Origin of the sequence: Streptomyces spinosus (genome assembly GCF_020400655.1) — a bacterium.
In the GTDB taxonomy this organism is placed as follows: Bacteria; Actinomycetota; Actinomycetes; order Streptomycetales; family Streptomycetaceae; genus Streptomyces; species Streptomyces argyrophylli.
The window spans coordinates 111719-168513 of the sequence record NZ_JAINRC010000019.1 but is presented as its reverse complement, the minus strand read 5'-3'; the positions used below and the strand labels follow the sequence as shown (position 1 = coordinate 168513).

General features: G+C 72.4%; 45 protein-coding genes and 9 pseudogenes (2 of these 54 running past the window's edge). 33 read left to right on the top strand and 21 right to left on the bottom strand.

Annotation, left to right across the window (positions count from 1 at the left end):
• A pseudogene (locus tag LG395_RS32400) lies at positions 1 to 93 on the top strand (Dyp-type peroxidase) (its annotated part extends 465 nt beyond the left edge of the window); the annotation flags it as partial.
• Between the two features lie 14 nt (positions 94 to 107).
• On the opposite strand, the pseudogene LG395_RS41540 reads toward LG395_RS32400, so the two are convergent.
• Positions 108 to 346 (bottom strand): annotated as a pseudogene (locus LG395_RS41540) (nitroreductase family protein); the annotation flags it as partial.
• Positions 347 to 408: 62 nt separating this feature from the next.
• Here LG395_RS41540 and LG395_RS32395 point away from each other — a divergent pair.
• Positions 409 to 768: pseudogene (locus LG395_RS32395) on the top strand (transcriptional regulator); the annotation flags it as partial.
• 123 nt (positions 769 to 891) lie between these two features.
• Here LG395_RS32395 and LG395_RS32390 read toward each other — a convergent pair.
• On the bottom strand, positions 892 to 1368 hold the full coding sequence (locus tag LG395_RS32390; protein WP_225812227.1) for an ATP-binding protein: 477 nt from the start codon (positions 1366 to 1368) through the stop codon (positions 892 to 894).
• A gap of 553 nt (positions 1369 to 1921) precedes the next feature.
• Complete coding sequence (locus LG395_RS32385) at positions 1922 to 3217, bottom strand: PP2C family protein-serine/threonine phosphatase (RefSeq protein WP_225812226.1); 1296 nt, start codon at positions 3215 to 3217, stop codon at positions 1922 to 1924.
• 513 nt (positions 3218 to 3730) lie between these two features.
• On the opposite strand from LG395_RS32385, the gene LG395_RS32380 reads away from it, so the two are divergent.
• From LG395_RS32380 to LG395_RS32370, 3 genes are all read left to right on the top strand, one after another.
• On the top strand, positions 3731 to 6061 hold the full coding sequence (locus LG395_RS32380) for a heavy metal translocating P-type ATPase (RefSeq protein ID WP_225812225.1): 2331 nt from the start codon (positions 3731 to 3733) through the stop codon (positions 6059 to 6061).
• A 132-nt stretch (positions 6062 to 6193) separates the two neighbouring features.
• On the top strand, positions 6194 to 8881 hold the full coding sequence (locus tag LG395_RS32375; protein WP_225812224.1) for a bifunctional acetate--CoA ligase family protein/GNAT family N-acetyltransferase: 2688 nt from the start codon (positions 6194 to 6196) through the stop codon (positions 8879 to 8881).
• A 32-nt stretch (positions 8882 to 8913) separates the two neighbouring features.
• Positions 8914 to 9642: a CBS domain-containing protein gene (locus tag LG395_RS32370; RefSeq protein WP_225812223.1), complete on the top strand. Its 729-nt coding sequence runs from the start codon at positions 8914 to 8916 to the stop codon at positions 9640 to 9642.
• Positions 9643 to 9846: 204 nt separating this feature from the next.
• Here the strand turns inward: LG395_RS32370 and LG395_RS32365 are convergent, their stop codons facing one another.
• Complete coding sequence (locus LG395_RS32365) at positions 9847 to 10350, bottom strand: hydrogenase maturation protease (RefSeq protein WP_225812222.1); 504 nt, start codon at positions 10348 to 10350, stop codon at positions 9847 to 9849.
• Between the two features lie 262 nt (positions 10351 to 10612).
• Here LG395_RS32365 and LG395_RS32360 point away from each other — a divergent pair.
• Positions 10613 to 10780: pseudogene (locus LG395_RS32360) on the top strand (cyclic nucleotide-binding domain-containing protein); the annotation flags it as partial.
• Positions 10781 to 10856: 76 nt separating this feature from the next.
• On the opposite strand, the gene LG395_RS32355 reads toward LG395_RS32360, so the two are convergent.
• From LG395_RS32355 to LG395_RS32345, 3 genes and pseudogenes are all read right to left on the bottom strand, one after another.
• A complete protein-coding gene (locus tag LG395_RS32355; RefSeq protein WP_225812221.1) occupies positions 10857 to 11459 on the bottom strand; it encodes an Rv1733c family protein in 603 nt (200 codons plus the stop codon).
• A 36-nt stretch (positions 11460 to 11495) separates the two neighbouring features.
• Positions 11496 to 12076 (bottom strand): annotated as a pseudogene (locus tag LG395_RS32350) (CBS domain-containing protein).
• A gap of 159 nt (positions 12077 to 12235) precedes the next feature.
• Positions 12236 to 13954: a GAF domain-containing sensor histidine kinase gene (locus LG395_RS32345; RefSeq protein ID WP_225812220.1), complete on the bottom strand. Its 1719-nt coding sequence runs from the start codon at positions 13952 to 13954 to the stop codon at positions 12236 to 12238.
• Between the two features lie 439 nt (positions 13955 to 14393).
• Here LG395_RS32345 and LG395_RS32340 point away from each other — a divergent pair, with 439 nt between their 5' ends.
• From LG395_RS32340 to LG395_RS32330, 3 genes are all read left to right on the top strand, one after another.
• Positions 14394 to 14852: a pyridoxamine 5'-phosphate oxidase family protein gene (locus LG395_RS32340; RefSeq protein ID WP_225812219.1), complete on the top strand. Its 459-nt coding sequence runs from the start codon at positions 14394 to 14396 to the stop codon at positions 14850 to 14852.
• A gap of 447 nt (positions 14853 to 15299) precedes the next feature.
• Complete coding sequence (locus LG395_RS32335; RefSeq protein WP_225812218.1) at positions 15300 to 15872, top strand: Rv1733c family protein; 573 nt, start codon at positions 15300 to 15302, stop codon at positions 15870 to 15872.
• 605 nt (positions 15873 to 16477) lie between these two features.
• Positions 16478 to 18835, top strand: coding sequence for an arylsulfatase (locus LG395_RS32330; RefSeq protein ID WP_225812217.1), 2358 nt, complete (start codon positions 16478 to 16480; stop codon positions 18833 to 18835).
• A 78-nt stretch (positions 18836 to 18913) separates the two neighbouring features.
• Here the strand turns inward: LG395_RS32330 and LG395_RS32325 are convergent, their stop codons facing one another.
• A complete protein-coding gene (locus tag LG395_RS32325) occupies positions 18914 to 19867 on the bottom strand; it encodes a universal stress protein (protein WP_225812216.1) in 954 nt (317 codons plus the stop codon).
• Positions 19868 to 19892: 25 nt separating this feature from the next.
• Positions 19893 to 20798 (bottom strand): universal stress protein, encoded by a 906-nt coding sequence (locus LG395_RS32320; protein ID WP_225812215.1) that lies wholly within the window; start codon positions 20796 to 20798, stop codon positions 19893 to 19895.
• 315 nt (positions 20799 to 21113) lie between these two features.
• On the opposite strand from LG395_RS32320, the gene LG395_RS32315 reads away from it, so the two are divergent.
• Complete coding sequence (locus tag LG395_RS32315) at positions 21114 to 21788, top strand: LuxR C-terminal-related transcriptional regulator (RefSeq protein ID WP_225812214.1); 675 nt, start codon at positions 21114 to 21116, stop codon at positions 21786 to 21788.
• Between the two features lie 34 nt (positions 21789 to 21822).
• Here the strand turns inward: LG395_RS32315 and LG395_RS32310 are convergent, their stop codons facing one another.
• Positions 21823 to 22707: a CBS domain-containing protein gene (locus tag LG395_RS32310; protein WP_225812213.1), complete on the bottom strand. Its 885-nt coding sequence runs from the start codon at positions 22705 to 22707 to the stop codon at positions 21823 to 21825.
• Between the two features lie 167 nt (positions 22708 to 22874).
• On the opposite strand from LG395_RS32310, the gene LG395_RS32305 reads away from it, so the two are divergent.
• The 9 genes from LG395_RS32305 to LG395_RS32265 all read left to right on the top strand — a co-directional run bounded on the left by LG395_RS32305 (position 22875) and on the right by LG395_RS32265 (position 30605).
• Positions 22875 to 23312 (top strand): hypothetical protein, encoded by a 438-nt coding sequence (locus tag LG395_RS32305; RefSeq protein WP_225812212.1) that lies wholly within the window; start codon positions 22875 to 22877, stop codon positions 23310 to 23312.
• A 161-nt stretch (positions 23313 to 23473) separates the two neighbouring features.
• The gene (locus LG395_RS32300; RefSeq protein WP_225812211.1) at positions 23474 to 24238 is read left to right on the top strand and encodes a hypothetical protein; all 765 of its coding nucleotides are present in this window, start codon (positions 23474 to 23476) and stop codon (positions 24236 to 24238) included.
• Entirely contained in the window at positions 24225 to 25667 is a 1443-nt protein-coding gene (locus LG395_RS32295; protein WP_225812210.1) for a V-type ATPase 116kDa subunit family protein, read from the top strand. Before LG395_RS32300 ends, LG395_RS32295 begins: the two co-directional genes overlap by 14 nt.
• Entirely contained in the window at positions 25652 to 26065 is a 414-nt protein-coding gene (locus LG395_RS32290) for an ATP synthase subunit C (RefSeq protein WP_225812209.1), read from the top strand. The genes LG395_RS32295 and LG395_RS32290 overlap by 16 nt, the downstream gene beginning before the upstream one ends.
• Positions 26062 to 26295, top strand: a complete 234-nt coding sequence (locus LG395_RS32285; RefSeq protein ID WP_225812208.1) for a V-type ATP synthase subunit F — start codon at positions 26062 to 26064, stop codon at positions 26293 to 26295. The genes LG395_RS32290 and LG395_RS32285 overlap by 4 nt, the downstream gene beginning before the upstream one ends.
• Positions 26292 to 26801 (top strand): hypothetical protein, encoded by a 510-nt coding sequence (locus LG395_RS32280; protein ID WP_225812207.1) that lies wholly within the window; start codon positions 26292 to 26294, stop codon positions 26799 to 26801. The genes LG395_RS32285 and LG395_RS32280 overlap by 4 nt, the downstream gene beginning before the upstream one ends.
• Positions 26798 to 28597 (top strand): V-type ATP synthase subunit A, encoded by a 1800-nt coding sequence (locus LG395_RS32275; RefSeq protein WP_225812206.1) that lies wholly within the window; start codon positions 26798 to 26800, stop codon positions 28595 to 28597. Before LG395_RS32280 ends, LG395_RS32275 begins: the two co-directional genes overlap by 4 nt.
• Positions 28594 to 29988, top strand: coding sequence for a V-type ATP synthase subunit B (locus LG395_RS32270; RefSeq protein ID WP_225812205.1), 1395 nt, complete (start codon positions 28594 to 28596; stop codon positions 29986 to 29988). The genes LG395_RS32275 and LG395_RS32270 overlap by 4 nt, the downstream gene beginning before the upstream one ends.
• Positions 29985 to 30605 (top strand): V-type ATP synthase subunit D, encoded by a 621-nt coding sequence (locus tag LG395_RS32265; RefSeq protein ID WP_225812204.1) that lies wholly within the window; start codon positions 29985 to 29987, stop codon positions 30603 to 30605. The genes LG395_RS32270 and LG395_RS32265 overlap by 4 nt, the downstream gene beginning before the upstream one ends.
• 4 nt (positions 30606 to 30609) lie before the next feature.
• Here the strand turns inward: LG395_RS32265 and LG395_RS32260 are convergent, their stop codons facing one another.
• Positions 30610 to 31029, bottom strand: a complete 420-nt coding sequence (locus LG395_RS32260) for an Hsp20/alpha crystallin family protein (RefSeq protein WP_225812203.1) — start codon at positions 31027 to 31029, stop codon at positions 30610 to 30612.
• Between the two features lie 173 nt (positions 31030 to 31202).
• Here LG395_RS32260 and LG395_RS32255 point away from each other — a divergent pair, with 173 nt between their 5' ends.
• The 8 genes from LG395_RS32255 (at position 31203) to LG395_RS32220 (ending at position 39504) form a co-directional block, all read left to right on the top strand.
• Positions 31203 to 32597 carry a nicotinate phosphoribosyltransferase gene (locus tag LG395_RS32255; protein ID WP_225812202.1) on the top strand — a complete coding sequence of 465 codons (1395 nt, stop codon included), beginning with the start codon at positions 31203 to 31205 and terminating at the stop codon, positions 32595 to 32597.
• A 135-nt stretch (positions 32598 to 32732) separates the two neighbouring features.
• Positions 32733 to 32966: a DUF1918 domain-containing protein gene (locus tag LG395_RS32250; RefSeq protein ID WP_225812201.1), complete on the top strand. Its 234-nt coding sequence runs from the start codon at positions 32733 to 32735 to the stop codon at positions 32964 to 32966.
• A complete protein-coding gene (locus LG395_RS32245; protein WP_225812200.1) occupies positions 32950 to 33828 on the top strand; it encodes a universal stress protein in 879 nt (292 codons plus the stop codon). The genes LG395_RS32250 and LG395_RS32245 overlap by 17 nt, the downstream gene beginning before the upstream one ends.
• A 28-nt stretch (positions 33829 to 33856) precedes the next feature.
• Positions 33857 to 34846 (top strand): Acg family FMN-binding oxidoreductase, encoded by a 990-nt coding sequence (locus LG395_RS32240; protein ID WP_225812199.1) that lies wholly within the window; start codon positions 33857 to 33859, stop codon positions 34844 to 34846.
• Between the two features lie 49 nt (positions 34847 to 34895).
• The gene (locus LG395_RS32235; protein ID WP_225812198.1) at positions 34896 to 35354 is read left to right on the top strand and encodes a CBS domain-containing protein; all 459 of its coding nucleotides are present in this window, start codon (positions 34896 to 34898) and stop codon (positions 35352 to 35354) included.
• The gene (locus tag LG395_RS32230; protein WP_225812197.1) at positions 35344 to 38265 is read left to right on the top strand and encodes a cation-translocating P-type ATPase; all 2922 of its coding nucleotides are present in this window, start codon (positions 35344 to 35346) and stop codon (positions 38263 to 38265) included. The genes LG395_RS32235 and LG395_RS32230 overlap by 11 nt, the downstream gene beginning before the upstream one ends.
• Entirely contained in the window at positions 38192 to 38851 is a 660-nt protein-coding gene (locus LG395_RS32225) for a potassium channel family protein (RefSeq protein ID WP_225812196.1), read from the top strand. The genes LG395_RS32230 and LG395_RS32225 overlap by 74 nt, the downstream gene beginning before the upstream one ends.
• On the top strand, positions 38848 to 39504 hold the full coding sequence (locus tag LG395_RS32220; protein WP_225812195.1) for a potassium channel family protein: 657 nt from the start codon (positions 38848 to 38850) through the stop codon (positions 39502 to 39504). Before LG395_RS32225 ends, LG395_RS32220 begins: the two co-directional genes overlap by 4 nt.
• Positions 39505 to 39531: 27 nt before the next feature.
• On the opposite strand, the pseudogene LG395_RS32215 reads toward LG395_RS32220, so the two are convergent.
• Positions 39532 to 39961 (bottom strand): annotated as a pseudogene (locus LG395_RS32215) (universal stress protein).
• A gap of 385 nt (positions 39962 to 40346) precedes the next feature.
• Complete coding sequence (locus LG395_RS32210; protein WP_372463498.1) at positions 40347 to 41231, bottom strand: universal stress protein; 885 nt, start codon at positions 41229 to 41231, stop codon at positions 40347 to 40349.
• Positions 41232 to 41497: 266 nt separating this feature from the next.
• Here LG395_RS32210 and acsA point away from each other — a divergent pair, with 266 nt between their 5' ends.
• Genes acsA through LG395_RS32185 form a run of 5 tightly spaced genes read left to right on the top strand, consistent with a single transcriptional unit; the run spans position 41498 to position 47219 of the window.
• Positions 41498 to 43333, top strand: coding sequence for an acetate--CoA ligase (gene acsA, locus LG395_RS32205; RefSeq protein WP_225812193.1), 1836 nt, complete (start codon positions 41498 to 41500; stop codon positions 43331 to 43333).
• Positions 43330 to 44355, top strand: a complete 1026-nt coding sequence (gene pdhA, locus LG395_RS32200; protein WP_225812192.1) for a pyruvate dehydrogenase (acetyl-transferring) E1 component subunit alpha — start codon at positions 43330 to 43332, stop codon at positions 44353 to 44355. Before acsA ends, pdhA begins: the two co-directional genes overlap by 4 nt.
• Complete coding sequence (locus LG395_RS32195; RefSeq protein WP_225812191.1) at positions 44352 to 45431, top strand: alpha-ketoacid dehydrogenase subunit beta; 1080 nt, start codon at positions 44352 to 44354, stop codon at positions 45429 to 45431. The genes pdhA and LG395_RS32195 overlap by 4 nt, the downstream gene beginning before the upstream one ends.
• A gap of 1 nt (position 45432) precedes the next feature.
• Positions 45433 to 46950: a dihydrolipoamide acetyltransferase family protein gene (locus LG395_RS32190; RefSeq protein ID WP_225812190.1), complete on the top strand. Its 1518-nt coding sequence runs from the start codon at positions 45433 to 45435 to the stop codon at positions 46948 to 46950.
• Positions 46951 to 46955: 5 nt separating this feature from the next.
• On the top strand, positions 46956 to 47219 hold the full coding sequence (locus LG395_RS32185) for an acyl carrier protein (RefSeq protein ID WP_225812189.1): 264 nt from the start codon (positions 46956 to 46958) through the stop codon (positions 47217 to 47219).
• On the opposite strand, the pseudogene LG395_RS32180 reads toward LG395_RS32185, so the two are convergent.
• The 4 genes and pseudogenes from LG395_RS32180 to LG395_RS41535 form a co-directional block, all read right to left on the bottom strand.
• A pseudogene (locus LG395_RS32180) lies at positions 47150 to 48160 on the bottom strand (alcohol dehydrogenase catalytic domain-containing protein). The gene LG395_RS32185 and the pseudogene LG395_RS32180 sit on opposite strands and share 70 nt — an antisense overlap.
• Before the next feature lie 756 nt (positions 48161 to 48916).
• Positions 48917 to 49885, bottom strand: a complete 969-nt coding sequence (locus LG395_RS32175; RefSeq protein ID WP_225812188.1) for a ferritin family protein — start codon at positions 49883 to 49885, stop codon at positions 48917 to 48919.
• Between the two features lie 316 nt (positions 49886 to 50201).
• Complete coding sequence (locus tag LG395_RS32170; protein WP_225812187.1) at positions 50202 to 50651, bottom strand: hypothetical protein; 450 nt, start codon at positions 50649 to 50651, stop codon at positions 50202 to 50204.
• 193 nt (positions 50652 to 50844) lie between these two features.
• Positions 50845 to 50991, bottom strand: a pseudogene (locus LG395_RS41535) (JmjC domain-containing protein); the annotation flags it as partial.
• A gap of 71 nt (positions 50992 to 51062) precedes the next feature.
• Here LG395_RS41535 and LG395_RS32165 point away from each other — a divergent pair.
• Positions 51063 to 51370: pseudogene (locus tag LG395_RS32165) on the top strand (DUF1048 domain-containing protein).
• Between the two features lie 365 nt (positions 51371 to 51735).
• Here the strand turns inward: LG395_RS32165 and LG395_RS32160 are convergent.
• The 4 genes from LG395_RS32160 to LG395_RS32145 form a co-directional block, all read right to left on the bottom strand.
• On the bottom strand, positions 51736 to 52221 hold the full coding sequence (locus LG395_RS32160) for a hypothetical protein (protein ID WP_225812186.1): 486 nt from the start codon (positions 52219 to 52221) through the stop codon (positions 51736 to 51738).
• 177 nt (positions 52222 to 52398) lie between these two features.
• The gene (locus tag LG395_RS32155; protein WP_225812185.1) at positions 52399 to 53226 is read right to left on the bottom strand and encodes a hypothetical protein; all 828 of its coding nucleotides are present in this window, start codon (positions 53224 to 53226) and stop codon (positions 52399 to 52401) included.
• 386 nt (positions 53227 to 53612) lie between these two features.
• Positions 53613 to 56474, bottom strand: a complete 2862-nt coding sequence (locus LG395_RS32150; RefSeq protein WP_225812184.1) for a M48 family metalloprotease — start codon at positions 56472 to 56474, stop codon at positions 53613 to 53615.
• An 89-nt stretch (positions 56475 to 56563) separates the two neighbouring features.
• Positions 56564 to 56795: the final stretch of a hypothetical protein gene (locus tag LG395_RS32145; protein WP_225812183.1), read on the bottom strand. 431 nt of this gene lie beyond the right edge of the window; only the last 232 of its 663 coding nucleotides appear in the window; its start codon lies off the right edge, out of view — the gene reads right to left on this strand; the stop codon is at positions 56564 to 56566.

Here is a 56795-nt window from a genome sequence, read left to right as displayed (position 1 = left end):
CTGCCCTTCACCACCACGACCGCGAGCGCGACGTTCCTGATCCTCCCCGGCTTCGACCGGCGACACCCGCTCGGCTCCCGGCTGTTCGGCTGATCACGGTTCGGCCGTCACTCCGCCGGTGACCAGGGAGCGGAACGCAGGTCCGCGACGCTGCGCCGCTCCCGGCCCTCCCGGGGGACCGCCCGCCGCCTTGCCCACCGCGACCATGGAGACGATCGCCCGGCCCGGGTTCGGGTTCAGCTCCTCGGTGAGCCCTTCCAGGTCGAAGGCCCGGAAACTGGTGCGCGGCCAGTCCCACGGCCTGGGCCTGCACAGTCATGTGGGCGACGGCCTGGCCGAGGTCGTGTCCGCGAACTCGGCGATCTCGCCGGCGTCGTCGGCTGGGCCGCACACGACGCCGCCCAGTACCCCCAGGCCGTCGAATACCTCACCCTGGCCGTGCACGCCGCACGGGAGAGCGGCGATACCAACCTCACCGCCCACCTCCTGCAGTGCCTGGCCCGCGTCTGGGGCTACGTCGGCCACACCCAGCCAGCCCGCGGCTGCATCGCGCTCGCCCTCTACGGCGCCCGAAACACCGTCAGCCCCGTCCTACGCGCAGGACTCCACGCCCTCGACGCCCGCTTCGCCGCTCTCCTCGGCCGACCTCGTGACGCCCTGCGCGCCGTCCACCTCGCGCAGGAGACCTTCACCGAGGACAGTCCCGATCCCGCGCCCGGCTGGTCGGGATATCGGGCGCGGCACCGGCCCGGACCGAAGCCGGGCTGAAGTCAAAGGCCCGCACACACCCCGGCGGGAGAAGGCACCCGAGCTCGGCACCGCCCCGTAAGTGCATAATCGCGCCGGGCAGCGGCCCGTTGCCCCTCCCTCCGGTCAACGGGCCGCTCGTTCTCAGCGCAACTGGCCGCCGGCCTCGTCCCCGACCGGGTCGTCGACCAGGACCACGGCCGCCACGATGCGCTTGCCCACCGGTTCTCGGTGCATCTCGAAACTGCGGCAGAGCGCCATCACGATCTCCAGACCGTGGCCGCCGACCCGGCCCGGGTCGGCGGCCCGGGGCACGGGCAGGCACGGCTCACTGTCCCACACCGTCACCTGGACCGCGTCCTCGACGACCTCCAGGGTCACAAGACACCGGCCCGGGGCGTATTTGCCGGCGTTGGTCACCAGCTCGCTCACCACCAGCTGTACCGCGTCCATGGCGCGGTCGGACACGGGCACACCATGCACCGCCCGCGCATCGGCCAGGAACGCGCGGGCCACGTGGCGCGCCTCAGCGATGTCCTCGCTGCCCTCGAAGGCAACGGACACGGTAATCGGGCGACCGGCGGGGGGCTCCCGGCCGCCATCGTGGACAGGCAAGCTCATGCCGTCCGCCTCACTTCCGAAGCGCGTCGACCTCACGCCGTACGCCCCGCTTGCGAAGCGTCGACTTCTGTTGCGGCCACCTGTACCCGGGAAACACCAGCACGTGCAAACATGAACTGCTTTTCTGGTATTTGCCGGATAGCAACTATCCAGCTCCCCTCGCCCACCTTCCCCGGCTCCAGCCCTGAGCTGCGGCCGGGCTTCGCAGGCGAGCCGGAGTGGGACGGCCTCAGGCCGCTGGTCTCCGGCATGCTGGTCGTCGTATGGGACGGCTCGCCTTCGAACAGCTGCAGAACCGGCTGCGGAACCGGCTGCAGCAGCGCGGCGTCAGAGCGGCGCGGGCGGCTGCCGAGTGGCCCGCCCACTTCGTCGCGTCCGATCCGCTGCGGCTGACCGGGACCGACACGGCCGGATGGCCGTACGGGCGGCGCAGGGCCATGCTCGAGTGCATGTTCACCGGCCGGCGGCTGTCCGACCCCTGGGCGCTGTGCCCGTCGACCACCGACCCGGACACCGTGCGCGAATGGCTGACATGGGCGTCGGTCGGCGGTTTCTACGCGCCTTCCGGCCGTGCGGGATGGGGCCCGGGCGGTGGGGGTGGTGGTTGGGACAGGCCGACGAGGGTTTCGGCTTCGCCGGGGTCGAAGGGGGTGGGCCCGTGCCAGTGCAGGAGGACGACGGTTGCGTCGTCGCCTAGGTGGCCGTGGTGGTAGTCGAGAATGCTGTGGACCAGGCGGCGCAGGGTTTCCGGGATGGAGGCGCCCTGGGCCAGGTGGGTGGTGATGAAGTCCACAAAACGGGCGAGGCCGAATTCCTCGCCTCCAGGGCGGCGGGCTTCCGTGATGCCGTCGGTGTAGGCAATGAGCCGGTCGCCAGGGGTGAGCTGGGTACGGCACAGAGGGGTGTCAATCCCGAGGTCGGTGCCGAGCGGGATGCCGTGGTCGCCCGTCAGCTGGGTGTAGCGGTGATCGGGGTGGAAGATCACTAGCGGGTGGTGGCCGCGGTTGACCCAGGACAGCACCCCGGTGCGAGTGTCGAGGTCTGCGAGGATGGCGGTGGTGTAGCGGCGGCCGTCGAACTGGTCGATCAGGATCTCCTCGATCGCGTCGGCGGTGTCGACGAGACCGGCGCCCTGCCTGCGGCTGTTGCGGCAGGCGGCCACTGCCAGGTTGGCGGTGATCCCGGCCGCGGTGTCATGACCCATGGCGTCGAAGATGCCCAGGTGGATGACATGGTCGGCGAGGGCGTAGTCGAAGGCGTCCCCGCTGACCTGGTAGGCGGGTTCCAGCGCGGCGCCGAGGACGGCCCGTTCGCAGGCGAAGGTCAGCGGAGGCATCAGGTTCCACTGCATCTCCGCGGCCACGTTCATCGCCTGGGTGCGCACCAGGCGGGCGTAGGAGTCGCTGTGCGCCCGCTTGCTCACCAGGATCAGGGCCACCAGGTCCGCCAGGACTTGCAGGTCCGCCAGTGTCCGCTGGTCGCCGTCCGGGCTGATCACGCCCATCACTCCGAGCCGCTCCGCCCCATGGCGCAGCGGCAACCACCATCGCTGGACTGCCTGCAGCCCTACTTTCTGGGGTATCCCGTGCTGGTAGGCACAGCCGGCCGCGCTGCCCTCGATTCGCAGTTGGGCCGGCCGGCCGTCGGATGCCCGGCCGGCGTCCAGGCCACGCCCGGTCAGCAGCAGGAGCCAATCCTGCTGGAGGTCGGCGACGTAGATGAGAACATCGCGCAGACCGGCGTGTTCAGCGTGCTGGGCCACGTAGAGGGGCAGTTTCTTGAGACTGCTGATATGGCTGGCGGCAAGAATGCCCCGGATCATCGTGCTGCAGCCGGTCACCCCGGCCATCGCGCCTTCTCTCGCGTCTGACTGCCATAGGGCGGCAAACGCCCTACCCGAGCTGCCAGACACAAGGGTCATGCTGGCCGTCGAAGCCTCCGAGGAGCGCCTTCGATCAAAATGTCACGTCCTGCTCGGCCCTTTGTTTCGCTCTGCCGAGTACAACCACGCAATGCCTGGACGTTTACCTCACCTCGGCGTGGGTAAACCGCCGGGACCGGACTCCTTATGCGTGATCACTGCCCGTACCCTGCGCCAGTCGTGCCTGTCGAGGTGGGCCGGGCATGCACCGGCTGCCGTTACGGTAGAAGCCTCAGCCGTTCCACCACGGTCAGGTTCGCCCATCCGGCACGGGAACGCCCCCCGGACGCCGAGGATCGATGGGCCCTCATCGCCCGAGGCAGCGGAACAGGATCCCGTTCGGCCCTGACGGCAGAGCCATTCGCCCCCTGTCGCGTGCCCAGTCCACCGGGGTGTGATGGACCGAACCGGAGCAACGATGCCGGACTGACAGAGGTGGCCATGAACCGCTCCGCCTTGATCACACGGCAGCGCTCTCTGACCGGGGCAGTTACGTCGGCGCGACTGGAGCCCGCCCTTCTGGTATGCACGGCGGCGGCCTTGGCCTCGGGAGGTGCTGCCTGGTTCGCCGGGCGTGAGGGTCTCGCCGACCTCCTGTGGGCTCTGGGCACCCTGGTCGCGGTCCTACCGGCGACGGGCTGGGTGGTCGCCGCACTTCGCCACGGCCGTGCGGGCGTGGACCTGATCGCGGTTCTCGCTCTCGGTGGCGCCCTCGCCGTCCATGAATACCTGGCCGGTGCGCTGATCGCCCTGATGCTGGCCACCGGTCGCACCCTGGAGGCGGCAGCCCGGCGGCGGGCCTCGCACGATCTGCGTGCGCTGCTGGAGCACGCGCCCCGCTCGGCGCGCCGCCGGACAGCGGCCGGCGTCGCCACGGTTCCGCTGGCCGACGTCGCCGTAGGTGACCTCCTCGTCGTGGGTCCGGGCGAGGTCGTCCCGGTCGACGGGCGGGTGGAAGACACCATCGCCAGCCTCGACGAGTCCGTGCTCACCGGCGAGTCCCTGAACGTCGAACGGGCGGCGGGTGAGACGGTCCGTAGCGGGGTGGTCAACGCCGGCGGCGCGTTCGAGCTGCGGGCCACGGCGACCGAGCAGGACAGTACCTACGCCGGAATCGTGCGTCTGGCCGGGCAGGCCGGGGCCGAGTCCGCGCCTGTGGTACGGCTGGCCGACCGGTACGCGGCCTGGTTCCTTCCCCTCACCCTCGCGGTGGCGGGACTGGCCTGGCTGCTCAGTGGCTCGGCGGTCCGAGCGGTGGCGGTGCTGGTGGTCGCCACCCCCTGTCCGCTGTTGCTGGCCGCACCGGTTGCCATCGTCTCCGGGATCTCCCGTGCCTCACGCCTGGGAGTCGTCATGCGGGACGGTGGCGCGCTGGAGAACCTGGGCCGGGCCCGCACCCTGCTGCTCGACAAGACCGGTACCCTCACCCGCGGCCGCCCTCGTGTCCTGGACGTGGTCGCGGCACCGGGGTGGCAGCCTGCGGAGGTGCTGAGGCTGGCCGCGTCGCTGGACCAGTACTCCCCGCATGTCCTGGCCGAGGCGATCGTCGGCACCGCGCGGGAGCGGAAGCTGGTCCTGTCGGTGCCGTCGGATGTCACGGAGGAGCCCGGCCGGGGTGCTGCGGGCATCGTGGACGGGCGCCGGGTGTCCGTCGGCCGCCTCGACGCGTCCGACGCCCGCCCGGCCTGGACGCCGGCGGTGGACAACCGGGCCCTTCTCGACGGCGCGGCAATCGCCTGGCTGACCGTCGACGGATGTCCGGTGGGTGCGGTGCTGCTCCGGGATCCCCTCCGCCTCGACGCCCCGCGCGCGCTGCGCCACCTACGGGCCGCGGGCATCGAGCGGCTGCTGATGCTGACGGGCGACCGCGCGGAGCCGGCAGCCGAGGTGGGCGCGGTCCTCGGTCTGGACGACGTCCGCTCCGGGCTCGACCCCGCCGGCAAGGTCGCCGTCGTACGGGCCGAACGGGAACGCGCGGTCAGCGTCATGGTGGGCGACGGCGTGAACGACGCCCCCGCGCTGGCCGCCGCGGACATCGGTGTGGCGATGGGTGCCCGTGGTTCCACCGCCTCTTCGGAGGCCGCCGACATCGTGTTGACCACCGATCGCGTGGACCGGCTTGCCGACGCCGTGTTCATCGCCGTACGGGCCCGGCGGATCGCCGTGCAGAGTGCCCTGGGCGGGATGGCGATGTCCTTGGCCGCGATGGCCGCAGCCGCCTTCGGCCTGCTACCACCCGCCGGCGGCGCCCTCCTCCAGGAGGCCATCGACGTGGCGGTCATCCTGAACGCCCTGCGCGCGCTGCGCACGGGCCAGGCCACACGGCCGGCGCTGGCCCCCGCCGCCGAGGCGCTCGTCCAACGCTTCGCCTCGGAACACGACGACCTCCAGGACGTCCTCGAAGCGGTGCGCGGTGCGGCTGACCGCCTCGCCGACGGCCCCGGCCCGCCGGCTCTGGCGGCCGTCGAGGAGGCGCACCGGCTGCTCGCCGATCGGCTGCTGCCGCACGAGTACGCCGAGGAGCACGAGCTCTACCCCGCCCTCGCCCCCGCCCTCGGCGGCCCGGAGGCCACGGCAACGATGAGCCGGGCCCACACCGAGATCGAACGCCTCTCCCACCGTATCGCCACCCACCTGCAGCTGGCCCGCGCCGGGGGCGGTCTGTCCCCCGGCCAGCTCGACGACCTGCGTGCCTGCCTGTACGGGTTGCACACCGTCCTCCGCCTGCACTTCACGCAGGAGGAGGAGAGCTACTTCTCGCTGGTCCAGTGAGATCCCGCGGGGCTTTGTGGGAGCCCTCCGCCCGGAGGGCCATTCGGCCCGCCCGGTGCCCGGTAAGCCCCTGTGCCACCGGGCCCCGCCGCCGGACGCTGGACGCGGGATCCTCCGGAGGGAGAGTTCGTGATGACCGGCATCCAGGAAGCCCCGGTGCATGCCCTGCTGGCCGACGGAACCACTGTCCGCATACGGCAGGCGGGTCCGTCGGATCGTGAGGAGGTGCGGAGGCTGTACGAGGAGATGTCCCCGCAGAACCTGCGCTTGCGGTTCTTCTCCGTCAGCCCGTCCTCCGCCCGGCAGGCCGCTGAGCGGGTGGCCGGGGGCGCACGCTCCGGATACCGCGCGCTGGCCGCCGAGTGCGGTGGGCGGTTCGTGGGGCTGGCCGACTACGAGGTTCTGCCGGGCGGCGGCACGGCGGAGATCTCGGTGGCCGTAGCCGATGGCTGGCACCACCGCGGTGTGGCCACTCTCCTGCTGGAACACCTCGCGGACGCCGCGCGTACGGCAGGCATCACCGCGTTCAGCGCCGATGCCCTGGCCGAGAACCACGACGTACTGAAGGTCTTCCACGACCTGGGCTTGCGCGTCACCCGCCACTTCGACGGACCGGAGGTGCACTGCACGGTCGAACTCACCGAAGACGAAGCCTACTTGAGCGCGGTCGAGACCCGGGGCCGGGTCGCCGACGTCATCAGTCTGCAGCCGCTGCTGCGGCCCCGTACGGTCACGGTGATCGGCGCGGGCCGCAGGCCTGGGTCGGTCGGGCGCGCGATCCTGCGGAACATCGACAACGGTTCCTACGCCGGGCGGCTGTTCGCCGTGCATCCGGAGGCCGTCGCGATCGCCGGGGTGCACGCCTGCCGGTCCGTCGCCGACCTGCCGCAGGTGCCGGACCTCGCCGTGATCGCCGTACCGGCCGCAGCCGTCCCCGATGTGGCCGAGGAGTGCGGAAGGGCCGGTGTGCGCGCCCTGCTCGTGGTGTCCGCGGGCCTGAACCCACAGGAGAGCAGCGCACTGATGGAGGCGTGCCGACGCCACGGCATGCGGCTCGCCGGCCCGAACTGCCTGGGCCTGGCCAACACCGAGGACGACGTCCACCTGGACGCCACCTTCGCCGCCCGGCACCCCGGACCAGGCACCGCCGGGGTCGCCGTGCAGTCCGGCGGTGTCGGCATCGCGCTGCTGGACGGCCTGGCCCGCCTCGGCATCGGGGTGTCGACCTTCGTCTCGCTCGGCGACAAGTACGACGTCAGCGGCAACGACATGCTCCAGTGGTGGGAGAGCGACCGGCACACCGACCTGGCGCTGCTGCACCTGGAGTCCTTCGGCAATCCCCGCGCCTTCTCGCGCACCGCCCGCCGGGTGGCACGAGCGATACCGGTGCTGACCGTGGACGCGGGCCGGTCCGAGGCCGGACGGCGGGCCGCGGCCTCGCACACCGCGGCGGCGGCCACCCCGACGATGACCCGGCAGGCCCTGTTCACCCAGGCCGGCATCACCGCCACCCGCACCATCGGCGAACTCCTCGACACCGCCGCCCTCTTGCACGCCCAGCCACTGCCCCACGGCTCGAAGGTCGCCGTCGTCAGCAACGCGGGCGGGGCCGGCGTCCTGGCCGCCGATGCCTGCGTGGACGCCGGACTGGTGATCCCGGCACTCGCCGCCGACGTGGTGGACGAACTTCGCACCCTGCTGCCCGACGGCGCCACCACGACCAACCCCGTGGACGTCACCGCGGCCGTCGGCGAGGAGCGACTACGGTCGTGCATCAGCCTTTTGGCCCGGCACGGCACCGTCGACTCCGTCCTCGTGAGCCTGGTCCCCACGGCGGTCGCCACGGCCACGGGAGAGGACCTGGTACGCGCCCTGACCTCGGCCCCTGGCCCGCTCGCCCGCCCCGTCGTCGCGGTGCTCCCCGCGCAGGCGGCCCGCGTCGAGCTGCTGCCCACCGCCGGCAGGGGCACCGTGCCCGCGTACTCCGACGCCGAGGACGCCGCCCGGGCCCTGGCCCACGCCGCGACCCGCGCCGGCTGGCTCGCCCGACAGCCGGGCGCCGTACCGGCATTGCCGGACGTGGAGACCGTACGCGCGAAGGACCTGGCTACCGCCTACCTGACGTCCCATCCGGAGGGCGGCTGGCTCGACCCTCAGACCACGGCCGCGCTCCTGGGCTGCTACGGCATCCGGCAGATCCCTTGGGCATGGGCCCGGGACGAGGACGAGGCGGTGGCAGCGGCGGAAAGGCTCGCCGGACCGGACGGACGCATGGTCATGAAGGCCTACTGGCCGGGTCTGGTGCACAAGAGCGAGCAGCACGCACTCCACCTCGACCTGCAGAACCCTTCCCAGGTCAGAGCCGCCCACCGGGATCTGGTCACCCGGTTCGGCGACCGGATGACCGGAGTGGTCGTCCAGCCGCTCGCCGAGCGCGGCACCGAACTGTTCGCCGGGGTCGTCCAGGACGAGGTCTTCGGTCCCCTCGTGGTGTTCGGCCTCGGCGGTACGGCGACCGAACTGCTCGCCGACCACGCCGCCCGGCTCGCGCCGCTGACCGACCTGGATGTGCACGACCTGCTCACCTCCCCACGCTGCTCTCCCCTGCTGTTCGGCTATGCCGGCAGCCCCGCCGTCGACCTCGGCGCCCTGGAGCAACTCCTGCACCGCCTCTCCCGGATGGCCGCGGATCTTCCCCAGCTGGCGGAGGCCGACCTCAACCCTGTGTTGGCCGGTCCGCACGGCGTCACCGCCCTCGACACTCGCGTACGGCTGGTTCCGCGCCGGCCCCACGACCCGTACCTGCGCCGACTGCGCTGACCGGACCACGAACGTTGCAAAGGAGGACAGCCATGAAGCCGACGAAGATCGGTGCCGTCATGAGCGGCGACGTCGTCACCGCCCAGTACGGCACCCCGTTCAAGGACATCGTCCGCCTCTTGCGTGACCACGGCATCAGCGGGCTGCCTGTGATAGACGAGGACGACAAGGTCATCGGGGTCGTTTCCGAGACCGACCTGATGCAGCGCCAGGCGCGAGCGAGTGAATCCGGTGGCCGTCTCAACGCCTGGGTGTGCAGGCTCCGCCGCCGAACACGCGAGAGTTTCGCCCGGAGCCGGGCTCGTACGGCTGGCGGAATCATGTCGGCACCCGCGGTGACAGTGCGTGCGGAAGCCGGTCTGCCGGAGGCCGCCCGGCTGATGGCTCGCCACGGCATCGAACGTCTGCCGGTGGTCGACGAGGAGGACCGGCTCGTCGGCATTGTCACCCGCCGTGATCTGCTCCACGTCTTCCTGCGGAGCGACGACGAGATCCGGCGGGCTGTGCAGCGCGAGGTGCTCGTCGACGCGCTCTGGCTCGACCCGCACACCGTGGACGTGGCGGTCTGCGAAGGTGTGGTCACTCTCTCCGGGCAACTGGAACGCCACAGCGACGCCACCGTCGCCGTCGCCACGACTCGGCGCATCGACGGTGTCGTGGACGTGGTCGACGACCTCACCTACCGCTTCGACGACAGGCACGGAATGTCCGCCGGACCGACCGCGCACGGTGTGGGCGACGACTGGCTGCGCCGGCCGTGAGAAGTGGACGGTGCGGTGGCTGCTCCGTCTGCCTCATGGGGCCATGGGGCCGGTCAGTCCCCGGCCTTGGACGCGGTGGCTCTCCGCCGGAGGCGGTCGCCTCATGGTGTGGGCGTGGGGCCCGGACGGGGCTGTCGCACAGGCGGGGGCCTTGGAGAACTCGGGACCCAGGTGACGAGCCCTTCCCGGCCAGTCATGCCATGCTCACGCCGTCCGCCCCCGCGCCGCGGCGACCCTGTGCCGGACGATCTCGTCCTCGACTCGTTCCACGAGGACGTCCACCACGGCGTTCACGGGTGGGGACAGCCCCGGCCCGAGCGAGGTGTCGGCGGCTTCGACGGCGTACGCCACCAGGTGACCGGGCAGCCGGTTCACCTCCCAGGCCACCTCGACGGCCTCGCCGAGTCCGCGAGCAACCATGGCGTTCGGCCGGTCCAGTCGGCGGGCGTCCAGCTCCAGGCGGTGGATGTGGCCGGGGTTCCCCGGGCGGGTGCGCGCGGCCTCCAGGACGATGGTCAGGTCCGTGTGGTCCCACAGCCGGATCAGCCGCCCCGGGTCGAGGTCGCACTCGGCGAGTACGGTGCCCGGCGGGAAAGGCCTCTCCAGCGCCCGCTCGCGCAGGCGGGACAGCACCGCCCGGCCGACCCCCTCGTCATGCCGGGACGGGTCACCGACCGCGATGACGACGATGCGCGTGGAGAGGCTCATGATCGTTCTCCCTCCGCTCCGGGTGCGCCCAGCGTGCGCTGACCGGCGGGTGGGGCGCATGGGCCGAAGAGGTCCGACAAAGGGCCGGGGCGGCCCTTTCGGGCGTGCGGCTCGGGCTCGGTTCGGGTGGATGGGCACCCGCCCGGCGGCACCCCGCGCGGTATGAGCCGAAAGGCCCACGGCCGGGGTCCGGCGGCCCGTGGTGCCGGCTCCCCGAGGGAGCGCACGCTGGGATCGACAGCCCGGGAAGGCAGCCGGTGCGGTGAGTTCCGCGACCACCATGAGCACGGCGCTTGGGCCCGTGCACCGTGAACGGCTGATGCGCCTCGCCCGCGAGGTCTCCCTCGCGGCCGGGACCCGCATGTTCGAGGAAGGCCGGCATGCCGACCGCTTCTGGATCGTGCGCACTGGAACCGTCGCCCTGAGACTGCGTCGTCGTGAGACTGAGACGTTGGCTGTTGCCCTGTGCCTGCTGCTGCCGTGCCTGTCGCGGCCGGCGTTGCCGATCAACCTCTGCCCCCGCTCCGTCTCCGCCACTCGGGTTCGACCTGCTCCCACTCCTCGTCCCACTCGTCCAGGCGCCGCCGCAGGAGCCGCGTACGGATCAGCCGGCCGCCGGCCCAGACCGTCGCACCGGCCAGCGGAGCCACGAGGGCGCCGGTCAGAGCCACCTGCAGTGTCGCCCCCGTCCCGCTGGGAGGCGGGGAGACGATCCGGCCGGTTCGGTCCGTCCACACCGTGAGCGTGCTACCCGCAGGCGAACCCGGGAAGATCTTCGCCTGGCCGGTGTGCACCTTGCCGAACGCGTCCGTCCAGCGCACAGCGGCCCACACCCGGCCGTCGTCGTACCCGCTGCCGCCAGGCGGGGTCTTCGCCCCGTCGTCGGTGAGTACGGCGGACACGGCGTGCACCTGAGCGCGCCGGGCGGCGAACGCCGAGTCCATCGCCTGCGCCGCCACCACGCCCGCGACCACTCCTCCGAGCAGGGCCAGGGCCCACATGACAAGCACGATCCAGGCCTCGACGACATCGCTGTGCCGCTTGAGCGGGTTGTGCCGCCAGCGCCACAGCATCACCCGTGTCACGCTCGCGGGAGGTGTCCGTGCCATCGGTCCGTCCCTTCCTCGGCATGCGGTCGGCCTCCGTCAGGCAGGGGACGACCGTTGCGGGTCCTGCAGGTCCGGGACGAGGTCCGGACGGCGGGACGGACCGCTGAGCGCACAGTGCACGTCCACCACGCCCGCGACGGCCCGCGTGAGGCGGCCGGCGAGCGGAATCAGAGCGGTTCCGCGAACCCGGCCGGTGAGGGTGACGACACCGTCGCGCACCTCGATCCGGATCGCTTCGGCGTGCGCGCCGAACAGCCGCGCGACGACCTCGCACCGGACGTCCTCGGCGGTGCCCGCGTCGTCCCGCAGGAAGGCCTTCAACAGGTCGGACCGGCTGACGACGCCCCGCAGAGTGCCGTCGGGACCGACCACCGGCAGCCGTTTGACGCTTGTGCGAGCCATGACGCACGCGGCGCAGGCGAGGAGGGTGTCCGGCGGGGCAGCAGGCCGGCCTCGGAGACGACGCCGACGACGCGTCCGCCCTCGTCCAGCACGGCGAGGGCGCTGACCCGCCTCTCCTGCATCGTCCGCACGATGTCCTTGAAGGCCGCCCCCGTACGCAGGGCGACGACCCTGCGGGTCATCACGTCGTTCACGACGGTGGGAGTGCCGTTCATGGCGTCCTCCAGGGGCCTGGGTGCGGTTCCACGACACCTTCAGGCTGCGCCGACGAGCGGTCGCGGGACATGGGCCGAGTGGCCCCGTGCCCGGGCCCCTTGACCGTGTGGTCCCTCAACGCTCGGACTTCGCCCCCGTGCCGGGGAATGTCCGCTTACCTATGTGCCGGGCAGGGGCACCCGCCAGCGCAGTGTGGCACCTCCCCCGTCGGTGCTGGACACGTCGAGGTGCCCGCCCAACTGCTCCGCGCGCTCGGCGATGTTGCGCAGCCCGCTGCGCCGACCGTCAGGCGAGATGCCCACACCGTTGTCCGCGACCGTGAGAGAGACCTCTCGCCCGTCGGTCGTGAGGGCGACCTGCGCCCGTTTCGCATGGGCATGACGGGCAGTGTTGGTGAGGGCCTCGGAGACGACGGCCACGACGTGGTCGGCGATCTGAGGCGGGACATCGGTGTCGAGCAGGCCCTCGATGCGCACGCTGGGCGTGAAACCCAGCACCGGGGTCTTCTCGCCGACGACGTCTACGACCCGGGCCCGCAGCCCGGCGTCGACGGCGCGCGCACGGGTCCGCAGCCCGAAGATGGTCGAACGAATGATCTTGATGGTCTCGTCGAGGTCGTCCACGGCCCGCAGCACCCGCTCGGCGGCCTCGGGGTGCTCTATGAAACGGCCCGCGCTCTGCAGCGTCATGCCGGTCGCGAAGAGCCGCTGGATGGCCAGGTCGTGCAGGTCCCGGGCGATGCGGTCGCGGTCCTGAAGCACCGCGATCTGTTCCGCGTCCTTGCGGCGCTGGGCCAGTTCCATCGCGATCGCGGCCTGCGCGGCGAAGCCCTGCAGCTTCTCGGTCTCCTCGGCCGAGAACACCGGCGCGCCGGTCTCCCGGGCCACCAGCACCACGCCGCGCACGCCGCCTTCCCCGGTGCCGATCGGGACGGCCACGGCGGGGCCGAGCCCATGGAAGCGCGGCGGCTCCGGGGAGATCCGCTCGTCCCGGTGCACGTCGCCGCTGGTGACCGGCGCGGCAGCGGAGAAGGCGAGGCCCATGAGAGTCCTGGACAGGGGGAGCACCATCCCTCGGTGTGCCTCGGCGTCCACGCCCACGGCGATCTCCACGGCGAGGGACTCGGTGTCCTCCATGGGCAGCGCCACCGCCGCCAGGGCCGACCCCATGATCTCGCGCGCCCGTTCGGCGATCAGTTTGAGAGCCTCGGCACGGGCGCTGCCGGCCATCAGGCTGTAGGTGATCTCGGCGTTCGCCCGCAGCCACCGCTCACGCAGCCGGGACTCCTCGTACAGCCGGGCGTTGTCGATGGCCACGCCGGCCGCCACGGCCAGCGTCGACAGTACCGCCTCGTCCTCCTCGTCGAACTGCGTACCGCCGCGCTTCTCGGTCAGGTACAGGTTGCCGAAGACCTGGTCGCGGACCCGGATGGGAACGCCCAGGAAGCTGTTCATCGGCGGGTGGTGGGCCGGGAAGCCGTGCGACGCCGGGTGCTGGGAGATCTTCTCCAGCCGGAGCGGCTCAGGGTGCCGGATCACTTCTCCGAGGATGCCGTGGCCCTGTGGGAAGGGGCCGATCTCGGCGATCTGCTCGTCGGTCACTCCGACGGTAAGGAAGGCCGAGAGGTATCCGCCGCCGGGCCCGATGACACCCAGGGCGGCGTACTCGGCGTCGACGAGTACGGCAGCCGCATCGACGATGGCGTGCAGTGCCTCTTCGAGATTCAGCTCGCGACCGACGGAGAGCACCGCCTCCAGCAGGCTGCGCACCCGGTCCCGGGTACCGCGGGCCGCGTCGATCCGGGCCTGCAGCTCCTCCAGCAGCTCGTCCAGCTTGAGCTGGGGCAGTCGTACACGGGGCTCTTCCGCACTTGCCATGACGCTCCTCCGTCTCAGTTAACCAGTCCCTGTCGGTGAGTGCAGCAGGGCTGTGCCAGCGGCTGGAGACCGTCTCCCGGCGTCGGAACGGACAGCGCTGCCGGCATCAGGGCCGGTCGGCCCACCTCGTGGGACGGAGGACACCTGCCCCGGCGCGCCGCTCCCTTCCAGGCTGGGAGGTACCGAGAGCCAAGAGCCGAGGAGTGGCGTCATGGTCCGCTACGTGCACGACTTCCAGGACGGTGGCCGTGACCTGGCCGGTCAGCTCGGCGGTAAGGGCGCGAACCTGGCGGAGATGACGCGGCTGGGGTTGCCGGTACCGCCGTCTTGAGGCCGACCGGGTCGCGCTGGCGGACATGGACACGAGTGACAGCAGGTGACGGCGACGCATGGTCTCTTCAGCGGCATGGCCCGACCGGCAGCGGAAGGGAGGCACGTCATGGCAGCCGGCGAGACGCGAGCACACCGGCGCATCGACCTCGACCACGCGGAGGCGCTGCGGCTGCTGGGCAGCGTGTCGCTGGGAAGGATCGTCTTCACCCGCCAGGCTCTGCCCACCGTCCGCCCGGTCCACCACATCCTGGACGACGGGGACATCGTCATCCGCACCCATGAGGGTGCCGCGCTCACGTCTCACGCACAGGAAGCCGCCGGCACGGGCGTCGTCGTCGCGTACGAGGCCGATGCCATCGACCCGGACACCCACCTCGGCTGGAGCGTGGTCGTCACGGGGTACGCCCGGCTGGTGACCGATCCGGTCGAACTGGAGCGTGTCCGGGGGCTGCTGCAGCCCTGGGTGCCGATGGAGCCTGCGGACCAGACGGTGCGCATTCACCCCGAGCTGGTCACCGGGGTACTCCTCATCGGGACGGATGGCGCGGCGAGGACAAGCGGCTGACGACTGTCGTGCGGTCGCACTGTGTGCCGTCTCGTTGTGACCCCAGCAACGCCTGGCGGCGCTCAGTTCGGTGAAGCGGAGGGCACGGGCGGGCCGGGCTCCGGCACGGTGCCGCGGAAGCGCCCCGCATGTTCAGGCTGGCGGTGCGCGGGCGTTCGCGCTCGGGCCTTCCGGCCCTTGCGCACAGCCGGACGGTGCTCAAGGGCTCACCGGCCCGTGGCAGGGCGGCCTCGGTGGTGCGGAGGGGCATCACGGACCCGCATCATCACTTCCACGCTTGCACCGGACCTCTGACGTCGCCCTCAGCAGCCCGATAGGGACCAATGGGCCCTGCCGGCGCGTGATCGGGGTCCGAGCGGCCTTTCGCTGAGCCCCTTCGGCCCCTGTGGCCACGGCCCCGCCAGAGTCACCGTCGAAGGAGGCACCACGACGAGGAGGTGTTCCGTCATGAGCACCACGAAGCGGCTGTGGCGGTGGCGGAGCAATCCGCTACGGCGGCGCGAGGACGTCGTCGAGGCCTGGGTCGTCCTGGCCGTGTGGGTGATAGTCGTCGTTGCCGGTGCCCTCGCCGCCCTGGTGACGGTACACAGCGCCGAGCACCAGTTCGCGGTGCAGCGTGCTCACCGGCACGCCGTTCGAGCGGTCCTCCTCGCCGACGCGCCGCACGGCCTCGCCGCGGACCCGCCGGCCGACGGCCGTATCCGGGGGTCCGTGCGCTGGACGGCTCCCGACGGCACCCCTCGTAGCGGGCAGGCGCTGGTGGACGGTGGCCTGAAGACGGGAGATTCGGTGACCGTCTGGCAGGACGACCGGGGCAGGCTCATGCTCTCGCCACCGACGGGCCGTACCGAAGGGCACGTCGAGGCCGCTCTCTTCGGTGCCGCTGCCACCCTGGTCGTCGCGGCCCCGGTCTTCGGCGCGGGCGCTTTCGCACGAGCACGGCTCGACCGGCGTCGCATGACCCACTGGGACCAGGAGTGGGATGCGGTGGGGCCGCAGTGGGGCCCGAAGACGGGCTGAACCGTACTCCGGGACCCGCGGGACCCCTCGCACCCGGGAAGCCGGCACGGCGGTCCTCGGGACGCAAGCTGGAGGATCGACCTCCTGCCCCGGCTGGGGGTCGGCCCCGTACGCCGTGCCGTGGTGCAGGACGAAGATCGCCTTGTCGGCATCCTCACCGTCGCCGACGTCACCCGGGCCCTGTCGTGGCCGGCCGGGGCTGCGCAGACCTCGCCGCGGGGCACCGGCCCGCAGTGACGAGGCAGACGTCGTGACGGAGACGGCCCGGGGACACGTCCTCGCTGCGACACCGGCCGGGCGGGGCAACCGGCGACGACCGCGCTCCCGCCGCCGTCGAGGTTCTCGCCGTGCCGCTTGCCTCGCCCGGCGCCCACTGCCCGCGGGCGCTGTGCCACCGTCAGGACGCCACCGGCTCCCCGTCCCGCTGTGGCAGGCGTGGCTTTGTGTTCCTAGGGTGGGTGATGTGCCACCGCACCCCAGCCGGGCGCGCGTGACCATTCGAGTCGGCCCGACCCATCGGCCTGTACGGCGGCGCGTTTCAGCCATGCCCCGAAGAACGAGTGCCGACCTGTGGTGCCGGGCGCAGGCCGACGGGACGGAGAGCCATGTCGCAGCCGTCATGGAAGGAATACCGCCCCGGGGCGGCGTTCCCGGGGGTGATCGGACGGACCACCGAGGAGTCGCAGCCCGCATGGCCGCAGCCGCTGCGGGCCGCACCGGGCGCACCGAACGTGATGTTCATCGTGCTGGACGACACCGGGTACGGGCAGCTGGGCTGCTACGGCAGTCCGATCGCCACCCCCAGCCTGGACTCCCTGGCCGCTGACGGGCTGTTGTACAACAACATGCACACCACCGCCCTGTGCTCACCGTCGCGTTCATGCATCATGACCGGCCGTAATCACCATGCGAACGGGATGGCCGGGGTGACCGAGATGGCCACGGGTTTCCCGGGCTACAACGGGTGGATACCGTTCGAGAACGGCTTCTTGTCCGAGATGCTGCTGGAGCACGGCTACAACACGTACATGGTCGGCAAGTGGCATCTGATGCCCTCCGAGCAGGAGTCGGCGGCCGGTCCGTACGACCGCTGGCCGCTCGGGCGCGGCTTCGAGCGGTTCTACGGTTTTCTGGGCGGTGACACCAGCCAGTGGTATCCGGAACTGGTCTACGACAACCACCAGGTCGAGCCGCCGGCCACGCCGGAGCAGGGTTATCACCTGACTCCCGACCTGGTGGACAAGGCGATGGCATTCATCGCCGACGCCAAGCAGGTCGCCCCGGACAAGCCGTTCTTCCTGAACTTCTGCACCGGCGCGACGCATGCTCCGCACCATGTGCCCCGGCAGTGGGCGGACCGCTACCGGGGCCGGTTCGACGAGGGCTGGGACGCCTACCGCGAGGCCGCCTTCGCCATGCAGAAACAGCTCGGCGTCGCGCCCGCGGACGCCCGGCTCTCCCGCCATGACCCGGACGTGCCCGAGTGGGACGCGCTGAGCCCGGACGCCCGGCGCCTGGCGACACGGATGATGGAGGTCTACGCCGGGTTCCTCTCCCACACCGACCACCACATCGGGCGGCTGCTCGCCTTCCTGAAGGAGATCGGCGAGTTCGACAACACCCTGATCATGGTGGTCTCCGACAACGGTGCCAGCCCGGAGGGCGGTGTCACCGGCACCGCCAACGAAGCCCAGTTCTTCAACAACGCCCCCGAGCCGCTCGAGGACAGCCTGCGCTCCATCGAAGAACTCGGCGGTCCCACCACCTTCAACCACTACCCGTGGGGTTGGACCTGGGCCGGTGACACCCCCTTCCGGAGGTGGAAGCGGGAGACCTACCGCGGCGGCGCCAGCGACCCGTTCCTGGTCCACTGGCCCAGCGGCATCAGGGCACGCGGGGAGATCCGCACCCAGTACGCGCACCTGATCGACATGGTCCCCACGGCCCTCGACGCCCTGGGCATCGAGCCACCGGCCACCATCCGCGGCGTGACCCAGTCTCCGCTGCACGGCGTGAGCTTCGCCCACACCTTCGCCGACGCCGGCGCGCCGAGTGACCACCACACCCAGTACTTCGAGATGATCGGCCACCGTGCCATCGATCACGACGGCTGGCGAGCGGTCTGCCCCTGGCCCGGGCCCTCGTTCGCCGAGGCCGGTCGCCCCTTCGGCACCCCGATCACCGTGCAGGACCTCGCCGACCTGGACGCCCGCCACTGGGAGCTGTACCACGTCGACGAGGACTTCGCCGAGACCCGCGACCTGGCCGCCGAGCACCGCGACAAGCTGCTGGAGATGATCGCCCTGTGGTACGTCGAGGCCGGCAAGTACAACGTGCTCCCCATCGACGGCAGCGCGGTGCAACGCATGATGACCCGGCGTCCGCAGATCACCGAGGCCCGCACCAGCTACACCCTGCGCCCCGGCACCCAGAGCCTGCCCGCCGCGGTCACCCCGCGCGTGCTCAACCGCCCGCACAGCATCACCGTCGACGTCGATCTCCCGGCCGGCGCCGAAGGCGTCCTGATCTGCCAGGGCACCGACGCCGGCGGCTGGACGCTGTTCATCGCGGACGGCCGGCTGCACTACACCCACAACTACGTCCGCCGCGCGCTGTACCGCCTGGTCAGCGCGGGTACCGTGCCCGAGGGCCGTCACGAGCTGCGGTTCGAGTTCGAGCCCACCGGCGAGCCCGACATCCAGCACGGCAAGGGCACCCCTGGCACGGCCCGGCTCCGTGTCGACCGTCAGCCCGCTGCCGAGACGGACTTCCCCGTCACCACCCCGGTCATGTTCAACCCCGGTGACCTGACCTGCGGCAGCAACCCCGGCTCCGCCGTGGATCCCGCCTACGCCGCACCGTTCCCGTTCACCGGAACCCTGTACACCGTGACGATCGACCTCTCCGGAGAGCCGATCACCGACATCCACAGCGAGCTGCGCATGCACATGGCCCGGCAGTAGGACCGAGCGGGCGAGCGTGCAGCCGGCTTCGTCCAGGAGGAGTCCCGGCCGAACCTCATGTGTCCCGTCGCGGCACGGTTACCCAGGCGGTGGCGGCCAAGCGCCCGACGGCGGAGCGGCCCAGCGGACGGGCTCAGGTACCACGGCCACCGGGCATGCCGCACGGTGCAGCACCCCGTGGGTCACGCGGCCGAGCTGGAGCCCGAAGTGACCCTGACGGCGCCGGGCGCCGACGACCAGCAGGTCGGCTTCGCGGGACACCGCCAGCAGGGCGTCGCGGGCGAAGCCCTCGATCGTACGGCGGCAGACCTCCAAGTCGGCCGGGGCGTCCCGCAGCGCCTCCTCCACCGTTTCCGCGGCCTGCCGCTCCTGGAGGTGGCCCGGTCGCCCGGTGATCAGCGGATGCGCGCGGGGCTCGTGCAGCGGTCGGCGCCAGGCCCGCACGGCCTCCAGCGGTACCCCGTGCAGCAGGGCCTCCTCGACCGCGAACCGTACGGCGGCCGAGTGCGTCGCCTTTTCGCTCACCCCCAGGACGATGCGACCGCGTGCCCCCGAGCGGGCCTGATTGTCGTGACGTCCGCGCAGCACGATCACCGGACAGTGCGCGCGCCCGGCCACCGCGACACCGACGGAGCCGAGGAGAGCCTCGGTCACACCGCTGCGGCCCCGGCAGCCCAGAACCATCGCGACGGCGCCGTGGCTCTCCCGCACCAGGCCGTACTCCGGTTCCTCGGGCAGGACATCGGTGGTCGTCTTCACGCCCGGCTGCCGGCGGCGGGCGCGCCACTCGGCGGACTCGACGATGTCCTGGGTCATCACTTCCTCCGACGGCTTACGCAGGTCGTGGGCCACCGACGCGCCCTCGTAGCGCTCCCAGAGCGAGGCGTACACCAGTCGGAGCGACGCCCCGCGCAGGGCTGCCTCGTCCGCAGCCCACTCCACGGCCCTCAGGCTCGGCTCCGAGCCGTCGACACCGACGACGATCGGGAGGTCCACGGGCTCGCCGAAGGCCCGTGCGGCTGATGTCTCCATGGGTTCTCCTCCTCGGTGCGGCGGCTCAGCCGTGCGCGACGACCGCGACGGGGGCGGTGATGTGGTGCAGGGCCGAGTGCGTGACATGGCCGATGTGAGCGCCGAAGAAGCCGGTGCGGATACGCCGGCCGACGACCACCAGGGAGGCGTCACGGGAATCGTCGACGAGGACCTGCGGTGCGCTTCCGCACCGGCTCTTCTCGATCACCTCGACGTCCGGGAACTTCTGCCGCCAGGGACGCAGCACCTTGCCCAGCAGGGAGGCCTGTCCACGCTCGAGCGTGTCGTAGAGCTCGGCCTCACCGGGGAAGCGGTGGGAGGACGTGGGCGGGGCAGGCCAGGCATGGACGGCCCGCAGCGCGGTCTTCCGGCGAGCGGCTGCGTCGAAGGCGAACTCCAGCAACGTGTCATCCGGTTGATCGATGTCGAGGGCCAGCACGACGGGACGGTACGGCGCCGCAGCGGACGGTACGCCCGCCGGGTCCGTCCTGTGCTCGTCGGCGGCCTGCTCCTCCGCGCGCACCAGCACCACCGGCCGCTCGGCACGGGCCACGACGCCCAGACTCACCGAGCCGACCATGAACCCGTGCAGTCCACCGAGCGCCCGCGAGCCAAGCACCAGGAGTTCGGCGAAGCCCGCCGCCTCGCACAGGACGTCGGCCACGGTCCCCGTGAGCCGCTCGGTTATCACCTCGATGCCCGGGTGGCGCAGCCGGATCCCTTCCGCGGCCTCGCGTGCCAGCTGCTCGGCCCAGCGCTGGTAACCGTCGAAGTCCAGCAACGGGGTGCGGGCAACGTACTGGGGCGTCGGCTCCTGGACGTGCACGATCTTCAGGGGCAGGCCACGCAGCAGCGCTTCGCGAGCCGCCCACTCGGCCGCGGCCCGGCTCTCGGGCGAGTCGTCGAGGCCGACGGTGACGGTGCGGGACATGGTTTCCACCTCCCGGTGCAAGGCTTCCGTCCTCAGCGTGGCGCCGCGGCGCCGGCCGCATCAGGGGCCACACGGCCCGTGCGGGGACCGACCGACCCTCTGCCACGCGGTGGGCGGAAGGGTCGTCCAGAGGTCGCACGGCCCCTGGTCCGCCTCCGGCCTCCCGGCACACCCTGGAGGAAGCAGGACACCCCATCGAGGTCCTTGTGGAGTCACCATGTACGGCACCCCGCACATCGTCAGCGATGTCATGACCCAGACAGTCGCCGCCATAGGGCGACGGGCCCCGACGGCCCCGACGCGGGTTATCTCCAGATGCGTCGGCCCGTCGACGTGGCCAAGGCCGTCGCCCTCACCGCAGGGGACTTGATGTCCTCCCCGGCCGTCATGGTCCGGGCCGCCGCCACGCTCGCCGAGGCCGCGCGCATCACGGCGCGGGAGGGGGTCAAGAGGCTGCCCGACGTCCGCCTGCCCGACGGCGACGGCATCAGGGTCTGCCGCGAGCTGCGCGAGCGGATGCCGGAACTGGCGTGCCTGATGCTGACCTCCTTCGACGACGAGGAGGCCCTGCCGGACGCCATCATGGCCGGGGCGTCCGGGTACGTGCTGAAGCAGATCAAGGGCTCCGACCTCGTGTCGGCGGTGCGTACCGTCGCCTCGGGGCAGTCGATGCCGGACCCGGCGACGACCACCCGGCTCATGCGCTCCCTGCGGGCCGGCCCGGCAGAGGTGCCGCCGCTGCCTCCGGAACTGGCCGGCCTCTCGCCCCGGGAAGGCGACATCCTCGCGCTGATCGGCGACGGTCTGACCAACCGCGAGATCGGCAGGAAGCTGTACCTGTCGGAGAAGACCGTCAAGAATTACATCTCCCGGCCGCCGGCCAAGCTGGGCGTGCAACGCCGCGTCCAGGCGGTGGTCCTGGGCTCGCACTTGGACGAGCATGGGACCCCGCCCGGCTCCCACGAGGTGAAGGATCGTTCTTCCCGCTGACAGCGCGTCGTTCCGCCGCTGAGAACGGCCTGGATCAGACGGCGGTCAGCAGATTCTTCACCTCCACGACGTCGGTGATCTCCTCGACCTCCGCCACCAGCCGGGCCAGCGCCGCCGAGGGCATCCGCCCGGTCAGCTCCACGATGCCGTCGTGCACGGCCACCTCCACGTCTTCCCGGTCATCCGGTGGGCAGCACGCTGCGACCGTTGCCTCGACCTCCGTCCGGATACCGGCGTCGTCCCGGATGAGCGACTGCAGCAGCGCTTCGCGGCGCACCACGCCCACAAGGCGGCCGTCGCGGTCGGTGACAGGCATCCGCTTCAGCCGGGACAGCGCGGCGAGCCAGGCCGCCTCGGCGACGGTCGCGCCCGGGAGCACGGTGATCGCGGGACTCGTCATCAGGTCGGCGGCCAGGTCGCCGCGGACCTTGCCATGGACCCGGCGCTCACGCAGCCTGCCGACACGTCCGGGCCGGTGACCGGATGCCTCGAAGGCGACCTTGGCCAGCAGATCGGACTCCGAGACGATGCCGACCACATGGTCCTCGGCATCCACTACCGGCAGCGCGCCGGCGTGCTCGCGCGCCAGCGCGCGGGCGATGTCGCGGTACGGCATGTCTTCGCGCAGCGAGGCAGCGGGCACGTCCATCACGTCCCGCACCAGGGGCGGTCCCGGCTCGGGCGCGGCTGCGGACCGGGCCGTGAGGGGTGCGGACGGAGGTGCGGAGCGGGCCGGAGCGCTCGGCAGAGTCGCCGGGGCCAGCGCCTCCGTGCCTGCGTGCTTGGCCACGGCGGTGGCCACGGCACCCAGGTAGCGGAGCAGCGTCTCCTGCCGTGCCGTTTCGCCGGGACTCCAGGGGCGGGAGGGCACATCCTGGCGGGCCTCGGCCTCCGCGGAGAAGTTCTCGTGCGCGTTCACGGCGGCCTCCTGACCCCGTCGAGTTGCCTACCGTCCCAGTCTTTCGCCCTCGCTGCCCGTGCCAAGAGCCGAACGGCCCCGGTGGAACGGCGTCACGGCCCTATCCGGTGCGGGCCGGGACGGCAACGGTGAGACTGGAGGAGCAGCCGACCGGCAGGAGGCCGCCGATGAGCTTGCGGGACTTCCTGGAGCGGTTCCGACCGGCGGGTACGCCGGGAGCCTCCGCCACCGGCGTACCCGCCGACCGCACGGCGGAACGCGCCGCGGAACTGGAACCCGCCCTCGCCCGGCTGGCAGACGTTCAGCAGGAGGCGGCGCGGATCCGGGCCGCCGCCGAGCAGGAGGCCGACGCCCTGCGGCGGAACGCCGCACGAGAGGCGGCACGCATGGTGGATGCCGCGCGGGAGCACGCTCCCGAGGTTCGCCGGCAGGCCGCAGCCCCCTTCCTGCGGGAGGCACGGACAGAGACGGACGCCCTCCGCGCAGCCGGGGACCGCACCGCCTCGGCCATCCGCGAGCGGGCACTGGAGCGGGTGCCCCGCCTGGTGGACCTCGCTGTGGCCGACGCCCTGCGCCTGACAGGCGGGGAGCGGGCAGAACCATGAGTGCCGGGTGGGTCGCCGGAGCGGTGCGCGCGGAAGCCCTCGTCAGCAGGTATCCAGGCGACGACGGAGCACGGGATGTCGCACGTGGTCCGACGCTCGGCGATGCCCTGCAACGCCTGGCTACCACACCCTACGCGAGATACACGCGGGCGGCGGCGGACTTGCGCCAGGCCCAGCGGGCGGTGTCCGCCACCCTGCTGTGGCACCTGCGGGTGCTGGCCGGCTGGCTGCCCCGGGGCGGTGCCCGCCTGCTGGTTCCGCTCACCGCCGGGTTCGAGATCGCCAATGTGGTCTCCCGGCTGCCCACACCGGACGGGCGCCGCGCGGAGGCCCCGGAACCCTATCGGCTCGGCGCGCTGGAAACCGCGTGGCGAAGTCTGGAACGCGCCCGCACACCCGCCGAAACCCGGGCGGCGCTCACGGCCTCGCCCTGGGGCGACCCGGGCGGCGATACGCCGTGGGCCCTGGTCACCGGCATGCGAATGGCCGCCGCGCGCCGCACCGCCGCCGCCGTACAGCCCGCGCGCCGCTGGGCCCAGGGACGCGCCGCCCTGCTGGCAGCTCGGGAGCTGTTCGTACATCACCGCTCTCTTTTGGAGCCCGTGCTACGCGATGCGGCGCGGCTGCTCGGGACACGGCCGACGGCTGCTGCCACGTACCAGGAGTTCCGCGAGCGTCTGCCCTCGCCCGCGGGTTGGGCCCTGAAGGACATCGACGAGCCGGGTGAGCTGTGGCGGGCGGAGGCCCGCTGGTGGCGGACGGTGCGGGCGGACGGCGCGGCGCTGCTGCGTGAGGACCGGTACGGGCCCCGGGTGGTCGTCGGTGCGGTGGCGCTGCTGTCCGTGGACGCCTGGCGGGTCCGGGCGGCGCTGGAGTCGGCGGCGCGCGAGGGCCGGCCCGGGGAGGTGTTCGATGCCCTGGTCTGAGGCGGTGACGCCGGTGCGGATGCGCCGTGTGGCGGTGGTCGTACCGCAGGCGGCCCTGCGGGACGCTCTGGTGCGGATCGCCGAGGAGGGCTGCGTGGAACTGGACCGCGCCGAGGAAGCGGCTCCGGGGGCGGCGGCCTCGCGACTGCAGCGGTTGCGCGGGCAGGGCGGGGCAGTCGGCCCCGAAAGCGCCGCGACAGCAGTGCTGTCCTCCGCCGCGCCCGACCTCGACCTGCTCGAACGCCGTGGGAACGTCGCACTGCTGGCGGGTGAGGCCCAGTTGGAGGAGCGCGCGGGGGGCGCGATGCGGCAGGGAGAGGTGGCCGCGCTGGCCGGATGGTGCCCTGCCGCCGAGGTACCCCGCGTCGCCGGACGCCTGGCCGCTGCGGGAGGCGCGCTGCTGACTCTGCCGTCCCCGCGCGGAACCGATCCGCCGACGCTGCTGCGGCCGGGTCGGGCCGCCTCTTTCACCCCGCTGGTGACGACGTACGGGACACCCGCATACGCGGACTTGGATCCCTCGTGGCCGGCGGGCCTCACCTACGTCGCGATGTTCGGGATCATGTTCGGCGACGTGGGGCACGGGGCGCTGCTGGTGCTCGGCGCGGTCGCGTTGCGCCTCGGGTTGCCCCGCCGGTTGGCCGGGCTCGGCCGGTTGTGGCCGTTACTCGCGGGCGCGGGTGTCGCCTCCATGGTGGCGGGCGCCGCCTACGGTGAGTTCTTCGGTCCGACGGGGCTGCTGCCGGTGCTGTGGCTGAGCCCGCTGGAGAATCCCGCGCGTCTGCTGGCCGCCGCCGTCGTGCTCGGTGCCGGCCTGCTGGCCCTCGCACACGCCGCCGGGGCGGTGAACCGGGTGCGTGAGGGCGGCTGGGGCTCGGCGCTGTACGCGGCATCCGGCTGCGCCGGGCTGCTGTTCTACCTGGGCCTCGCTCTGGCCTCGGCGGGCCTGGTCCTGCACCGGCAGGCTCCGGCCGTCGCCGGAGCCGCTCTCGCCGTGACCGGGCTGGCGCTGGTGGCGTTCGGCCTGTTCCGGGCCACTGCGGGCGGTGGCGCGGGACTCGCCGAGACGGTGGTGCGGCTGTTCGACGTCGTCGTGCGGACCGGCACCAACACCCTGTCGTTCGCCCGGCTGGCCGCCTTCGGCCTGACCCATGCCGCACTCGCCGACCTGGTGTGGCGCGGTACCACCGGACTGGCCGGGCATGGCGCCGCCGGGGTCGTGGGCGCCGTCCTGCTGTTCGTCGTGGGCACGGCCGTCTCCTTCGGCCTGGAGGCCCTGGTGGCCGGTGTGCAGGCGCTGCGGCTGGAGTTCTACGAACTCTTCTCCCGGCTCTTCGAGACGGAGGGCCGCCCGTTCCGTCCCTGGCACGTTCCCCCGGCGGAGCCTGCCGATCCCGCTACGAAGGTGATCCCATGCTCACCTGGCTGATCGTCCTGCCGGTCCTGGCCGCGGTGCTCGGCGCCGTCCGGCTGTTGCGGCGACGGCGGACCAGACACGCCTTCCGCTGGCTCCTGGCCACGAACCTCGCCCTCCTGGGCGGCGCCCTCGTCGTCCTCGCCACGGCGTCGGCAGGACCGGCGCAGGCTTCGGCGCAGGCCGCAGCGGCCGGTGGAGTCAACGGATCCGCCCTGATCGGGGCGGCCATCGCGGTGGCCGGCGCGTCCATAGGAGCCGCGATCGCCGTCGCCTACACGGGTGCCGCGGCGCTGGCCGCGCTGAGCGAGCGACCGGAGATGTTCGGCCGGGCGATGGTGATCGTCGGTCTGGCGGAGGGCATCGCGGTGTACGGGCTGGTGGTCGCGATCCTGCTGATCGGAAAGGCATGACGATGGCTACCGTGGCCGCCATCGGCACACGGACCAGCGTGTCCGGTCTGGCGCTGGCGGGAGTCGACGTGCTCGTCGCGGAGGATCCGGACGCCGTCCGACGGGCCTGGCGGACGCTGCCCCGCACGGTCGGCCTCGTGATCCTCACGGCCGACGCCGCCGAAGCGCTGGGCGGCGCGGCGACGGCGCCGGACGCGTCCCGGCCGCTGACGGTGGTGATGCCCGGATGACCGCGCCGGCGGACGCGCTGAGCCCCGTCCGCGCCGAGTTGCTGCGCGCGGCGCGGGCCTCGGCCGACGCCGTTCGGGACCGCGCCCAGACCGATGCGGAGGAAACCCTGCGCTCAGCCCGCGCCACGGCCGAGGCGGTGCTCGAGCGGGCCCGAGAGCTGGGCAGAGCCGACGGTGCCGCCGAGGCGGCCCGGGAGCGGGTGCGGGCGGTCCAGGACGCCTGGGCAGCGGAACTGGCGGCCAGGGCCGAGGTCTACGCGGCTCTCAGGGCTGCGGTCCACGCAGGTGTGCGAAGGGAATTCACAGCGGATGCATCGATCGGGCCGCGCTGCGCGGAGACGGCACGAAGACTGCTGGGTCCGCGGGCGAGGGTCACGACAGCCTCGGAGGGCGGGGTGACGGCCGAGGTGCCCGGCCGCCGGGTCGACCTGTCGGCGGACGCCCTCGCCGATCGTGCCCTGGACCGGCTGGGTGTCCAAGCCGAAAGGTTGTGGGAGCCGGCATGACCACCTCCGGCAACCCTTCGTCGGACTCGTCGGGCAGGCGCACGCTGCCACAGATCCCACCCGGCACTCCGCCGGACGGTGCGGACCGGCCACGGATCCTCCGTGTCGCCGGCCCCCTCGTGGAGATCACCTGTCCGCCCACGGTGGCCATGCACGACCTGGTCATGCTGGGTGGCGCCCGCCTGCCGGGCGAGGTGGTCGCCATCCACGGCGACACGGCCACCGTCGAGGCGTACGAGTACACCGGCGGGCTGGCCCCCGGGCACCTTGCGGAGCCCCAGGGGCGCCCCCTGTCGGTGCGGCTGGCACCGGATCTGCTCGGCGGGGTGTTCGACGGGCTGCTGCGTCCTCTGGCCGGCGTCGGCGACCTTCTCACGGCAGGCGGACCGACGACGGGCCAACCGGACCGTCGCGCCTGGTCGTTCACGCCGCGAGTGGCCGAGGGAGCGCCGGTCGCGGCCGGTGACGTCCTCGGGGAGATCGGCGCGGGCGTGCCACTGCGACTCCTGGTGCCTGCGGACCTGTCGGGTGAGGTGACCTGGGTCGCGGGGGCCGGCGATCACCCCTCGAACGCCGTGCTCGCCGTGGTGGACGGCCAGGACGTGCGGTTGGAGCAGTCCTGGCCGGTGCGAAGCCCGCGACCGGTCGCGCGGCGGTTGCCGGCGGACGTGCCCCTGAACACCGGGCAGCGGGCCGTCGACCTGCTCTTCCCGGTGGCACGTGGCAGCACCGTCGCCGTGCCCGGCGGCTTCGGCACCGGCAAGACCATGCTGCTGCAGCAGATCGCCAAGTGGTGCGACGCCGACGTCATCGTCTACGTCGGCTGCGGCGAGCGTGGCAACGAGATGGCGGACGTCATCGAGGAGCTGGCGGAGCTGACCGATCCGCGGACCGGGGGCCGTCTGGCCGAACGGACCGTGACGATCGCCAACACCTCCAACATGCCGATGATGGCCCGCGAGGCGAGTGTGCACACGGGCGCGACGGTCGCCGAGTACTTCCGCGACATGGGCCTCGACGTCGTTCTGATCGCCGACTCGACCTCCCGATGGGCGGAGGCGCTGCGCGAGTTCGCCTCCCGGATGGGCGAACTCCCCGCCGAGGAAGGCTATCCGGCGGGGCTCGCCTCGCAACTGGCCGCATTCTACGAGCGGGCCGCCGCCGTGCGCACCCTCGGCGGCGCGACCGGCTCGGTCACGGTGATCGGCGCGGTGTCTCCCCCGGGCGGTGACCGCACCGAGCCCGTCACCGCGCACACCGAGCGCTTCGTGCGCTGCCTGTGGAGCCTGGACCGCGATCTCGCCTACGCGCGCCACTATCCGGCCGTGTCCTGGTCGGAGTCCTTCTCCCGGGACGCGAGCACACTGGCCGCCGCCCATGCCCAGGCCGGTGACGCCGAGTGGGCCGAGCGGCGTGGCCGTGTGGCGCGGCAGCTGGCGGAGTCGGACCGGCTGGCCGACCTGGTCGAACTGGTCGGCATCACGGCGCTGCCGCCCCGGGAACGGATCAGTGTGCTCGCCGGACGGCTGCTGCGTGAGGCGGCGATCCAGCAGAACGCGCTGTCCCCGGCGGACGCCTACAGCTCGCCCGCGAAGACGGCGGCCCTGGTGGAGGCCGTACTGACGGTCATCGATCGCTGCCTGGAACTGGTGGACTCCGGAATCCCCGCGGATGCCGTCGAAGCGGTCGACCTGACCCCGCTGCTGCGGGCACGTGAGACGGCGGGCCCCGACGAGACCGCTCCGGTGAGCGCGGCCCGCGACACCGTGCTGGCCCGGCTCAGGGAGGCGGCATGACCGGCGCCGTGGGCATCGAGTACACGAGGGTACGGGATCTGCGCGGCCCGCTCCTGTTCGTCGAGGGAGTGAGCGGGGTCGGCTGGGACGAGTTCGCCACGATCGTCCTCGACTCCGGTGAACGACGACACGGTCTGGTCCTGGAAGTGGACCGCGACATCGCGGTGGTTCAGGTCCTGGAGGACACGGCCGGCATGAGCCGCACCGGCACCCGTGTCGCCTTCTCGGGGACGCCGCTGCGGATACCGGTCGGTGCCGGGTGGCTGGGACGGGTGTGCAACGGCCGGGGCGAGCCGGCCGACGGCGGCCCACCCGTGCTGGGCGGATCGTACGCGGAGGTCGGCGGCGCGCCGATCAACCCGGTACGCCGGGAACCGCCGAACGAGGCGGTGCTCACCGGTGTGGCCGCCGTGGACGTGCTCACCACGCTGGTGCGGGGCCAGAAGCTGCCGCTGTTCTCGGCGGCCGGGCTGCCACACCTGGAACTGGCCGTGCAGATCGCCGCTCAGGCGACCTGCGGAGGCGACCCGTTCGCCGTCGTGTTCGCCGGCATGGGACTCACCCACGCAGACACGGCGTTCGTCCGCCACGGGCTGGCGGCCCGCTCGGCCGCGAGGGAACTGGTCCTGTTCCTCAACACCGCCGACGACCCGGTGATCGAACGGCTGCTCACCCCGCGACTCGCCCTGACCGTCGCCGAGCACCTGGCGTTCGGCGAGGGCCGTCACGTTCTGGTGGTCATGACGGACATGACGGCCTACGCGGAGGCGCTGCGCGAGGTGTCCGCCGCGCGTGGCGAGATTCCGGCCCGCCGGGCCTACCCCGGCTATCTCTACAGCGACCTGGCGTCTCTCTACGAACGCTGTGGCCGCATCAGGGGCCGGCCAGGGTCGGTGACCATCCTCCCCGTTCTCACCATGCCCGCGGGCGACATCACCCACCCCGTCCCGGACCTCACCGGCTACATCACCGAAGGCCAGATCGTGCTGTCCGGCGAAGTGCAGGCGGGAGGCACGTATCCGCCCGTGGATCCGCTGGCCTCGCTGTCGCGACTGATGCGCAAGGGAACCGGAGCGGGACGCACCCGCGCGGACCATCCCGCCGTCGCGGCGCAGTTGATCGCCGCGCTGGCCCGGTCGCGGCAGGTGCGAGAGCTCGCCGACCTGATCGGGCGGTCGGCGCTCAGCCCGACCGATCTGCGCCATCTGGACCTGGAGGACGCCTTCCGGCACCGGTTCCTCGCGCAGCGTGCCGACGAGGACCGGTCGCTGGACGATTCCCTGGGCCGGGCCTGGGAGGTGCTGCTCACCCTGCCGCGCAGCCAGCTCGGCATGCTTCCCGCCGACCTGCTCGACGCCCACGCGCTGCCGCAGGACCAGGAGGCACGATGAGTCCGCGGGCGCGCCGGGTTCCGGCCGGGCGGGCCGGGCGCCTGCGGCTGCGTCGCAGCCTCGCCATGGCGGTTCGCGGAGCGGACCTCCTGGAACGCAAGCTCCGGCTCCTGCTGGACCAGGAGCACAGGGCACGGCAAGCGGCTGAGGAGGCGGGCCGGGTGTGGCGACAGAGGCTGGCCGAAGCGGAAACCTGGCTGGTACGAGGCGTGCTGCTGGGCGGCGAACGCGCCCTTGCCCAGGCAGCACCGGCGCAGCGGGCGCGCGTCGACGTCCAGTGGGGAGCGCTGATGGGCGTGCGCCATCCCGCAGCGGTCAGCTGGACGGATCCCGTCCGCTCCGCGGGGGAACCGACACCGTCCAACACCGCCCTCGCGCACGCCGAGACGGCCTATCGTGCCGCGGCCCGTGCCGCGGCGGAACTCGCCGTCCACCGGGCGGCCGCCGAGCTTCTGGCCGCCGAGGCCGTACGGACGCGGCAGCGGGTCCGCGCCCTGCGCCGGCACTGGATCCCTCGGCTACAGGACGAACTGGCAGCAGCGGATCTGGCGCTGGAGGAGACGGAGCACGAAGAAGCGGTACGACGCCGCTGGGCCGGCGGCCACGGCGGCCCTTGAGTGTTCAGTTCCCGTGCCGGACCTCCACGTGTTTCGCCTCCGTCTTCTCCGCGCCCAGGCCCACGCTGACCGTCAGCATGCCGTCGGTGTAGTCGGCCTTGACGTCGTCCTCGTCGGCGCCCGGCGGCAGCGTGAGGCTGCGGCTCATCGCGCCGTACCGGATCTCGCTGTGGTTCTTCGTGACGTCCTTCTCGGTGCGTTCGGCCTCCACCGTGAGGATGCCGTCGCTGATGAAGACGTCGATGTCCTCGGGCGACACACCAGGCAGCTCCGCTCGCATCACATAGCGACCGTCCTCCGTGTAGTCCTCCACCGGAACCGTGTACAGGTCACCCACCGTGGGCATCGCGAACCGGGCCGGAAGGTTCTCGAACCAGTCCGACATCTCAGGGAACGCGAGTCTCTGCCTGCGTGCCAGCGTCATCGCCGTACCTCCTCGGCTGTCGTGCGGCCTGCCGACACCTCCAGTCCAGCGCGCACGGCCCCGCACCGCTGAGGCCGAACAGCCCATGCCGCGGGACCTGAGGTCCTTTTCGTGCCGAGCTGTCGTGGACAGACTGGTAACCAAGGGAGCCAAGACACTCGGCGGCGATCACCATGTCCGATGTCACCACCACGGACCTCTATGAGGTGACCATGGCCATGTCCTACCTCCGGGAGGGCATGCGGGCCCCGGCCACCTTCAGCCTCTTCGTCCGCGACCTTCCATCCGGCCGGGGCTTCCTGGTTGCCGCGGGCCTGGAGTCCGCTCTGGACTTCCTGGCCCGGTACCGCGTGGAGCGGGACGACATCGAGGAGTTCGCGGACGCCCTGCACCGTCCCGCCCGGGATCTCGAACCACTCCTGGGCCTCTCCTTCGAGGGCGAAGTGCGGGCCGTTCCGGAGGGCCGTGTGGTGTTCGCCGGTGAGCCGCTGCTGGAGGTGACCGCCCCGTTCCCGCAGGCCCAGCTCGTCGAGTCGTACCTGCTGAACCAGCTGTGCCACCAGACGGTGGTCGCGTCGAAGGCGGCGCGCTGTGTACTGGCCGCGGCCGGACGGCCGGTCGTGGACTTCTCCCTGCGCCGCACGCACGGCCCGTGGGCCGGTCTGCAGGCCGCCCGTCTGGGTGCCCTGGTGGGGTTCGCGGGTACGAGCAACGTGGCCGCGGCGACGACCCTCGACATCCCGGCCTCGGGCACCATGGCGCATTCCTATGTCGAGGCTTTTCCCGGCGAGGAGGAGGCGTTCCGGGCGTTCGCGCGCGCCCACCCCGGCCCCGTCACCTTCCTCGTCGACACCTACGACACCGAGCAGGGCGTACGCATCGCCGCCCGGGTCCTCGCGGGGCTCCGACGCGGACCTGGTTGCGCGATCCGCCTGGACAGCGGCGACCTCGACGCGCTCTCGCGCCGGTCACGCGCCATCCTGGACGCCGCCGGACTGGCTGACGTACGGATCGTGGCCAGCGGCGGGCTCGACGAGTACGGCGTGGACCGGCTGGTACGCGCCGGCGCCCCGATCGATGTGTACGCGGTGGGCACGAAGGTGGGTGTGGCCGCGGACGCCCCCTACCTGGACGCCGCGTACAAGCTCGTCGAGTACGACGGCCACCCCGTGATGAAACTGTCCTCGGCGAAGGCCACGGCCCCGGGCCGCAAGCAGGTCTTCCGCCGCGCCGGGCGGCCCGACGTGATCGCCCTGGCCGAGGAAGAGCCGCCGGAGTCCGCTCAGCCACTGTTGCGCACGGTCATGCGCGGTGGGCGGCGGACATGGTCGCCGGACCACTGGCAGGACGCGCGCAAGCGGTTCCGGGAGGACCTCGCCGCTCTGCCCGGCCCGGCCCTGCGGATCGAAGAACCCGAGCCGGTGCCGCCGGTGTGGTCCGAGGCTCTTGTCCGGCTCACCGCGTCGGTGCGCGCCGGCATCGAAGCCCGACTGCGCCCGGAGGGTCGCGTCGCGCCCCCGGGTACAGCGGTCTCCCGCTCCGGCCCGCTCCCGGCGCACACGCGCTGACCGGTCCCGCGCGAGCGGAGGGTCGACAGGGCCGCCGTGAGGACCAATGGCCCCTGGCAGGCCGACAGCGCCCGAGGCTCCCATGGAATCGCGGAGGCATCAGCTCCGCGCCGCCGCAGGGAGGAGGCGAGGACCATGTCCGCTCCCGCACCGCTGAGGACGAACGACCCGGCGATATCGATCACCGGCCCCGAGGCGACAGGCTCCTCGATGCGCGCACGCGTCGTCGTCGGCCCTCCCCACCCGGACGGCAGCCCTCCGTACGACGTGCGCCGGGCCGACAGCGGACGGGTGACCCTGTACTTCCCTGGTCCTGACGCCTACGTCCGCCATCTGGTGACCGGAGACGGCCATGTCCCGGCCCGTTGACCGCCGGCCGATCGTGGTGGGTCTCGATCCTGATCCCGGCCACCGGATGGCGACGGCCTGGGCGGCCGACGAGGCCGCCCGTCGCCGGTTGCCGTTGCGCCTCGTCCACGCAGAGGGCGTGCCCACCAGGGGCTATCGCGGGCGGGAAGTCCCACCGTCCTGGGAGGAGTGGAACGAGGCGCTGCACAAAGCCGGCCAACAGGTGCTGGAGGAGGCCGCGGCCTTCGTCGCGGCCCGGCACCCCCGGCTCGAGGTGGAGGTTCTCCTCGCGGAGGGCGAACCGGTGTGGGTGCTGCGCGAGCAGAGTCGCGGCGCCACCGCCGTGGTGCTGGGATCGCGGCACCTGAGCCGCAGGCAGGAGGTGTTCGGCTCCCACTCGGTGGCCCTGCCGGTCATGGCCCATACGCACTGTCCCGTGGTGGTCGTCCCCGAGCCGGAGCACATCACCCAGACGCCCTCGTATTTCGTCGTCGGCGTCGACGGCAGCGAACACTCAGGTGCCGCGGTCGACGTGGCGTTCGAGGAGGCGGCGCTGCACGGCGCCCAGCTGCGGGCCCTGCTCGTCTGGGAGCCCGGACCGCTGCGGATCTTCGACGAGCACGAGCCGCAGCAGGAGTGCCGCCGCCTGCTCTCCGAGGTCGTGGCGGGCCGCCACGCCCGCTTCCCCGAGGTCGACCTGCGTCATGAAGTGGTCCTCGGGCATCCCGTCAAAGTTCTCACCGATGCCTCGGCGCACGCGCTGGGTCTCGTGGTGGGAACCCGGGGCCGTGGGGGCTTCACCGGCATGTTGCTGGGCTCGGTCAGCCAAGGCGTGCTGCACCACGCCGGCTGCCCCGTCATCGCCGTCCCGGCACCAGCGTGAATCCAGGTCCGCCACGAAGGGAACCGCCGTGACCGCAGAACCTCCTGACGTGAACACCGTCACCGCCTTCGTGGCGGACGCCACCGCAGCGCCCTCCCTGCACAACGCGCAGCCCTGGACCTTCCGCTACCTGCGGGACATCGGCGTCCTGCGCCTGTACGCCGACCGGGCGCGCGCCCTGCCGCGAACCGACCCGGAGAATCGGGGCCTCCACATCGGTTGCGGTGCCGCGCTGCTCAATCTGCGCGTGGCCGCCGCTGCTGCGGGCCGGGCACCGCTCGTCCGCTTGCTGCCCGATCCGGCCTACCCGGAGTTCCTCGCCGAACTGCACTTGTGCGGCACCGGACCACCCGACGGGGCGCTCGCCCAGCTGCGCCCTGCGATCCGGCGCCGCCACTCCAGCCGGCTGCCCTTCCGCGACGAGGAGATTCCCGGCGCGGTGCGGGAGGGACTGTCCGAAGCGGCCCGCGACGAGGGGGCCCAGCTGTTGTTCCCCGGAGCCTGGCACGTGCAGTCGATCCTGGAGCTGGTGCGGGACGCGGAGGAGAGCGAGGCGCGCGCCCCGGACGTGCGTGAGGAAACGGCGCGCTGGACGCACGCGGAGCTGCCCCATGCCGCCGGGGTGGCCGACGGCATCCCGGGCGAGGCGTTCGGTCCCCGGCGGCGCGGCGCCTCGGCTGCTGTGCGTGACTTCGCCGCCGGCCGTGCGATGCCCGGACGTGCCTGGGCGCGTTTCGAGCAGAGCCCGACCATCGCCCTGCTGGGCACGGACCGCGACGAGCCCGTGGACTGGCTCGTGGCCGGTCAGGCACTGGAGCGGGTGCTGCTCCGGGCCACCGCGGACGGGCTCGTCGCCTCGGTCACCTCCCAGCCCCTGGAGTGGCCGGAGACCCGGTGGGTCGTCCGCGACCCCGTCTCGGCGATGGCGCACGTCCAGATGGTGATCCGGCTGGGCTACGGCCCCGAAGGCCCCGCGAGCCCGCGCCGGCCGGTGGCCGATGTGCTCGACGTCCTCTGAACGGCCCCACCGGACAGCATTGGACACATCGGACACGAGGAGAGGTGGCATGAAAGTCTCCGAGGTGATGACCGCTCCCCCGGTGTGCGTCGAACCCCAGGTCTCCCTGGCCGAGGTGACCCGGCGGATGGCCGAGTGCGCCGTCGGGTCCGTCCTCGTGGTGGGGGACGGAACGCTGCGCGGCATCGTCACCGACCGCGACCTCGCCGTACGCGGCATGGGCGGCGGCCTGGATCCGAAGGCCCGGGTGGACGCGGTCATGTCATCCCGTGTCGTCACGGTCGAAGCCACCGCCGACGTGGGGGTGGCCTACCGGACGTTCCGCCGCGCGGGGATCCGCCGGCTTCCGGTTCTCGATGCGGGCCGGGCGGTGGGCGTGCTGACGATCGACGACCTGTTCCTCGACGTGTTCCGGCGGCTGGCCGACCTGCTGGGACCGGTCGCCTGGAGCATCCTGAAGGAGCCGCCCGGCCCGCCTTCAAAGACCGGGGTCCCGCATGAGCCCTGAATCGGCTCGGCAGGGGACGGCCGTTCTCCGCCAGAGCGGACCGCCGACGGGCGTCACGACGACGGCGCCGCCCCCGGACCAGCGAGACGCCTCCGGTTCGTCGCTCCCCGCCCTGCCGGTGCCGGACGTCCTCGCCGCCCTGGGAAGCTCCCCCCGCGGTCTCGCACCGGCCGAGACAGCCGCACGGCGGGACCGCTACGGCCCCAACGAGCTGCCCGGCGTGGGCCGAGGCCAAGTGTGGCGTCGGCTGGTCGCACAGTTCACCGACCTCTTCGCGGTGGTCCTGCTCGTCTCCGCGGCGATCACGTTTCTCGCATACTGGCTGGGGAAGCCGCGGGATCCGGCCACCCTCCAACTGGCCCTGGCGATCCTCGGCGTGGTGCTGCTCAACGCCGGCATCGGTTTCGCGCAGGAATACTCCGCCGAACGCACGGCCGAGTCCCTGCAGGCGATGGTGCCGCACACCTGTCGCGTACTGCGCGACGGCCGGCGGCGCGAGCTGTCCGCGCGGGATCTGGTGCCGGGCGACGTGGTGATCCTGGAGGCCGGGGACGCGGTGCCTGCCGACTGCCGGTTGATCGAGGCGCACGAAGCCGCCGTCAACAATGCGGCGCTCACCGGCGAGAGCGATCCCGTCGCCCGGGTTGCCGAACCCGTACCGGCGGGGCCGCCGTTGCAGGCGCGCAACTGCGTGTTCATGGGCACCGACCTGGTCGCGGGCACGGGCAAGGCCGTCGTGTTCGCCACGGGAACGGCCACCGAGTTCGGGCGGATCTTCCGGCTCGCTGCTTCCGCGCCGAGACAGAAGACCCCGCTGCAACAACAGGTCGCCCTCATGGCCCGCAGGGTCGCGGGCGTGGCGCTCGCGACCGGCGCCGTTCTGTTCGCGGTGCGGGTGCCCAGCGGGCAGCCGTTCGTCGCTACGTTCGTCTTCTCGCTCGGTGTGATGGTCGCCCTGGTCCCGGAGGGGCTGCCGGCCACGCTCTCCGTCTCACTGGCGATCGGTGTGCGCCGCATGGCGCGTCGGCACGCGCTGGTCAAGCAGCTGCTGGCGGTGGAGGCGCTGGGTTCGACCAGCGTGATCTGCACCGACAAGACCGGTACCCTCACCCAGGCCGAGATGACCGTCGTACAGCTGTGGGCGGACGGGGTTTCGCACGCCGTGTCCGGAGTGGGGTACGCGCCAACCGGCGAGATCACCGACGCGGGGCCCGTACGGGAGCTGCTGCGGGCGGCGGCTCTGTGCAGCAACGCCCGGCTGGTGCCGCCGACCGGGCGGGACCCGTGGCGCGTGCTCGGAGACACCACCGAGGGGGCCCTGCTGGTGGCCGCCCGGAAAGCCGGCCTGGATCCAGCGCAGGAAGAAGCCGGTACGCCCCGGGTGGCGGAGCATCCCTTCGACTCCGCGCGCAAGCTCATGAGCACCGTGCACCGCGACGGCGAGGGCAGGTTCTTCGCGTACGTCAAAGGGGCACCGCTCGAACTGCTCGCCCGCTGCGATGCCATCGACCGGAGCGGCGCGAGGACACTGCTGTCCGATGCGGCCCGCGCCCAAGTGGCTGCGACCGCGGACGGCATGGCCGGACAGGGCCTGCGCGTACTGGCGGTCGCCCGGCGGCAGCTCGCCGATCCTCGACTGCCACTCGGAGAGGTCGAGACGCAGCTGACGCTGCTGGGGCTCGCCGGCATGTACGACCCGCCCCGGCCGGAGGTGCGCGAGGCGGTGGACGCCTGCCGGCGGGCCGGGATCCGCATCGTCATGGTCACCGGAGACCATCCCCTCACCGCGGAGGCGGTCGCCCGCCGCGTCGGCATCGTCCGCCGTCCGGCCCCGGCCGTGGCGACGGGCACGCAGTTGGACGCACTCGACGACAGCGGCCTGGACGCCCTGCTGGCGAGCTCCAGCGAACTGCTGCTGTGCCGGGTCAGCCCCGAGCACAAGATGCGGGTGGTCACCGCGTTCCAGCGACGCGGCGAGGTCGTCGCCGTCACGGGCGACGGAGCCAATGACGCCCCGGCCCTCAAGCACGCCGACATCGGCGTCGCCATGGGCGCCTCCGGCACGGACGTCGCCCGCGAGGCCGCGGTGATGGTGCTGCTCGACGACTCCTTCGCCTCCATCACCACGGCGGTGGGACTCGGCCGCTCGGTCTACCGCAACATCCGCAAGTTCCTGATCTACCTCTTCAGCCACAACATCGCCGAACTCGTGCCGATCCTCGCCGCGACCTTCGCCGGGTTCCCGCTGGTGCCGATCACGGCCGTACAGATCCTCGCGATCGACCTCGGCTCGGACGTGCTGCCCGCCCTGGCGCTCGGTGCGGAACCGATGGAGTCCGACGTCATGAACAGCCCGCCGAGGCCCCGCCGGGAGCGGCTCTTCTCGACGTCTGTCATGGGCCGCATCCTCTTCCTCGGCGGCATCCAGGCCCTCGGCGTGTGCGCCGTCTTCTTCTGGCACATCCACGCCTCCGGCATCCCCTACGCGGACTTCACCAAGGACGATCCCGTCTACCGTGAGGCGATCACCATGGTCCAGGCGGGCATCGTCGTCAGCCAGTTCTTCAACGCGCTGGCCGTGCGCACGGACCGGCAGAGCGTGTTCCGGGCCGGTCTGCTGACCAACCCCTGGCTGCTGGCCGCGGGCTGCTTCGGCATCGGGCTGATGGCCGCCATCAGCTACGCGCCACCGCTTCAGGCGGTCTTCCACACCGCGCCGCTGGCCCCCGCCGACTGGGCGGTCCTGGCGGCGTTCGGAGCGCTGCTGCTGGCCGCCGAGGAACTCAGGAAATGGGTGCTGCGGCACCGGAGGACATCCCCGAAGGGAGAGGATGGTGATGAGAGTGATCATCGCGGGCTGCGGCCGGGTCGGGGCCACCCTGGCCACGCAGCTCGTCGCCGAGGGTCATGACGTACGGCTCGTCGACCGGCAGCCCAAGGCGCAGAAGAAGTTGTCACCGGGCTTCCCTGGCGCTTTCCACGTGGGCAACGGCTTCAGCCGCTCCGTGCTGGAGACGGCCGGAATCGCTCACACGGACGCCTTCGTCGCGGTCACGTCCGGGGACAACAGCAACATCGTCAGCGCGCGGACCGCCAAGGAGACGTACCGGGTCCCGATCGTCCTCGCCCGCATCCACGATCCGCGCCGCGCCGAGATCTACCGGGAACTGGGCATCCCGACGATCTCCAGCGTCCGCTGGGCCGTCAGCCGTATCCACCAGATGCTGCTGCACCGCCATCTCACCCCCGAACTCACCTTCGGCAACGGCGAGACGCTTCTCGTCCGTTCCCAGCTGCCGTCCTACCTCACCGGGCGGCAGACCACCGAGTTCGATGTCGACGGCGAGATCCGCGTCGTGGAGATCACCCGTGCCGGTCGCTCACTGCTCCCCGCCCACGGCGTCCTGGCCGAGCCCGGTGACCTGGTCACCTTCAGCGTTGCCGCCACGGCCCTGGGCCGGCTGAGCGGCTTTCTCGACAAGGAGCTGGGAACGTGAAGGTTCTGATCGCGGGCGCGGGCCGACTCGGCACCCAGATCGCCCAGGTGTTGTCCGTCGCTCGCAGCGAGGTCACCCTCGTCGAGTACGACGACGACCGTGTGGCCGAACTCGGCGACCTGCCCCACGTGCGCGTCGTAGCCGGGGACGCCTGCGAGCCGGCGCTCCTCGAACACGCGGGAGCTCTCGCCTGCGACCTGGTCATCGCCGCCACCGGCCGCGACGAGGACAACCTCGTCATCAGCCTGCTCGCGAAGCGGCAGTTCGGAGTGGGGCGGGTGGCCGCGCGCGTCAACGAGGAGGAGAACGCCTGGCTCTTCGACCAACGGTGGGGCGTGGACGTGGCCGTGCCGGCGGCCACCCCGCTGATCTCCCTCATCGAGGAGGCCACCGGTGCCACGGACACGGTGGCGCTGCTGCGGCTGAGCAAGGCGGGCGTCGCGGTCATCGAGACCGCGATCACCGGGGAATCCCGGGCAGCGGGACACAAGCTCGGCGAGATCGAACTGCCTGCCGGCACCGTGGTCGCCACGGTCGTACGCGACGGCCGGCCCACGGTCCCGGGCCCCGAGGTGCAGCTGCTTCCCGGTGATGAGCTCTTGCTCGTGTCGCACGAGGCAACCGAGCGGGAGATCCACGCGGCATTCCAGTGAGCCGGGCCCGCGGTCCGGGGCGTGGGGTCACTGCTCCGGGGGCCGTACGATCACGACCGGGCAGCGCGCATGCTGCGACACATGCCGGCTGACGGAGCCGAGCAGGGCACCCGCGAACCCACCCCTGCCCCTGCTGCCCACCACAGCACCTCGGCTCCCTCGGCGGCCCGCGACAGGACGTCGGCGGCATCACCGCGCACCACCTGGGTCCGCACCGAGCCGGCGGCCCCCGCGCCGAGCACCTCGGTCAGCTCCTACCGGGTCTCGTCCTCGTCGACGCTCTGTCGACGGCGGGTCCCGACCAGCCGTACAGCCCCGGCAGTTCCCACTCCGCGACGGCCTCCACGGCGCCGCCGACCCGGCCGGCGTAGCGCACGGCCCAGCGCAAGGCCTCGTACGAGGACCGCGACCCGTCGACGCCGACCACCGCTCGTGGCTCCGAGGCATCCGTGCCCATGCGTCCCACCTCTCCTCCGGTGCCTGTGCCCACCGGGCCGATCCGCCCCTGCACTCCACGCTGCGGGACCCATCGCCGTACCGCCACAGATGGGCGTCCAAGCGGCATGACGGACGATGCACGTCCCGCGCCCCGATGTGTGCCACGGCAGCCAGGCGCCTCGTTGCCCGCGGCTCCACCTTCCCGCGGCGCGCCACGCGTCCGACCGGCGGCTGCGTCCGCCTGAGTGCTCGCGGCGCAGACGGAGATCGGAGGCCGCTGCCCGACGGCACGGGCGGCGCGTCGAGACCGTCGAGGTGCGGAGTCTGTTCGGCTGGGAGCGTCGGGCGGGCGGACGGCGTCAGGCCCTGAGGAGGGAACCTCAGGCGTGCCGCGGAGCGCGCACTCACCGCCGTTCGGGCACGACCGCGACAGGGCACTGGGCCTGGTGGAGGAGGGTATGGCTCACGCAGCCGAGCTGAAGCCCGAGGTGCCTGGTTCTGCGCCGTGCGCCGACGATCACGAGATCCGCGGCGGCGGACCGGTCCACGAGGATCTTGCCGGCCGGTCCCTCAAGGGTCGCCGGGCGCGTCCGGACATGCGGATGTTCGGCGCTCACCGCCTTGAGAAGAGCATCGATCACAGCGGAGGCGCGCTCCTCGTACGTGTCCGCCGGTCCGCCGGGCTGCAACCGGTCGCCGTTCCTGTCGTAGGCAGGCCTGCGCCAGGCCCGCACGACGTCGAGGACACACCCGCGCACCTCGGCCTCACGGAAGGCGAAGCGGACGGCTTCCGCGCTGGTGCCGGTTTCGCCCAGACCGAGCAGGATCCGCTCGTGCGCGCCTTCCAGGCCCACGCGGTCGCCCCGGACCACGACCACCGGGCAGTGCGCCCGGGCGGACACGGCCAAGCCGACCGACCCGAGCAGCGCCCCCTTGAGTTCACCACGGCCGCGTGAACCCGTCACCAGCGCGAAGGCCTCGTCGCCCGCATGCACGAGAGCGGCCGCCGCGTCGTCCGGAACGATGTCGGTGGTGACCTTCACGTCTGGGTTGCGCCGTTCGGCGCGATCGGCCGCCGAGGCCACGATGTGCTCGGCCAGCACCTGCTCGGAGGGCCGCCTCGGGTCCACCGAGGGAAGGCCCGCCTCATAGCGCGCCCACAAGGAGGCGTACACCAGCCTGAGCGGAACCCCGTGACGGGCTGCCTCGTCCACGGACCAGTCGACCGCCAGCAGGCACGAAGTCGATCCGTCGACGCCCACCACCAGAGGAAACGTCATTGTCCCCACCGCCTTTCCCGGAGCTGCCGAAAGCGTGCGGCACTGGGGTGTGAACCTCACCGTCGCACTCCGTGCCGGTACGCGCGAGGGCGCTTCGGCCCGTGCCGCAGGACCATCGGCCCCCTACTGCTCATGGATCGGTCCGTGTGCCTGCCGAACGGAAGCGGCGACCAGCACCCGAGCCGTCCGGCCGTGAACGGGGGCCGTTCGACCCAGTGCGGACGGAACGGACCGGACCGATGGTCGAAGAAGGCCCGAGGGAAGGAGGGGCCGCCATGCCCTGGGAGACCATCCGGAAGGACACCCCACCGCGCGTCGTCCCCAATCTGCGCGACTACGACAAGGAGTGCGCGGACTTCTCGTGGCAGGCGGCGCGGAGCAGGCTGCGGGGGCTGCCCGGCGGACGGGGACTGAACATCGCGCACGAGGCCGTGGACCGGCACGTGACATCGGGCCGTGCGACTGCGGTAGCGCTGCGCTGTGTCGGGCGGGACGATTCGGTCACCTCCGTGACCTACGGGGATCTGGCCCGGTCGACGGCGCGGTTCGCCAACGTACTGCGCGGCCTCGGGATCGGTCACGGCGACCGGGTGGTGACGCTGCTGGGGCGCTGCCCGGAGCTGTACACCGTGGTCCTCGGCACGCTGAAGAACACCAGTGTCCTGTGCCCGCTGTTCTCCGCCTTCGGGCCGGACCCGGTCTTCCAGCGGATGACCCTGGGCGACGCACAGGTGCTGGTCACCACGGCGGACCTGTACCGCAGGAAGGTAGCCGGACGACGCCGGGCTCTCGCCGCCCTGCGGCATGTGCTGATCGTCGGCGACGGTGCCGACGACCTGCCCGACACGCTGTCCTTCGCCGCCGTGATGGCCGACGCGGCCGACACCTTCACGATCCCGCCGACCTCCCCGCACGACATGGCCCTGCTGCACTTCACGAGCGGCACGACGGGCATTCCCAAGGGCGCGGTGCACGTGCACGAGGCGGCCGTCGCCCACTACATGACCGCGCTGTACGCCCTCGACCTCCACGAGGACGACGTCTTCTGGTGCACCGCCGACCCGGGCTGGGTCACCGGCATGTCCTACGGGATCGTCGCCCCGCTCATGCACGGCGTGACGGTCGTGGTGGACGAGGGCGAGTACGACGCCCGCCGCTGGTACCGGATCCTCGCCGAGCAGCGGGTGAACGTCTGGTACACGGCGCCGACGGCCCTGCGCATGCTGATGCGCACGACGCCGAGGACCGGGCCGTACGACCTGCCCCGCTCCTTCGATCTGAGCCCGCTGCGGTTCGTCGCGTCGGTCGGCGAGCCGCTCAACCCGGAGGCCGTGGTGTGGGGGCGGGACGTGCTCGGACTGCCGGTGCACGACAACTGGTGGCAGACCGAGACCGGCGCCATCATGATCGCCAACTTCGCCGCCTGCGACATCCGTCCCGGCTCGATGGGACGCCCGCTGCCCGGTGTGGAGGCGGCGGTACTGCGGCGCGGCGAGGATGGCCGGGCCGAGGTCGCGGACGGGCACGTCACCGTACTCGAAGAGCCCGGAGTGGAGGGGGAACTGGCGCTCCGTCCCGGCTGGCCGTCCATGTTCCGCGGTTACTTGCACGACGAGCCGCGTACCGCCGCGGCCTTCGCGGACGGCTGGTACCTCACCGGCGACCTCGTACGACGCGACGCCGACGGCTGGTACTGGTTCGTCGGGCGCGCGGACGACGTCATCAAGTCGGCGGGCCACCTCATCGGGCCTTTCGAAGTCGAAAGCATCTTGATGGAGCACCCGGCGGTCGCCGAGTCCGGCGTCATCGGCCGCCCCGATCCCGTGGCCGGGAACATCGTCAAGGCGTTCGTCACACTGCGGCCGGGCTTCGATGCGACCACCCCGATGCGTCAGGAACTGCTGGCCTTCGCCCGACGCCGGCTGGGCCCGGCCGTGGCGCCCCGCGAGATCGCCTTCGCCCAGCACCTGCCGCACACCCGCAGCGGCAAGGTCATGCGCCGCCTGCTGCGGGCCCATGAACTCGGCCTCCCCGAGGGCGACGTCTCCACCCTAGAGGACCCCACCCTGGAGGTGTCCTCCTCCACGCCGAGGACGGAGCAGCCCGCATGAGTGCTACCCACACCCCCCGCTCACCGCGCACCGCCTCCCGTCCGAACCGTCAAGCTGCCGGGCACCGGCTGGCCCTGCTGGAGTCGATGCTGCGCGTCCGCCGGTTCGAGGAACGCTGCGTCGAGCTGTACAGCGCCGCGCGCATTCGCGGTTTCATGCACCTCTACATCGGCGAGGAAGCCGTGGCCGTCGGCGTCAACGAAGCGCTCACGGACGACGACGCGGTCGTGTCGACGTACCGCGAACACGGGCACGCACTCGCCCGCGGAGTGCCGGCCGAGGCGATCATGGCGGAGATGTTCGGCAAGGTCACCGGCTGCAGCCGCGGCCGTGGCGGCTCGATGCACCTCTTCGACGCGGGCCGCCGTTTCTACGGCGGCAACGCGATCGTCGGCGGCGGGCTCCCGCTCGCGGCCGGCCTCGCACTCGCCGACCGCATGACCGGCCGCGACCGTGTCACCTGCTGCTTCTTCGGCGACGGCGCCTTTGCCGAGGGCGAGTTCCACGAGACCGCCAACCTCGCCGCGCTGTGGGGGCTGCCCCTGCTGCTGGTGTGCGAGAACAATCTGTACGCGATGGGCACCGCCCTGGCCCGGCACCAGGCCCAGACCGACCTCGCGCTGCGTGCCGCCGGATACGGCATGGTGTCCTGGGCCGTCGACGGCATGGACGTCTTCGCGGTGGAGGACGCCGCCCGGAAGGCTGCCGAAGGGATACGCGCCGGCACCGGCCCGCACTTCCTGGAGATGCGCACGTACCGCTTCCGCGCCCACTCCATGTATGACCCCGACCGCTACCGCGACAAGGGCGAGATCGAGCACTGGAAGGAACGCGATCCGGTCGAAGGGCTCGCCCGGCGGCTGCGGGAGGCGAAGGAACTGACCGACAAAGGCCGCACCGCCCTGGAGGACCGGCTGGCCGCCGAGATCGACCGCGCCGTCGAGGCCGCCGATCAGGCTCCCGAGGAACCGGTCGGGGATCTGCTGAAGTACGTCACCAGCGCGGAGGCGAGCCGGCCATGACCGCGACCCGCACGCGCACCGCCGGACCCACCGCGCCCGGTGACCGGAAGACGACCTATCGGGAGGCGATGCGCGAGGCCCTGCGCGAAGCGCTGCGCACGGACGAGCGCGTGTTCCTGATGGGTGAGGACGTGGGCCGGTACGGCGGCTGCTTCGGCGTCAGTCTCGGCCTGCTGGAGGAGTTCGGTCCCGACCGGATCCGCGACGCCCCGCTGTCCGAGTCCGCGTTCGTCGGCGCCGGCATAGGGGCGGCCCTCGCGGGCATGCGGCCGATCGTCGAGATCATGACGGTCAACTTCAGCCTGCTGGCCCTCGACCAGATCCTCAACAACGCGGCGACCCTGCTGCACATGTCGGGCGGCCAGCTGCCCGTGCCGATCGTGATCCGGATGACCACGGGCGCGGGACGCCAGCTCGCGGCCCAGCACTCGCACAGTCTGGAGGGCTGGTACGCGCACATCCCCGGCCTGCGGGTGCTCGCCCCGGCCACCCTCACCGACGCCCGGTACATGCTGGCCCCTGCGCTCGCCGACCCGGACCCGGTGCTGGTCTTCGAGCACGGCACCCTCTACAACGCCTCGGGCGAGCTGCCCGCCGACGCGGGGCCGGTCGGCATCGACCGGGCGGCCGTCCGCCGAGCCGGCGCGGACGTCTCCCTGATCACGTACGGCGGCTCACTGCCGAAGGCCCTGGCCGCCGCCGACGACCTCGCGAGCGGCGGCATCAGCGCGGAGGTCGTCGACCTGCGTACCCTGCGCCCGCTGGACGACGCCACCATCGGCGAGTCGGTGACGCGCACCCACCGTGCCGTCGTCGTCGACGAGGGCTGGCGCACCGGCAGCCTCGCCGCGGAGATCGCGGCGCGTCTCACGGAACAGCACTTCTACGACCTCGACGCCCCCGTCGAGCGGGTGTGCAGCGCCGAGGTGCCCGTGCCGTACGCGCGCGGACTGGAGGAGGCCGCCCTGCCGCAGGTCGGCGGAATCGTGGCCGCCGCCCGTCGCGCCGTTGGCGAACCGGCGCCGACGGAGACCGGCACACCGGAACGACCGCCGGTCACCGGTAGGGAAGGCTGAGATGACCGCGTTCACCATGCCCTCACTGGGCGCGGACATGGAAGAGGGGCTCCTGCAGGAGTGGCTCGTGCGTCCCGGTGACCGGGTACACAAGGGCGACGTCGTGGCGGTCGTGGAGACGGACAAGGCGGCCATCGAAGTCGAGTGTTTCGAGTCCGGGACCGTGGGACGGCTGCTCGTCGCACCCGGCGCCCGGGTTCCCGTGGGGACGCCGCTCGCGGTGATCGAGGGCGAAGCCGTCTCCGCTGTGCCGACAGGCGCCGCCGGGACACTGATGGCAGCCGGACCGGGCGAGCCCGTCGGTGAGGCTCAGCCGCCCCCGACGCACGCACGCGCGCGCGGTGACCAGGAACCGGCCGCGCGGCACGAGCGCCCGCGACCTCGGCGGCAGGCGGCCCGCAGGCCCGAGCAGACCCCCCAGCCCGCACAAGCCGAGGCGCGGAAGCAGTCGGCCAGGCAGCACGTGCAAGCGCTGCCCGAGCCGTCCGCCGCGGCCTCCTCGGCGATCGGCGCCGGGCCCCTCGTACGGCACCTGGCGGAGCACCGGGGTGTGAACCTCACGACTCTGCACGGCACCGGGCCGGGCGGGCGGATCACCCGTGCCGACGTGGAGCGTGCCGCGCCTCCCCGCACGGCCAGGGTCCGCGCCACCCCGTACGCACGGCGCCTGGCCCACGACCTCGGCATCGATGTCAGGGCGGTGCGGGGCACCGGGGACGGCGGAGCCGTGCGGGCGGCGGACGTGCACGCGGCCATGCGCACGGGCACCGGGGCCGAGCGGCCGGATCGGGGCCCGGCTGAGGGCGAGCAGCGCCGGCACGCGGCCGCCGCGATCGACAACCGCGCGGAGGAACGTACGGACGCCATGCGCCGTGCCATTGCCGCCCTCATGAGCCACGCCAAACGGGAGATCCCGCACTACTACCTGTCCACCACCATCGATCTCGCGGCGGCCGAGGACTGGCTGCGCCGGGTCAACCGCGGTCGTGCGCCGGCCGACCGCCTCGTGCCCGCGGCTCTGCTCCTCAAGGCCGCCGCCCTGGCGGCTCTCGAGGTGCCGACTCTCAACGGCTACTGGCAAAACGACGCGTTCGTCCCGGCTTCCGAGATCAACCTGGGCGTCGCGGTGTCCCTCCGGCAGGGCGGACTGCTCGCGCCGGTGATCCACCGCGTCGACACGCTCCCGCCCGACGCCCTCATGGGCCACCTCAAGGACCTCGTCCAACGAGCACGCCGCGGACGGCTGCGGGGCAGCGAGACGACCGGCGCCACCCTGACCGTCACCAACCTGGGCGACCAGGGCGTGGAGGCGGTGTTCGGGGTCATACACCCGCCCCAGGTGGCCCTGGTCGGCTTCGGAGCGGTCGTCGAGCGGCCCTGGGCCGCCAACGGCATGCTCGGCGTGCGTCCGGTGGTGACCGCGACCCTGGCCGCCGACCACCGGGCCACGGACGGAGCCGTAGGAGCGCGCTATCTCACGGCGGTCGACCGCCTGCTGCAGAAACCCGAGGAGCTGTGATTCCGATGAAGCCCCTGAACAACGCGGACGCCCTGGCGGTGATCAAGGACTCGATCACACAGATCATCCCCGATGCCGACTTCACCCTGGTCGAACCGGACGACAAGTTCCGCGACGTGCTCGAACTGGACTCGCTCGATTTCCTCAGCCTGATCGAGCTGCTGTCCGAGCGCACCGGAGTCCGTATCGACGAAGAGGACTACCCGGAGCTGACCACGCTGTCCGACGCGGCACGGTTCCTGGTCGACAGGACCACCGTCCGGTCATGACCGCGTCCGGCGTCGCACGACGGCGACAGGGCGGTGCGCATGGTGTGGCGGAACCCGGCAGGACAGACCGCATCAGGCGGCCCACTCGCGGTGCAGGACGACTTCGAGGGCTCCTGTGACGGGGCCGCGCGCGAAGAGGTGTCCACCTGGCCGGTGCTGATCGTGACGTTCATGCGCCACAGGGACTCGAGGTGGAGCGTCGCCGGCTTGCCGTGCGTACCGATGTTGGCGATGGGCCCTCCCGCGCGGACGACGCGCGTGCACAGCACGAACCCGTCCGGATCGCCCGACGCCTCGATGACCACGTCCGCGCCCGGCCCCTCGGACAGGTCGGCGATCATCCTCCCCGGCGATTCGGCGGCATCCGCCCCTACACGGGCCGCGGTCTCCAGTAGAGCGCCGGCCAGATCCACGACGATGACCCTTCTCGGCGAGTACAGCCGCGCCGGCATCACAGCGGCGAGCCCGACCGGGCCCGCGCCCACCACGACGACCGTGTCTCCCGGGCCGACGTGTCCCTTTACGCACTCCGGCCTCGCAGGCGGTCGGAAGGAGTTCGGCGAGCAGGACCGCGTCGTCCAGTGCGAGGTCGTCGGGCCGCCGGGTGGTGAAATCGGCGAAGGGCACACGTACCCATTCGGCCTGGGTGCCGTTGACCTGGTCCCCAGGATCCATCCGCCTCCGCCGCGGCACTGCCCGTACCTGGCGTCGCGGCACTCCGGGCAGTCATCACGGGCCGAGACGGACGACACGATCACTCGATCGCCGGAACCCAGGCGATGGACCTGGCCACCGATCTCCACGACCTCGCCGACGGCCTCGTGGCCGAGTACCGTCCCCGGTTTCACCTCGAGGAAGTCTCCCCGCCGGATGTGGAGACCGGTGCCGCACACCGTGGTGGCGTCGACGCGCACGATCGCGTCGGTGGCCTGCCGGGGCAGGACCTCGTCGACGTCGCGGGGGACGGCGGTGCTCCAGCCCGGGCCCGGCCTCGGGCGGGCAGGCGCGCCACGCCTTCTCGACGAGGCGGGCCGTCTCCGGGTCGGGGTGGCCGGCCAACAGGCGCGGCACGAGCGCGTACGCGTGCGCCTGCCACTGGTCCGCCTGCTGCGCGCCGGCCGGCTGGCCGGGGGTGCGGGCGGTGAGGTGAGCGGCCAGAAGCCGGCGATGCGGCCATCCGTCCACAGTGGCGATCTTCTTCCACTGCGCGGTGCGCTCGGCCGCCATCTCGCCGGCGTCGGCGTCCGCCGCGGCGAGGTCGAAGACGGCGCCCGCCAGGCGGGGCCCGGCGAAGGCGGCCGGGGCGGTAACGGGGACGTGGTCCAGGTCCTCGTGGAAGACGATGCGCCGGGCGGCCGGGGCGGTGAGCTCCACGTCCCGGGCCAGCAGGGACACGGTCACCACGTGCATCATGCGCACCCGCGGGTACGCCCCGACGCCAGCAGGGCTGCCGCGGTGGCCTGGCTGGCTTCTTCTCTTGTTGTGCGCGTGCGTGGCGCTGGTGATCGCCCTGGTCGTGGCCGTCGGCGCGGTCATCCTGGTGTACTGGATAGGCAACTCGGGTGCGAAGGTGGTCTGGCAGGGCCGGTTCTCAACGAGCCGGTCCGGTGCGGGCGTGACGCGACAGCAGCCGCCCCAGAGGCAGCCCTGCCGGCCTGGGTGAGGCGTCGGCAGGACTGCCTCGCGTGGTGGGTCGGTCAGTGCAGCCGGTCGAGGCCCTGCTGGAAGGCGGCGGCGTGCCGGGCCTCGTCGGCGGCGGTGTTGCGCCAGTAGCGGGCGGCGGCGGTGTCGCCGACGGCGGTGGCCCGCTTGGCGAACCTCGGGTACACCGTGGTCGCCTCGTTGTGCTCCCCGGCGATGGCCGTGCGCAGGTTCTCCCTCGTCGTGCGGACCAGGCCGGCCAGCACTGCCTCGCCGGCGAAGTGCTCCTGCCGCTCGACTTCGGCCGTGCCCTCCCACAGGCGGGCCAGCGCGGCGTTGCCGGTCTGCCGGGCGTGGGCGGCGAAGAGCATGTACTTGGCGTGGGCGAGCGCCTCGCCGTGCAGGGCGGTGTCCAGGTTGGCCCTGGTGCGGGCGGCCTTGACCTTTGGCAGGCCGGCGGGGACCTGGACCACGTCGGCCTTCGGCGGCGCCGGGATGGTGCCGCGGCCGGTGGTCACGACTGTGAGGGCCGTGCGGAAGGCGTCGCGGTGACGGCCCTCGTCCGTGGCGATCTCACTGAAGAGTTTCGCGGCTTTGAGGTCCCCGTCCATGCGGGCCTGCTCGGCGAAGCGGCGGTACATGACCTGGTGCTCGTAGGTCTCGCCGCTGATGGCCTGGCGCAGGTTCGCGGCGTTCGATCCGACGGTTCCGGCCAGGGTGGCCGCCTCGCGCAGGTGCTCGTTCAGCTCGGTCTGTGCCGTGCTGCGGAAGAGCCTGCCGACGGCCGGCAGGCCTTGGCGGTCGGCCTCGGCGGCGAACAGGCTGTAGACGGCGTAGGCGTACGCCTCGCCCTTCATCGTGGTGGTCAGGTCGGCGAGCGTCTGCGCGTGAAGAGCCCGGGCGGCGGTGTGCGGTGCCGGGGACGCCCCGCCCGGATCGCCCCCAGCCAGGGCAGGCGCCGCCTGCACAGCCGCGACCAGCGCGCACAGACCCACCAGGCACGTACGTGTCGAATGGCGGAACACGATGTCCTCCTTCCGGGGCGCACCCTGACGGGTGCGAACGCCCCTCCCCATGCCACCTGCGCTCGCACACCACCGCCCCTTCATGTCATCCATCCGAGTGAATACGCACAGTAATCAGATGCCCGAGGGCATCGACGAGTCGGCGCTGCCGCGAAGGCGCTGCGGCAGGCGGTCACCGGCCAGTCCGGCCAGGACTGGACCCAGTCGCCGCGCCCCAGTCACCTGAGGAGGCCCGCCAGTTACTCGAAGATCAAGCAGGACCAGCACACCGTGGTGCGGTTTCGCCGTCAGCACGTAGCGGTTTCCGCCGGTCGCGTCATGGCGTGCGGTGGAACGCCCGGAAGCTTTCCAGGCGCTCCAGCAGCGCACGGCCCACATCGCGCCGGGCGCCCGGGGCGACGGCATTCAACAGGGCGCCGACGGCGACCGGGTCCGGCCCGGACAGCGCCCGGGTGAGCCGGCGCACCTCGTCAGGGGCCAGCCGGGTGCGGGTCTCGTGGCCGTTCGCCGCGCAGAGGGTGCAGGAGTCCGGGTCCGGCGCCCACAGCACAGGCGCCTGCGGGTCGCCGCGCAGCCGGTCCGCGTCACTGAGGGCGCGGGGCGCCGTGGCGGGCGGAACCGGCTCGAAGCCTCCAGCGGTCCAGCGGCGCAGGGAGAGCACGGCGACGCGGCGGCGCATCGCGACGGGGTCGGCGAAGTCGTGCAGGGCCCGTGCGGCGGTAGTGAGCGCCTCGGGCAGCGTGGGAGCGAGGACGCCTCCGGTCACGGGGCCTGGCGCGGTCAGGGGGGCCGTCCGTGGTGCCCAGCAGGGTGTCCAGGCCGCCGCGGCCGGCGACGCGGGCCGGGTCGAGGTCGGCGAGCAGGTCTTCGAGTTCGTAGCCGGTGTGGTGCTCGTCGCGGGGGATGCCGACGTTGACGCTGGTCGCCGCGGCGGCGGTGGCGCTCCCGCCGACGTGGTAGTAGTCGGCGGGCCAGTACAGCAGTTCGCCGGGGCCTACCTCGGCAGGCACGGACGCCGCGATGTGGCGGGCGTAGTCGGTCTTGGTCGAGACGGGTTCGTCCCACGGCCTGCGCGGCCAGAACCGCATCCGTTTGCGGCCACGCAGGCCGAACAGGAAGGTGGCGAAACGGTCCTTGTGGAAGCCGACCGGGCTGTGCTCGTAGGTGCCGTGGAACCATCGAAGGCAAGAAACAGTGGCGGGCGCACGTGGCCCGGGTCAAGGCGCTCCCACCGGACTACCGGATCCTGTACGAGGAGATGCAGAAGTACCTGTTCAGGGTCGGACCGGTCAGCCTGTTCGACGGGCCCCTCCTCCCTGAATCGTCGACTTCTTCGAGGAGGGCGTCGCCGAGGGGAAGGGAGTCCTGGAATACATCGGCACCGACGTCGCCGCGTTCTGCGACGGCCTGATCAAGGACTGCCCCACCTACGCGGATGCCTACCAGAAATCCACCAGCAGGGAACCCGGCGCGGCCAGGAAGTGACGGCCGCCAGACTGGTTCGCGATCAGCTGCAAACCGGGGGCTTTCCTCGCGTCGGCTGCCCTGGGCTCTTTTGCGCTGCCGGATCTGCCGGCGTAGGCGACGCCGGGACGCTCGCCGACTCCTGGCGGCAGCAGCCACCCATGGGCCCGGCCTACTGCACCACCGAGGGACGGTCCGGTTGGCCGCGAGGTGGGCGAACGAGGTGGGCAAGGCCGGTGTGCGGCACCCCGCTCTGGGATGCCGCACACCATCTCGGTGCCGTGGTCGCTCCGGTCACCAGCGCCACCGAGCTGGTCCGGCCGGGCTTCGTCACATCAGGTCCGCCGCCCCTGGTCTCGCGCCGGTCCGCGCCGGCGACGGACGGCTCAGAAGACCCACTTGGTGCACTTGGTCTCGCCGGCGTGATGGCCGCAGGCGCGGAAGTGGCGTGCGTTGCGGTTGTCTCGGACGTAGTTGACGGCGCGGGTGTGGGTGTCGTGCCCGCTGCGGATGCGGTAGGGGCCGCACTCGTGCCACGACCGCGGAGGCGCGGAGGGGGAGTCCCCCCAGTCGAGCCAGACCGTGTTGCCGACGTTGCCGCCGGTGATGCGGGCCCAGTAGTAGAACGTGCGGTACCCGGCCGTGGCACCGCCCCGCAGTGCGATGCGGGCGTGCCCGATGGTGACGTGCGCGATGTCGTCGCTGGTCTTGTGGGCCAGCCTGTTCGGGTCCTGGTTGGGGCCGCACGAGTGGTTGATCACGCCCCTGATCGTGACAGGCGTCGAAGCGGCTGCGGTCTGGGCCGGTACGACCCCAGGGGTGAGCAATGCGATCAACCCACCGACGAACCCGGCGACAAGGCGCTTACGCATCAGTCCTCCTGAGCTGTAGCTGAGGTGCCCTTGCGACGGTAGAGGCCGTGCGTCGACTGCCATATCCCTCACAAGGGTGGCGAGGGCGCAGTCGCAACGCACACCGAACCCGGAAGGCCCTCACCTGTTCAAGCACCCAGCGTCCGTGTCACCGGCGTCCCTGGACAGCACACCCAGCTAAGGCTCGTCGACGAGGCGGAGGACGACGGTGCGGCGTACGCCGGCCTCCAGCATGGCCTGCGCCCGGTGCTGGCCGTTGATGTAGTCGGTGCCGCTGGAGGGCTGGATCGCATTCGCGAGGCTGAACAGGCTGGCCAGCGCCTCGGTCTCCCAACGGGTGGCGCCGGCCGCGACCGCTTGTGCGGTGGCGAGCCCCTCCATGCGGTCGGGGTCCACGCCCTGGGTGCGTGCCCGCCGGAGAACCTCGGTGGCCATCACGTTGACCCGGTGCCAGTCGCCGGCGTGGTGCCAGCAACACGACCTGGCGTCACGGCGCGGCCGGATCTGCCGTAGCCGGCGCCGCCACCAGGGCACCCCGGCCGGCATGCACGCCGGCTCGCGGAACGGGAGGGGTCGCGCGAGGCGGGCGACCGCGAACTCCTCGAACACCCACCGCGGTCCGGGCTCGGCGGCACGCGGCACGTAACCGGCGCCGCGGTCCATGGCGACCGGCGCGCCGACCAGATGCCGCACCTGCTCGAGGGTGATCACCGACCACTTCGGATCCCGCGGCAGGTATCGGTCAGCGCCGGCGAACTCCACCCGCTGGAAATGGGTTTCCTCGAAGGACCCCTGCGGCCGGAGCCGGCCCTCCACCCATATCGGCGGCTGGTCCTGGTCCGGGCAGTGCCGCTCCCACACCGCGCCCGCGAACCTCTCGACCCCGTTCACCAGGCTCACCCCCTGCGCGCCGGAGACCTGGGTCGCCACCGCGGCCGGGCGCGTGCCCTCCGCGGTGAACAACTGCAGCCGGAACGTCCCCGGCAACCCCGGTGCGGTGAACATGTGGTCGTCCACGCTGAGCCAGCGCGGCGCCGCCAGTGCGCGCAGTTCGTCCTGGCCACGCGGTGCCGCCTCGGAGGCCGGGCCGGCGGGGGAGTCATCAGTCGTGCTCCGATCATTCCCGACCCGGCGTCGCACCGACCGTCGTCGGCCACTTCCCGCCGCCCCCGTCCCCGTCCCCGTCCCCGTCCCCGTCCCCGTCCCCCGCGCAGCTCGTCACCACGGCGGCACGGCCGTCCGCGCCCGGCGCTCGCCCATCTGCTCGTAGACGGTCGGTCCAGCAGGTGCACCTACGAGGCGGTTCCCGCGAACCAGGCTCGGGTGCTGCGCACGCCGAGGAGGACGGCGTCCGGTGCCGCCGGCGCCCGTGGGACGGCCGCCGGGGCCGGTCACCGGCTCGGGTGCTGATCGGCCTCCGCGGTCACTTCGCGCAGGACGCCGCTCAGCCGCTCGGAAAGAGTGAGGACATCGTTCATGCTGGTGAGGTAAAGGTCGCGCTTGCCCTCGTCGATGGCCTGCCGGCAGTTCGTGCCGATCCGCCGGCCCTGCGTCGGCAGCGTCGGCCGCTGCCGGGCCACGTCGGGATCGGGCACGGGGAAGTACGCGCCGAGCCGCTGCGCGGCCGTGCGCAGGCCCAGGCAGTGCGGGCGTATGGCGCGGGCCGCATAACCGCGGTCGGTGAAGGCCCTGTCGTCCTGGAGGGCCGTCATGATGTGCAGGACTTCGCCGGTCATCTCGACCAGCAGTTCCCTCCCGCCGAGACGCAGCCAGGCGTCCGTCTGGAGGGCGAGCACCTCCTCGGAGGGCCTGCTGGCCTGTGCCGGGACCAGGTCCTGGCGGGTCAGCGACGTAGTACGCGCGCCGGAGTGTCCGCTGGTGCCCACGGGGAGGCTCGTCGCGGTGATCAGGGTGAGCGCGGTCAGGCAGACGGCCGCCACAGCCGCCTTGCGGGCCGGGGCGCGGATGCGGCCTCCGTCCCGTGCCGGCCGGAGGCGCGTGCGCCGGTCGTGATCAGCGGTGTCCGGGCGCGGCCGGCGCCGCAACCGCCGTACCGCCGTGGCGATCACCGCCGTGAACACGGAGACGAACAATGCCAGTCCCAGGACGAGCGGCAGCAGCAGCTCGGTCAACGGCCAGGCGCCGCCCGGCAACCAGGCGCAGGTGGTGTCCAGCGCGGCCAGAGGGCTCACGCAGCCGTCGGCCGACAGCAGCAGGAAGGCGGCAGTGACGCCGGCGAGTCCCGCCGTCCCGGCGGTCACGGCCGCGGCCGGCACCGGGAGCCGGGGTGTCACCGAGCCGGTCACCGACGCCGTGACCACGACCACCGCGGCGAGCACCACGAACAGCCAGGCCAGCACCAGCAGGGCCTGCTGCCCCAGCGGCTGCCCGACCGGCGGCCGCACGGCGTGGATGCGGGCCAGCACCACCACGACCCCCAGGCAGGCGCCGCCGGCCCCGAGCCCCGCGGCCACGGCGAGCCGCCGGAACGACGGCAGCCGCCCGGCCCGCCAGACGGGGCCCTCCCCCGGGGGCAGCGCACGGAGCGCCCACGCCGGTGCTCTGTTCGCCGCACCCATCCCCCACGCCAGCAGGGGCAGCACCCACAGGGCCGTCACCGCCCACAGCAAGGGGTCCTGCTCCCACGGCAGGACCACCGACAGCACCACCGCGATCACCGTGAGCGTTGTCGCGCCCAGCGGGGGACCGGGCAGGTCGTGCTGGAGTGCCGCGCGGATCGCGGACTCCGAGAACGGCCAGCCGGCCGCGAAGATCCTGCCGCTGCTCTGCCACCAGTCGTAAGTCAGGGCGAAGGCGACGAGGGTGGCCGTGAGACCCGCGGCGAACGCCGGCCGCAGGCGGCTTCCCCGCCAGCAGCGCAGTGCGAGGTCGGCGAACTGCGCCGTCCAGCAGGTGACGACGACGCTGATCACGACGAGCAGTGCGAACACCTCCGGGTGTCTGGGCAGCACCCGCCACCCGGAGACACCGCCGGTCAGCACCTCCCCGAGGACGAGTCCCGCCCCCAGCCACCACCCGGCGCGCAGTCCGGAGGGCGCGCGGACGCCCGTCAGCACGGCCCGGGCCGCGGCACGCCACAGGTTCACGGCGACCGTCGTCGCGATCAGACCGGCGACCGTGGCGGCCGCCAGGCGCACCACCCACCCGGCCCCGAGGCCGTGGAGCTGTCCGGCGCAGATCGAAGCGGTCGCGCCCGTGAGGAACAGGGTGAGCGCGGAGGAGTGGAACAGTTCCTCCGAGCCGACGAGCGCCCGTCTGCGCCGGTCCCAGCCGGGATGACTCCGCCACGCGGCGGCCAGAGCCCTCGCGGCACGGCCGAGCCTGCCACGGTCCGGGGCCACGGACCCGGTCGCCCCGCCCCAGCCCGCCGGGTCGGCCCCCCACCTGATGGCGTCGGCATCGGCGTACAGCTCGCGGGTGCGCAGGATGTCGGCGCGCGTCAGGAAGACGAGCGCGACGAGCACCGCCGTCGACGCCACGTCGCGCGAGGTGGCGACCAGCGACGGAGGACCGAAGACCGTCGAGGACAAGGCGTCGCGCAGGGCCAGCACCGCCCAGACCAGGTAGCCCGGGAGGACGGCGAGCAAGAAGACACGCCACAGGGCCACCGTCGCGTAGGTGATGTCGACGTCCCGGTTGTGGAGGTGCGCCAGCTCGTGCAGGACCACGGCACGGAACCTGCGCGCGTCGCTGTCGCGGATGGCGACGAGGCCGCCGTGCAGGCAGACGACGTGGTGCCGCCACCGTCCGAAGACCACGGCGCTCGCCGTGCGTGACGCGGGCGACACGACGAAGCGCGGCCGCCGGGAGAGGCCGGCGACTCCGACGAGTTCGTCGAGAACGGCGCTCAACTCGCCGTGCGGGTCGATTGCTTCGACCGGGACGAGCCTGCGGCCGCGCTGCTTCCACCTGGGCAGCATCCAGTACAAGGCGCCGGCGGCCAGAACGAGTGCCACGACGGCGGCCGGCACCGGCCAGGCGGAGGCGTGCGGTACGAAGCGGTCCACACATGCGCGGAACGCCTTGTCGGACCGCAGCGTGGCCAGGCTCGCGCCCAGGAAATCGGCCCGCGGGTCCGATCCGGAGGCCAGGGCGCAGCCGGCGGCGATATTGCGGGGATCGGTCAGCGAGTGGAAGACGGCCGACACCACGGTGGCGCTGCTCGTCACGAAGAGGAGGATGAGCAGGAGGAACCGCGGCCCGGTACCGGCGCCGAGGAGGCGTGCGTCCATGCGCCCGGGAACAGGCGACGATGCCGTGTCCGCGTCTCTTTCCGTGCCGAGGTCGAGGCGGGGGTCGGGTCCGGGGTCGGGGTCGGGCCTCATGCGCGGCCGCTCCGCTCATCCCGGTCCGATTCGCGGCCCGCCGAGGGACCGGCGTTCGAGGGGGAGTCCCGGTGCGGGGCGCGATGGTCCGGTTCCGGTTCCGCGCTGCCGTCGGGTTCAGGCTCGGCGCCGTCCTGTGGTTCCGGTTCGGCGCCGTCCTGTGGTTCCGGTTCGGCGCCGTCCTGTGGTTCCGGCTCGGCGCCGTCACCGGGTTCCGGTTCGGCGGGT

What these genes read in the sequence shown, in the direction of transcription:
- LG395_RS32185 (WP_225812189.1), top strand. Translation starts at nt 46,956, where the DNA reads ATGAAGCCCCTGAACAACGCGGACGCCCTGGCGGTGATCAAGGACTCG.
- LG395_RS32160 (WP_225812186.1), bottom strand. Translation starts at nt 52,221, where the DNA reads ATGCGTAAGCGCCTTGTCGCCGGGTTCGTCGGTGGGTTGATCGCATTG.
- LG395_RS32250 (WP_225812201.1), top strand. Translation starts at nt 32,733, where the DNA reads ATGTCCGCTCCCGCACCGCTGAGGACGAACGACCCGGCGATATCGATC.
- LG395_RS32155 (WP_225812185.1), bottom strand. Translation starts at nt 53,226, where the DNA reads ATGTTCACCGCACCGGGGTTGCCGGGGACGTTCCGGCTGCAGTTGTTC.
- LG395_RS32190 (WP_225812190.1), top strand. Translation starts at nt 45,433, where the DNA reads ATGACCGCGTTCACCATGCCCTCACTGGGCGCGGACATGGAAGAGGGG.
- LG395_RS32385 (WP_225812226.1), bottom strand. Translation starts at nt 3,217, where the DNA reads ATGGCCGGGGTGACCGGCTGCAGCACGATGATCCGGGGCATTCTTGCC.
- LG395_RS32345 (WP_225812220.1), bottom strand. Translation starts at nt 13,954, where the DNA reads ATGGCAAGTGCGGAAGAGCCCCGTGTACGACTGCCCCAGCTCAAGCTG.
- LG395_RS32270 (WP_225812205.1), top strand. Translation starts at nt 28,594, where the DNA reads ATGACCGGCGCCGTGGGCATCGAGTACACGAGGGTACGGGATCTGCGC.
- LG395_RS32265 (WP_225812204.1), top strand. Translation starts at nt 29,985, where the DNA reads ATGAGTCCGCGGGCGCGCCGGGTTCCGGCCGGGCGGGCCGGGCGCCTG.
- LG395_RS32320 (WP_225812215.1), bottom strand. Translation starts at nt 20,798, where the DNA reads ATGTCCCGCACCGTCACCGTCGGCCTCGACGACTCGCCCGAGAGCCGG.
- LG395_RS32150 (WP_225812184.1), bottom strand. Translation starts at nt 56,474, where the DNA reads ATGGACGCACGCCTCCTCGGCGCCGGTACCGGGCCGCGGTTCCTCCTG.
- LG395_RS32325 (WP_225812216.1), bottom strand. Translation starts at nt 19,867, where the DNA reads ATGGAGACATCAGCCGCACGGGCCTTCGGCGAGCCCGTGGACCTCCCG.
- LG395_RS32280 (WP_225812207.1), top strand. Translation starts at nt 26,292, where the DNA reads ATGACCGCGCCGGCGGACGCGCTGAGCCCCGTCCGCGCCGAGTTGCTG.
- LG395_RS32315 (WP_225812214.1), top strand. Translation starts at nt 21,114, where the DNA reads ATGCGTCGGCCCGTCGACGTGGCCAAGGCCGTCGCCCTCACCGCAGGG.
- LG395_RS32375 (WP_225812224.1), top strand. Translation starts at nt 6,194, where the DNA reads ATGACCGGCATCCAGGAAGCCCCGGTGCATGCCCTGCTGGCCGACGGA.
- LG395_RS32285 (WP_225812208.1), top strand. Translation starts at nt 26,062, where the DNA reads ATGACGATGGCTACCGTGGCCGCCATCGGCACACGGACCAGCGTGTCC.
- LG395_RS32295 (WP_225812210.1), top strand. Translation starts at nt 24,225, where the DNA reads ATGCCCTGGTCTGAGGCGGTGACGCCGGTGCGGATGCGCCGTGTGGCG.
- LG395_RS32335 (WP_225812218.1), top strand. Translation starts at nt 15,300, where the DNA reads ATGAGCACCACGAAGCGGCTGTGGCGGTGGCGGAGCAATCCGCTACGG.
- LG395_RS32275 (WP_225812206.1), top strand. Translation starts at nt 26,798, where the DNA reads ATGACCACCTCCGGCAACCCTTCGTCGGACTCGTCGGGCAGGCGCACG.
- LG395_RS32195 (WP_225812191.1), top strand. Translation starts at nt 44,352, where the DNA reads ATGACCGCGACCCGCACGCGCACCGCCGGACCCACCGCGCCCGGTGAC.
- LG395_RS32235 (WP_225812198.1), top strand. Translation starts at nt 34,896, where the DNA reads ATGAAAGTCTCCGAGGTGATGACCGCTCCCCCGGTGTGCGTCGAACCC.
- LG395_RS32330 (WP_225812217.1), top strand. Translation starts at nt 16,478, where the DNA reads ATGTCGCAGCCGTCATGGAAGGAATACCGCCCCGGGGCGGCGTTCCCG.
- LG395_RS32225 (WP_225812196.1), top strand. Translation starts at nt 38,192, where the DNA reads ATGAGAGTGATCATCGCGGGCTGCGGCCGGGTCGGGGCCACCCTGGCC.
- LG395_RS32290 (WP_225812209.1), top strand. Translation starts at nt 25,652, where the DNA reads ATGCTCACCTGGCTGATCGTCCTGCCGGTCCTGGCCGCGGTGCTCGGC.
- acsA (WP_225812193.1), top strand. Translation starts at nt 41,498, where the DNA reads ATGCCCTGGGAGACCATCCGGAAGGACACCCCACCGCGCGTCGTCCCC.
- LG395_RS32370 (WP_225812223.1), top strand. Translation starts at nt 8,914, where the DNA reads ATGAAGCCGACGAAGATCGGTGCCGTCATGAGCGGCGACGTCGTCACC.
- LG395_RS32255 (WP_225812202.1), top strand. Translation starts at nt 31,203, where the DNA reads ATGTCCGATGTCACCACCACGGACCTCTATGAGGTGACCATGGCCATG.
- LG395_RS32245 (WP_225812200.1), top strand. Translation starts at nt 32,950, where the DNA reads ATGTCCCGGCCCGTTGACCGCCGGCCGATCGTGGTGGGTCTCGATCCT.
- LG395_RS32365 (WP_225812222.1), bottom strand. Translation starts at nt 10,350, where the DNA reads ATGAGCCTCTCCACGCGCATCGTCGTCATCGCGGTCGGTGACCCGTCC.
- LG395_RS32230 (WP_225812197.1), top strand. Translation starts at nt 35,344, where the DNA reads ATGAGCCCTGAATCGGCTCGGCAGGGGACGGCCGTTCTCCGCCAGAGC.
- pdhA (WP_225812192.1), top strand. Translation starts at nt 43,330, where the DNA reads ATGAGTGCTACCCACACCCCCCGCTCACCGCGCACCGCCTCCCGTCCG.
- LG395_RS32340 (WP_225812219.1), top strand. Translation starts at nt 14,394, where the DNA reads ATGGCAGCCGGCGAGACGCGAGCACACCGGCGCATCGACCTCGACCAC.
- LG395_RS32390 (WP_225812227.1), bottom strand. Translation starts at nt 1,368, where the DNA reads ATGAGCTTGCCTGTCCACGATGGCGGCCGGGAGCCCCCCGCCGGTCGC.
- LG395_RS32260 (WP_225812203.1), bottom strand. Translation starts at nt 31,029, where the DNA reads ATGACGCTGGCACGCAGGCAGAGACTCGCGTTCCCTGAGATGTCGGAC.
- LG395_RS32305 (WP_225812212.1), top strand. Translation starts at nt 22,875, where the DNA reads ATGAGCTTGCGGGACTTCCTGGAGCGGTTCCGACCGGCGGGTACGCCG.
- LG395_RS32355 (WP_225812221.1), bottom strand. Translation starts at nt 11,459, where the DNA reads ATGGCACGGACACCTCCCGCGAGCGTGACACGGGTGATGCTGTGGCGC.
- LG395_RS32380 (WP_225812225.1), top strand. Translation starts at nt 3,731, where the DNA reads ATGAACCGCTCCGCCTTGATCACACGGCAGCGCTCTCTGACCGGGGCA.